This is a genomic window from Planomonospora sp. ID67723 (genome assembly GCF_015711605.1).
GTDB lineage: Bacteria > Actinomycetota > Actinomycetes > Streptosporangiales > Streptosporangiaceae > Planomonospora_A.
The window spans coordinates 1-56,486 of record NZ_JABTEZ010000007.1 but is presented as its reverse complement, the minus strand read 5'-3'; the positions used below and the strand labels follow the sequence as shown (position 1 = coordinate 56,486).

Sequence of the window (56,486 nt, the reverse complement as noted above, 5' to 3'; positions counted from 1 at the left end):
GGGGGCGAACAGGTCCAGGCAGCGGCCGTAGTTGGAGAAGGAGGCGCGCTTGTCGCCGGTGGCGGTCGCCCCGACGGTGAGGGCCTCGGGGACGCGGGCCGGGGAGGTGGCGCACGCGTCGGCGGCGCTGTTTCCGGCGGCGACGACGTAGGTGACGCCGGCCGCGACGGAGCGCCGGACCGCGTCGTCCAGGGCGGTGCTGATGCCGCCGCCCAGGCTCATGTTGGCCACCGCCGGGCCGGTGGCGTTCTGGGTGACCCAGTCGACGCCGGCGATCACGCCGGAGAGCGAGCCGCTGCCGTCGCAGCCCAGGACCCGGACCGGGTGCAGGTCGACGCCCTTGGCCACGCCCCACTTCTGGCCGCCGACGGTGGCGGCGACGTGGGTTCCGTGGCCGTTGCAGTCGCCGGTGCCGTAGCCGTCGCCGACGGTGTCCACGCCGCCGCTCACCCGGCCGCCGAAGTCGGTGTGGGTCGGGCGGATGCCTGTGTCGACGATGTAGACGTCGACGCCGGGGGCGGTGGTGCCGTAGGTGTACGAGCCGTCGAGGGTGCCGGCGCGCTGGTCGAGGCGGTCCAGGCCCCAGGCGGGACCGCTCTGGGTGTCGCTGGCGCGTACCCGGGCGTCCTGCTCGACGTAGGCGACGGCGGGGTCGCCGGCCAGCATGCGGGCCTGGGTCTCGGAGGCGCGGACGGTGAAGCCCTTGATGCCGCCGGTGAAGGTGCGGGCGACCTTGCCGCCGCGGCGGGAGGTCAGCGTGCCGGCCTGCCGGCGCACCGCGCTCGCGGTGGAGGTGGCGGTGGTGCCGTTCTTCAGGACGACGATGTACTGGTCGGAGATGAGCTGCCCGGTGGGTTTGCGGATGGGGCCGGGTTTGCCGGTGGTGCCCGCGTGTGCGGCGATGCTCGTTCCGCCCAGGAGCGCGAGGGTCAGCAGTCCTACCGTCGTGGCCGTCGTCACCGCGCGGGCGGATCCGTGTGGCCGACGCTTGCCGATACGGCGCATCGTCGTCCCTTCCGTGGCGCCCGGGTGGTCCCACCGCGTGCGGCGTCCTTGCCGCTGCGGGCGGCGGACGTGGGGACGGCCGTCGCGGGCTGAGCCAGAAAGCTCTGGTGTCTTCCCATCGGCATCCGGCGGGACGCCCTAAGGGAAACCAGGCAAACAGGAGGAAGACAGATAGCCGGGTTCGCGGAGTTCCTCAGGTGCCGTCGGCAGCCGCCGATGAAAGGGCTGCCTTATAAGAGAGGGAGAGGAACGTCGTGGACGAGTTGGGCGACATCATCCAGGAGTTCCTGGTTGAGAGTCACGAGAACCTGGACCAGCTGGATCGGGACTTGGTGGCTCTGGAGCAGGATCCCGGCTCCCGGGAGATGCTCTCCAGTATTTTCCGGACAATCCACACCATCAAGGGCACGAGTGGATTCCTCGCATTCCACCGCCTGGAGACGGTGACCCACGCGGGTGAATCGCTGCTGTCGCGGCTGCGCGACGGTGCCCAGCAGATGAACCCGGCCAGCGCCGACGCTCTGCTGGCCATGGTGGACACCGTGCGTACGCTGCTGGGCTCGATCGAGGAGACCGGTGGCGAGGGAGATGTCGACGTCGAGTCGGTCATCGCCCAGGTGACGGCCTGCATCGAGGACCCCTCCGCGCCCAAGGCGCAGGCGGCTCCGGCGAAGCCCGCCGCGCCCGCCGCGGCCGAGAAGACTTCCGCGCCCGCCGAGGAGGTCACGCCGGAGCCCGTCGTGGACGCCGCGCCCGAGAAGGCTTCCGCGCCGGCCATGGTCGCCGCGGCCGAGGAGCCCGCCGCGCCCGCCGCCGAGCACTCCCCCGTGACCCCGGCTCCGGCCGTGAAGGAGCCCGTGGCCGAGGAGCCCGGCCAGAACGCCAAGCGCAGCATCGCCGACAGCTCCATCCGGGTGGACGTCGACCTGCTCGACACGCTGATGCGGCTGGTCGGCGAGCTGGTGCTGACCCGCAACCAGATCGTCCGCGGCGTCAGCGAGGTCTCCGACCCGGTGCTGGCGCGCACCACCCAGCGGCTGAACCTGATCACCAGTGAGCTGCAGGAGAGCGTCATGAAGACGCGTATGCAGCCCATCGACCACATCTGGTCCAAGCTGCCGCGCGTCGTGCGCGACCTCAGCGGCTCCCTGGGCAAGCAGGTGAAGCTGGCGATGGAGGGCAAGGAGACCGAGCTCGACCGCAGCCTCCTGGAGGCCGTCAAGGACCCGCTGACGCACCTGGTGCGCAACGCGGTGGACCACGGCATCGAGACCACCGCCGAGCGCGTGGCCAAGGGCAAGACCCCGCACGGCACGCTGACCCTGCGCGCCGCGCACGAGGGCGGTCACGTCATCGTGGAGATCAAGGACGACGGTGCGGGCATCGACGTCGAGCGGGTGGCGCAGACGGCGCTGGACCGCGGCGTGGTCACCCGGGACCAGCTGGCCCGGATGGAGTCGCGCGAGATCATCGCCCTGGTCTTCCAGCCGGGCTTCTCCACCGCCAAGAAGGTCACCAACGTCTCCGGCCGCGGCGTCGGCATGGACGTGGTGAAGACCAACATCGAGCAGATCGGCGGCGCCGTCGACGTGGACTCGACCTTCGGGGTCGGTACCACGTGGCGGCTGACGATCCCGCTCACGCTGGCGATCATCCAGGCGCTCACCGTCGAGTGCGGCGCCGAGCGCTACGCCATCCCGCAGGTGGGGGTGGACGAGCTGGTCTTCGTCGACGGCCACTCGGGTCAGATGATCGAGCACGTGTCGGGTGCGCCGGTCTACCGGCTGCGCGGCAAGCTGCTGCCGCTGGTGCGCCTGGACGAGACGCTCGGGCTGCCGGTCCGCAACAGCGACCGCGACGTCTACATCGCGGTCCTGCAGGCCGACGGCCGCCGGTTCGGCCTGGTGGTCGACCGGGTCCTCAACACCGAGGAGATCGTGGTCAAGCCGCTGACCGGGCGGATGAAGGACGTCGGCGTGTACGCCGGCGCCACCATCGTCGGTGACGGCAAGGTCGCGCTGATCCTCGACATCCCGTCGCTGGCCCGCCGCTCGCACCTGGCCGCCGAGGCCGCCGAGCGCGCCCAGGTCGACCAGGTCGACGCCCGTCTCCGCGGCGGCGACATCGAGCGCCTGCTCATCGCCGGCATCGGCGAGCGCCGGGTGGCGATCCCGCTGGACATGGTCACCCGTCTGGAGGAGTTCCCGGTCGAGCGCATCGAGCGGGTGGGCAGCCGGGAGGTGGTCCAGTACCGCGATCACATCCTGCCGGTGATCCGCCTGGCCTCGCTGCTGGGCTGCTACGACGTCTCCGAGGGCGAGACGGTGCCCGCGGTGGTCTACACCGAGCGGGGCCGCAGTGTCGCCCTGGTCGTCGAGCAGATCGTCGACATCGTCGAGGACCACATCGAGTCCCGAAGCGACCTGGACGACGACGGCCTGACCGGTTCGGCCGTCATCCAGCAGCGCGTCACCGAGCTGCTGGACGTGCGGCGGGCGATCCTGGCCGCCGACCCCCGGTTCTACTCAGAAATGTCCGACTACAACGACTCGATGGTGGGAGCCTGAGAATGCCCAGCCGCCAGTACGCCACCTTCGAGGTGGCCGACCAGCTCTTCGGGGTGGACGTGGCACAGGTGCAGGAAGTCCTGCGCTTCCACGAGTACACCCGCGTCCCTCTGGCGCCGACCTCGGTCGGCGGCCTGTTCAACCTCCGCGGCCAGGTCATCGCCGCGGTGGACCTGCGGGTCCAGCTCGGCCTGCCGGGCCGGGACCTGGACGTCCCGGCGATGAACGTCATCGTCTCGGTCGACGACGAGTGGGTGAGCCTGCTCGTGGACCGGATCGGTGAGGTCATCGAGCTCGACGACGAGGCCTTCGAGCCGCCGCCGGACACGCTCGCGGGCGCCTACCGCAATCTCATCGTGGGCACGTTCAAGCTCCAGGACCGCCTGATGCTCGCTCTGGACGCCCGGCGTGCGGCCGACACGACCGTCCCGGTCCCGGTCCAGCACACCGACGAGGGACGCCTGGCGCACTCCGCCTGAGCCGTCCTCCGCCGTAAGGGGGCGGCGCACCGGTCACCGGTGTGCCGCCCTCTTCCCTTTCCCCATGCCGGGGCACTACTGGAAAAATCGCCTCATTTCCATAAGTAGTCGGCCGATCACACAGGCATGACCTATCTCCGCACCTGGTGGCTGGTGGTGGCCGCGGCGCTGGCCGGCGTCGCCGCCTCGACGACGGCCGACAGCGTGACCGGTGAGGTCGTCTACTTCGGGGCCTACGCGGCCATATGCGCCGCCGCCTGGTGGGCGGCACTGCGTCCCTCCGGGCGTCCCTCCGCGAGCCCGTCCGCCGGCGCGTCCACGCGCCGCACCGGCCGCTCCGAGCGGTGGCCGTGGCCGCTGATCGCCGTGGGCCAGACGCTCCTGCTGGTCGGCGACGCGGCGGCGGCGGCCTTCTGGTACATCTCTCCGGAGACCGATCCGACCGGCTGGATCGACGCGCCCTGGCTCGCCGGATACGCCGCGATCGGTGTCGCGATCATGATGATGGCCCGCCGGCGGGCCCAGGAGCAGCTCCGCGAGCCGCTGCTGGACATGCTGACCCTCACCTCCGCCGCGTCACTCGGCCTGTGGCGGCTCATGGTCGCCCCGGCGTTGAAGGAAACCGGTGGCCTCTACACCACCGGCATCGTGCTGGAAGCCTCCTACATGGTCGGCGACGTGCTGATCATGGCGGCGGTGCTGCTGCTGGCGCTGTCCCCAGGGGTGCGCGGCGCCTCCACCTACCTGATGATCGCGGCGGGTTCCTGCCGGATCGTGGCCGATGTCTGGCGCGTGCTGCTGCAGGACTCGAACACCGTTCTGCTGATGAACGGAGTGGTCCTGTTCGGCAACGCCCTGATGGTGATCGCCGTCATGCGCCCCGACCGGGCCGAGCTGATCCGCCCCGGCCGCCGGACCCGCACCCTGCACCCGGCTCGCATCGTCTTCCTCGGCCTGGCCCTGCTGACCGCCCCGGCCATCGCCGTGGCCGAGGGATCCGGCTCCAGCGGTGAGCGCATGGCCCTGCTCGTGGCCACCGTCGCGGCCAGCTGCTTCGTGCTGTCGCGCTTCACCGTGGCCGTGCGCCAGCAGGAACGCGCCGAGCGGCTGCTGACCTACCAGGCCTCCTACGACCCGCTGACCGGCCTGGCCAACCGGCGCACCCTCTTCACCCATCTGGAGGACTGCGCCACCGGTGACGCGCTGTTCTACCTGGACCTGGACGGGTTCAAGGCGGTCAACGACACCCACGGTCACGAGGCCGGCGACGCCCTGCTCGTCGAGATCGGCCGGCGGCTGCGCGCCGCCGTACGCGAAGAGGACCTGGTCGTACGGCTCGGCGGAGACGAGTTCGCCCTGCTGTGCCCGCAGGCGGCCTCCCACGAGGAGCTCGCCGCGCTGGCCGAGCGCCTCCTCGAGGTGGTCGCCGAGCCCGTCTCCCACAACGGTCACGAGCTGCGCGTGGGCACCAGCGTCGGCGTCGCGGTCTTCGACCAGGCCGCCACCTCCCCCGGTGACCTGGTCCGCAACGCCGACGCCGCCATGTACCAGGCCAAGCGCGGCGGCCGCGGCCGCTGGGTGCTGGCCGGCCCCACCATGGGCGGCCCCTCCCTCGCCCTGGCCGGCTGACCCCGCCGGGAGCCGTCAGCGCTCATCGGCGCCCGTGTGCCGGCCCGCACGCGGGACGGCGTTTCTCACAGGAGGACGGGCGCGGTGCCGATGAGGCTGGTATTCCGAACGGGGCCTGGAGGGCACACATGGCGGCACGGCTGGCCAATCTGAGCGTCACGCAGCGGCTGACCTCGATCGCCGCCACGGGGGCCGTGACCGTCGGCGCCGTGATGGCGATCGGCATGTGGTCGCAGAACCAGCTGGTCACCGAGGCCGGGGAACTGCGCACTCTGGAACAGGCCAAGGCGGCCCTCAACCACCTCGACACCCGGGAAGCGGAGCTGAAGGTCAACGCCTACCGGTCGGTGATCGAGGCGGACCTGAGCGACGTGCTCGAGGACATGCCCGACGACGTGGCGTCGGTGTCGGAGGCCGTGGCGCGCCTGGACGCGCTCGCGCTGCCGCCGGAGGCCCGTGCCCGCCTGGACGCCGTGCGCCCGGACATCGAGGAGTTCAGCACCTTCGTGTCGGCGTTCGTGCAGCAGGCCGGGCAGGACAAGGCCGCGGCGCGGGAGCGCGAGCCCGAGATCGCCGAGCGCAACAGCGCGGTCGACGACAAGCTCGAGGCGGTGCACGCCACCGTGGACACCGCGATCGAGGCCGCCCGCGCCGGCATGGACGACACCACCGCGAACACCCGGCTCATCTCCCTGCTGATCGGCCTGGGAGGCGTGGTGCTGCTGCTGGGGCTGTGCATCCCGCTGGGCCGTTCCATCATCCGGCCGGTGCGCCGGATCGGCGAGACTCTGGCCGCGGTGGCCCAGGGCGACCTGACCACACAGAGCGACATCGCCACCGACGACGACCTGGGCCGCATGGCTCAGGCTCTGAACCGGGCCATCGAGCACATGCGCACAGCCGTGTGCACCATCGGGGCCTCCGCCGGGGAGCTGGCCTCCGCCTCGGAGGAGCTGACCGTCACCAGTACCCAGCTCGCCGCCGGTGCCGAGGAGACCAGCGCCCTCGTGGACACGGCCTCCACCGCCGCCCAGCAGGTCTCCGGCGACGTGCGCACGGTCGCGGCCGGGTCGGAGGAGATGGGCTCGGCGATCCGCGAGATCGCCCAGAGCGCCAGTGAGGCCGCCAAGGTGGCCGCGCAGGCGGTGACGGCGGCGCAGTCGACCAACGAGATCGTGGGCAAGCTGGGGGCCTCCTCCGCGGAGATCGGCAGTGTGATCAAGACGATCACGAGCATCGCCGAGCAGACCAACCTGCTGGCGCTCAACGCCACCATCGAGGCCGCCCGCGCCGGCGACGCCGGCAAGGGCTTCGCGGTCGTGGCCGGGGAGGTCAAGGACCTGGCCCAGGAGACCGCCAAGGCCACCGAGGACATCGCCAAGCGGGTCGAGGCCATCCAGGCCGACACCGAGAGCGCGGTCGCCGCGATCGCGGAGATCAGCGACATCATCGGCAAGATCAACGACTACCAGCTCACCATCGCCAGCGCGGTGGAGGAGCAGACCGCCACCTCCAGCGAGATGAACCGGGGCGTGGCCCAGGCCGCCTCCGGCACCGACCAGATCGCCGAGACCGTCTCCGGTGTGGCCACCGCGGTCCAGCTCACCAGCGGCGGCGTCAGCCAGGCCCAGCGGGCCGCCGAGGACCTCGCCCGCATGTCGGCCGACCTGCAGGCCCTGGTCTCCGGGTTCCGGACCTGACGGCACCCGCACCGTCGCGGCCGACGCCGGCGGGCGCGGACATCGGAGAGGGCGGGAACATCCGGCGACGGCCGGTGGTTACATCTCCTCGTGGACGGTGTGCCCAGTGTCCCCGGGCCTCACCAATCTGCCTTCGCGGACTACCGTACGGCTGGAGCCGCGTTGTGCCTTTCGCCGAGAGGCGACCTGCACACCGCCCCACGCACGCCGACGGCCCCGCCGGGATCCATCCCGGCGGGGCCGTCGGCGTTCTCCGGCCCGGTGCGGCCGTCGGGCGTCAGGTTCCGAGGAGCTCCATGATGCGCAGGGCGCCGGGGCCGATGATGATGACGAACAGCGCCGGGAACAGGCAGAACAGCAGCGGGAAAAGAATCTTGATGGGGACCTTCTGGGCCGCCTCCTCGGCGCGCTGGCGGCGGCGCAGCCGCATCTCCCTGGCCTGCTCGCGCAGCACGTTGGCGATCGGGATGCCCAGCTCGCTGGCCTGCACCACCGCCGAGGCGAAACTGCGCAGCTCCATCACGGTCGTGCGCTCGGACACCGCGCGCAGCGCGTCGGTGCGGGGCTTGCCGAGCTGCATCTCGCGCAGCATCCGGGCGAACTCCCCCGCCATCGGCCCCTCGGCGTTGGCCCGCACCTGGGCCACGGCGGCGTCGAAGCCCAGCCCGGCCTCCACGCTGACGGTCAGCATGTCCAGGATGTCGGGCAGCGTCCTGGCGATCTCCTGCTGACGGCGCACACCCAGGTTGTAGACCAGCAGGTCCGGCAGGAAGAACCCGGCCCCCGCCCCCGCCGCGATGCCCAGCACCGCCGTCGCGCCGCCCAGGCCGGAGCCGTACAGCAGGCCGATGAAACCGCCCGCCAGCAGGCCCAGGCCCTTGGCCTGCATGACCCGCTCGACCGGCCACTTCGGCGGGTTCCCCGCGTAGGTGAGCGAGCGGTTCATCCGGCCGACCATCCCGGCGGGGGTGAGCCTGCGGGCGAGCCGGCCGAACCGGGCGCCCAGCGGGCGCAGCACCCGGTCGGCGAACGGCTCGGCCGGCGCCCCCGGAGCCGCCCCGCCCGCGCCGTAGACGCGCTCGACGGCCTCCAGCCGCCCGGCCGCCAGCCGGGAGGTGCGGCCCGCGGTCAGGGCCCGTACGGCGAGCACCACGGCGCCGGTCAGCGCGCCGACACCGGCCAGCATCAGCAGCAGTCCCACCGGCTCAGACCTCCACCTTGATCAACCGGCTCATCCAGAAGGACCCGACGGCCACCAGCAGCACCGCCGCGCTCAGCATCGCGATGCCCAGCGGCTCGGTGTACAGGGGGCGCACGTACTCGCCGCGGATGAGGAACATCCAGCCGCCGATGCCGATCGGCAGCGCGATCAGGACGTAGGCCGACAGCCGGCCCTCGGCGGTCAGCGCGCGCACGTGGCGGCGGAGGCGGGCGCGCTCGCGCATGGTGTCCACCGCGGTCGCCATAATCTCGGCCAGGTTGCCGCCGACCTCCCGCTGGATGCGGATCGCCATCACCAGCCAGGACAGGTCCCGGCAGGCGGTGCGCTCGGCCGCCTTCTCCAGGGCGTCCTCCAGGTCGACGCCGAGCCTGGTCTCGGCCAGAGCCTTGCCGAACTCGGTGCTGACCGGCTCGGCCGACTCCCGCACCAGGGCGGCCAGCGCCTGGCCCAGGGAGAAACCGGACCTCAGTGAGCCGACGACGAGCTGCAGCGCGTCCGGGAGCTGCTCGGCGAAGCGGCGGGCCCGGGCCGCGGCGCGGCGACGCCGGTAGAACGCGCAGCCCGCCCAGCCCAGGCCCGGCCCGAGCAGGATCCCGGCCACAGGTGACAGCAGGAGGGTGAGCAGGACGGCGCAGGCGAACGCCACTCCCAGCCGCAGCAGCGTCCACTCGTGCGGCAGCAGCCGCATCCCGGCCTGTTCCAGTTCGACGGCGATGCGCTCGTGGCGGCCCCGGGCACGCACCACCTTCTCGGTCAGCGCCAGCGCCGCGCCCGGCACGCCGAGGACCCCGCCGCCCGCGCCGCCCGCGGGCCCGCTCCCGTACGCCGCGAGGCGCTCGAGCTGGGCGAGCCGCCCGCCGTCCAGGCCGTGGTGGGGCCGGACCAGCACCGCGGCGACCATGACCAGGGCGGCCAGCAGCGCGCCGCCCCCGGCCGGGTACAGCCAGGCCGGGGGCCCGGCGACCGTGACGGCGGCCGGGGGCGCGCCGGGCCCGCCCGTGCGGGGAACGGCCGCGAAGGTCACCGTCACGGACGTGCTCGCGGTCCCGCCCGAGCCCGCGACCGGGGGGGTTCCCGTCCGCGAGGGGGTGGCCGCAGGGGCGGGTGCGGCCGTCGCGGACCCGCCCGCCCGCGCCTCGACCGTCATGCGCGCGGTCCGCCCGGCGAGCTCCGCGGGCACCTGCACGGTGACCCGCACCGGCGGGGAGAACGCCGCCGCGGCCGACAGGAACGCCCCGGCCAGCTCCCGGCCCCCGGTCGCGCGGTGGACCCGTCCCCCGCCGCCCTCGGCGATGCGCCGCAGCGCGGCGCCGTCGGTCCTCTCCCCCAGGGCCACCACGTCGACGGCGGCCCCGTCGCGGCCCAGCCGTACGACCAGCCGGTCCAGGGAGGTCTGCGAGGAGGTGTCGGCCCCGTCCGACAGCACCAGCAGCCGCCGATCGCCGTCCTCCCCCGCCAGCAGTTCCCGGCCCGCCATGACCCCGTCGTACAAGGCGGTGCTCCCCCGCGCCCGCACACCGCGCACGGCCGCGGTGAAGGCCGCCCGGTCGGCGGTGGGCGCCAGCAGGGTCTCGGCCCGCTCACCCACCCGGACCAGGCCGATCCGCACGTCGGCGGGGACCGCGCGGGCGTAGTCCAGCGCGGCGTCCTGTGCCTGGTCCAGGGGCGGGCCGGACATCGAGGCGCTGGCGTCGAAGACGATCACGACGGACCGGGCCGGGCCGTCCCCGCCCGTGCCGGGGGTCCCGGCCGGTTCGACGGTCACGGGCAGCACCGTGCCCCCGCCCGTGCCCCCGCCCGTGTCCTCGGCGCGCACGGTGACCCGCGCCGTCTCCAGGGACATGCCCGGCGGCAGGTTCCTGGCGGTCAGGTAGAACTGCGCCTGCCCAGGGGTGGTCCGTACGGCGCCGACCGCCAGCGACGGCTCGCCGTCGGCCCACGCGGCGGGTGCCGGGACGGCGCCGAGGACCGTGGCGGTGAGGACGGCGCAGGTGAGCAGGACGGCGAAGAGAGCGGAGAGGACCCGGACGGCGGGCCGTACGGGAACGGGCGGGAACCTCACCGATCTCACCAGGTGCCGCCGAAGGTGCCCGGCGGGATGGTGACGCCCGCCTTGGCGATCTCGTCGAGGAAGCGCGGCCGCAGCCCGGTCGGCACCAGCGTGCCCCGGTAGCGGCCGGTCTCGTCCATGCCCGCCCGGTAGTCGAACACGAAGATGTCCTGGAGGGTGACCACCTCGCCCTCCATGCCGGTCACCTCGGTGACGTGGGTGATCCGGCGCACACCGTCCTTCATCCGGGTGACCTGCACGATCACGTCGATGGCGGAGGCGATCTGCTCCCGGATGGCCCGCGCCGGCAGGTCCACCCCGGCCATCAGCACCATCGTCTCCAGGCGGGCCAGCGTGTCGCGCGGGGTGTTGGCGTGCACGGTGGTCAGCGAGCCGTCGTGGCCGGTGTTCATGGCCTGGAGCATGTCGAGGGCGGCGCCGTCGCGGACCTCTCCGACCACGATCCGGTCCGGGCGCATCCGCAGCGCGTTGCGGACCAGGTCGCGGATGGTGACCTCGCCCCGGCCCTCGGTGTTGGCCGGGCGCGACTCCAGGCGCAGCACGTGCTTCTGGCGGAGCTGCAGCTCCGCGGCGTCCTCGATGGTGACGATGCGGTCGCCCGAGGGCACGAAGCTCGACAGCACGTTGAGCGTGGTGGTCTTGCCCGAGCCGGTGCCGCCGCTGATCACCATGTCGAGGCGGCCGCGCACGCACGCCGAGAGCACCTCGGCCACCGGCCGGGTCAGCGTGCCGAAGGCGATCAGGTCCTCGACGGTGTAGGGGTCCTTAGAGAACTTGCGGATGGTCAGGATCGAGCCGTCCAGCGCGATGGGGCTTACCACGGCGTTGACCCGGCTGCCGTCCGGCAGCCGGGCGTCGACCATCGGGCTGGCCTCATCGACGTGGCGGCCGACCCGCGAGACGATGCGGTCGATGACGCGCCGCAGGTGGGCGTCGTCGGCGAAGCGGGTCTCGACCTCCTCGATGCGGCCGGAGCGCTCCACGAAGATCAGGTCCGGGCCGTTGACCATGATCTCGCTGACGTCGGGGTCGCGCAGCAGCGGCTCCAGCGGGCCGTGTCCGAGGATGTCGTCGGTGACCTCGTCGGCGATCCGGGCCCGGTCGGCGGCGGTCAGCGGCGTCTCCTCGGCGGCCAGCACCTCGGCGACGGTCTCGCGCACCCTCCGCCGCAGGTCGTCGTCCCCGCCCACGTCGGCGTACATCTGCGGGCCGAGCACGTCCAGCAGCGCCTGGTGCACGCGGCGGCGCACCCCGGCCAGCGGGTCGGCGGCCCGGACCGCCGCGACCGTGCCGGTCTCGGTCCCGGCCGGGCCCGGCTCCCGCTCGGCGGTGTCCTGCGGTGCGGCGCCCGCGCGCCGCCGGGCGATGCGGTCGTTGAGTCCCACCGCCTCAGCCCCTCACCCTGCGCAGCAGCCCGCGGCGCCCTCGCTCGCGGCGGGACCGCTCGGCCGGTACGGCGTGCAGGTAGCGGGACGCGATCTCGGAGATGGCCCGGCTGACCGGGTGGGCCGGGTCGTCGGCGGTCAGCGGCACCCCCCGGTTCAGCGAGAGCGGCACGTCGGCGCTGGAGGGGATGTGCGCGTGCGGCGGCACCCGCAGCACGCGCTCGACGTCCTGCGGGGTCAGCCCGACCGGCGAGCCGGAGCGGTTGAGCGTCACGATCCGCCGCTCGGCGGGGTGGCCGAGCAGTTCGAGGGTCTCCAGCGCGATGCGGGTGTTCTTCAGAGTCAGCACGTCGGGGGCGGCCAGCACCAGGAAGTGGTCGGTGACGTCCAGCGCGGCCAGCGCCGGGTCGGAGAAGTGCGGCGGCGTGTCGACGACGACGTAGTCGAACATGTCGCGCGCCAGGCGCAGCACCTCGCCGACCAGCGGGCCGCCGACCTGCTCGCCGTCGGTCGGCCGGACCGGGGCCAGCAGCGTGTCCAGGCCGGGCCGGTACGGCGTCAGCAGCGAGCGCAGCCCGGTCTCGTCGAGCCGGTCGGCCATCGCGACCGCGTCGGCGAGGCCGCGCTCGGGGGTGAGCTGCAGCGCGATCGCCACGTCGCCGAACTCCACGTCCAGGTCGACCAGGAGGACCCGGTGCCGGCCGCCGGCGGCCAGCGCCACCGCCAGATTGGTGGCGACCGTGGTCTTGCCGCAGCCGCCCTTGGTGGCCAGCACCGTGACGATCCGCCCGGGCTGCCCGCCGGGTGCCTCCCGCCCGCCGTACGGGCCGGGCGAGAGGTCCGGCGGGGCGCCGCCGTACGCCAGCCGCTGCGACAGCTCCAGCGAACGCCCGCACGCCTCCAGCACGGCCACCGGGTCATGCGGGTCGGCGACCTCCCGGATCCCGGCCCGCAACGCCTCCCGCAGCAGGTCCGCACCGGCGTCGGCGCGCAGCAGCACGACGCCGGTCGCGGGCCCGCGCAGCCGCTGCTCGGCGGCGAAGGCCGCCGCCTCGGCGGGAGCGGCTCCCGGGCCGAACACCACGAGCGGCTCGCCCGGGTTCTCGGCCAGGATCGCGGCGAGCCCGACGGGGTCCGCCGCCGTCCGGACGGCGTGCCCGGCCTGCCCGAGCAGCGCGGCGAGCTCGGCGGCCGTGACGGGCCACGGCTCGTACAAGACGGTCAACGTCGTCTCCTTGCGGTCATGCGTGGTCAGCGGAAAAGCGAGTGGTTGTCGACGCCGGGGCCGGGGCCGACGTCGGTGGTGTCGGTGAGCAGGCCGAGGTAGAGGGTGCCGGTCTGTGCCGCGTGCACCAGCCGTTCGGCCTCGTCCTGGTTGACCGCCACGGTGATCAGCAGCGTCCTCTCCTGCTGCCGGTCCTGCTCGGCGGCCTCGGCGGGTTCGGCCGCGGAGGCGGCGGCGCGGCGCGGGCCCACGGCGAGCACCTGGACGCGCGGCAGCAGCACGCGGGTGGCCCGGTTGAGCTCGTGGCCCTCGGCGAGCCGGTCGCCGGACGGCACCCCCGTCCTGCCCTTCAGCAGGTTGAAGGTGTCGAAGACGACCACCTGGGTGTCGGGACGCACATACCCGGCGACGTCGGAGGCCGCGGTCATCTCCACCGAGATCGCCATCTTGCCCTGGGGGATCGCCAGCCCGCCGGTCGTCTTCTCCTGCACGGCGAACATGCCGCGCAGCAGGAGCTGACGCGGCTGGATCGCGGCGGTGAGCGCCAGCGTGTCCAGCCCGGTGTCGACGGCGCCCAGCGCGTCGGCCGGGACGGTCTCGGCGGGCATCCGCACCAGCTCGGCGAATCCCCCGGTGCGCACCTGCTCGCCGGTGGTCCCGGCCGGGATGGCCTTCTTCGCCACCAGTACGGCGACCGCCTTCTTGCCCGCCAGCGCCCGCTCCTCGGCGCCGGAGACGTAGACCAGCACGGCGGCGGCGCCGAACAGGGCCAGCGCCAGCGCGGCCAGCAGCGTGAGCATGCGCGATCTCAACCTGTCTCCCCTAACCGATCAACGTCACGATGGCGGCGCCCAGGTCCGGCCCGCCGATCGTGCCCTTCGCCGGCACGAGGGCGCGGGTGAAGTAGCCGTAGACGCACTTGTCGGACCCCCCGCAGTGGCTCAGACCGGTCAGCTCCGAGGGCTCCGAAGCGCCGGGCAGGGCGTAGCCGGTGATCACGAAAGGGGCGAACCCCTCGATGGTGTAGCGGGTGTTCTGCCCGGTCCCCGCGACCTCCCGGAAGATCGGCAGGTAGGTCAGAGTCCGGTTCTCGCGGGCGTCGGCCAGGACGGTCTCGCACTCCCTGGAGGGCGAGACGCCCGGGTCGCCGCCGTAGGTGCCGTCGGCCTCGACCATCACCGAGCAGGTGTCGTCGAGGTCGTCCAGCCAGCCGAACCCGCCGGGGTTGTCGCCGCCGGAGCCGCGGGTCGTGCACGATCGGGCCGTGGTGGTGTGCAGGTGGAGCACGACCTCGGCCGAGCCGGGCACGGCCGCGGGCGGCGGGGGCGCGAACGCCGTACCGCCGGCGGTCGCCTCGCGCCACTCGCACAGCGAGACCGTCAGGCCCAGGCCGCGGGCCCGCAGCGGCGGCCCCCAGGCGGCGCGGGCGCAGGCCCGCACCTCGGCCCCGGCGTAGCCGTCGCGGCCGAGCAGGGTCTGGGCGAGGATCGGTGGCAGCAGCGTGCTGCCGTCGGGCATCCGGGACCGGGTGCGCGTCTCCACGTACACCGCGGTGACCGGCGGCTCGCCGATGCAGGCGGTCAGATTGGCGGCCGGCGGCGGGCAGCCCGGCAGGCCGCCGCCTCCGGTCCTCCCGCACAGGGTCTCCACCCCCGACGTGCCGTCCTTGGCGTTGGCGTCGGCGTAGCGCTGCGCCGTGGCGGCCGGGGCGGTGCCGCACCGGCCGGCGTCGCGGGCGCACTGCTCGGCCACGGCCATGGCGGCGGAGTCGGCGCCGCTCTGCAGCTCCTCGCGCTCGGCGTAGAGCCGGCCGACGTCGACGGCGAGGGCGCCCATACCCAGCAGCACCCCGCCGGCGATCAGCACGCAGACGAGGACGGCGATGCCGCCTTCGTCGCCGCCGTGCGGGATTCCGGCGAAACGCCGCCGGATCCGCCGCAGGGCCCGGGCGGGCCGCTTCAGCCCAGGCATGGCATGACCCCCCTGCCCGACAGGGTGATCGGCCCGTCAAGGCCGCCTCCGAACAGCGCCGCGAGCCCGGCCACCGGGGTGATGAACTCGAAGGAGTGCCTGACCTCGACGACAGCGTCGGCGTCGGGGTCAGGAGCGGTGGGGCAGGAGGTGACCGTGCTGGACAGCGGGGTCAGCCCCTGCGCGGCGGACTCCACCCGAGGCCCGGCCAGGTGGCCGAGGGCGACGGCCCGTGCGCCCTCCCGCGCGGCCTCGGTCAGGGTGATCTGTGCGTTGAACATGCGCCCGAAGTCGATGACCGCGAAGAGAAGGAAGAGGATCACCGGGAGCATCAGCGCCGTCTCCACGGAGGCGGCGCCCCGCTCCCTCGCGCGTGCCGTACCGCGTGTACGGCCCGGCTGCGCGGGAACGCCCAGCCGGGACACGCGATCAGCCGATCTGGTTGAGGATTTCGCTGAACTTCAGGTCGAGGCCCTGCCCGAGCAGGATCACGGTCCCGACGATGACCGCCGCGATGAGCGCCACCATGAGGCCGTACTCCACGGCCGTGGCGCCGCGGTCACGACCGGAGTCGTCGAGCAGGGCCTGGAGCTTGAGGTAAAGACCGATCACGGGACACTCCTCCATGAGCTACCGGCCACCGACGGGGTTCCACCGGCGATGGCTTTCCGTAAAGTAGCTGCCACGGTAAGTGGTGATCAGGTGCAGGGAATGGTGCAGAACGGGTGCAGAAGCGTTGCTTGTCACCTTTTGTACTTATATAAGTACAAAAGGTGAAGCATTCCTGGTCGGCACCCTACCGATCGCAGACCGATGCCCCGGCCTCCGCCCCGGAGACGCCGATCAGGGGCGGGTCCGCGCCAGCAGCGCCCCCACGCGCACCGCGAGCTCCCGAGGGCTGAACGGCTTGACCATGTAGTCGTCCGCGCCCGCCCGGAAACCCTCCTCCACGTCGGCCTCCTGCGCCTTGGACGTCAGCATGAGCACCACCACGCCCTCCATGCCGGGCATCGCGCGCAGCCTGCGGCACACCTCCGGCCCGGACAGCCCCGGCATCATCCAGTCCAGGATCACGATGTCGGGGCGCTTCTCCGCCAGCGCCGCCAGCGCCTCCGTTCCGTCGCCCGCCGTCCGCACCTCGTGGCCGGCCTGCTCCAGCCGGAACAGGGTCAGATCTCGGATGTCGAGATCGTCCTCGACGATCAGAACGCTGCTCATGGTCACCTCGTGCCGTTCCCCCAGAAGAACCCCTGGTCAGCGTTCATACCCGCTTCCGCGGTTCTAGGCCTCCGAGCCGGGGCGAACCGTATTCCGCCGCCCGGCCGTTCCTCAGCTCCACGCCCCGGCTTCCGATGGGGACAAGGAAGTCCAGGAGACGTGACCGCTGGGAGACACCGATGAGCAGGCTGGACCGCGACACCGCCGGAGTTGTGAGGTCTGCCGCCCGTTCCCGCATACTCGGACGGCTCGGCGGCACCGGCGGAGTGGCGCTGGCCTGCGCCATGCTGGCGGTCGGGCTGATCCTCACCGTCGTCGCGGCCGGCGCGCTGGCCGACGCCCAGCGCAGGGAGGCCGACGAGCGCATGGACCGCCACCTGGAGGTGGTGCGGACCGTGCTCGCCGGCGAGACCTACCGTCGCGTGGAGCTCCTCGGCCACCTCTCGGCCGCGGTGGGCACCCAGACGAACCTGACCGCGCAGGACTTCGAAGCCCTCACCTTCCGGCTCTCCTACCGGGGTCTGGCCGGGGTCAGCGAAGTGGGCTTCGTCGTCTCCGCCGACGACGCGCACGTGCAGGCCGTACAGCGGGCCTGGCGCGGCAGGGGGGTGTCCGACCTGACCGTGCGGCCCGTCCGGGCCGACGAGCACCGGTTCGTCGTGCTCACCCGCAGCCTGGACGGGCTCTCGACCGCGCTGGGTCTGGACCTGGCGGCCGCCTCCGAGCCCACCGGGGCCATGGACACCGCCCGGCGCACCGGGCAGGTCGCCGCGAGCCAGGCCTACGTGCTGCTGCGGGACCGCATGCTGCCCACCTCCCGGCAGCAGATCTCGTTCATCCTCGCCGCGCCGGTCTACGCCGCCGGAGGCACCGCCGACGCGGGTCTCCTGCGCGGCTGGCTGCTGATGGGCGTGCGCGGCAGCGACTTCATCAACAACACGCTGCAGCCGGCCTCCCAGGGCGTCCTCAACGTGACGCTGACCGACGTGTCCGTGCCCGGCCAGGAACGGCGGATCGCCGATGTCCACGCCGGAGCGCCGCTCGCCGACGCCCGCCTCCACCGTGAGACGACGCTCGACGCCGCAGGCCGGCGCTGGAAGCTGGAGATCCAGCCCACCGACCGGTTCGCCTCCACCGGCGACGACCGCCTCCACCTGGTGGTCCTGGGCTGCGGGGCGCTGGCCAGCCTGCTCCTGGCCGGGCTGGTGCTGGTCCTGGTCACCTCGCGCGACCGGGCCCTGGCCCGCGTGGAGCAGGCGACCGCGGCCCTCCAGGCCGACATCGAGCAGCGGCAGGAGGTGGAGATCCGGCTGCGGGAGCGGGAGCGGGAGCTGGAGGGCTTCGCCGCGGTCGCGGCCCACGACCTGAAGTCCCCCCTCACCGTGATCATGGGGTACTGCGAGCTCGTGGAGGACCGCCTCGCCGACCGCTCCGACCAGCAGGTGAACACCTGGCTGTCGCGGGTGCGGACCGGCACCCGCAGAATGCAGCACCTCATCGACGACTTGCTGAACTACGCCGCCGCCGGGAACGGTTCCCTCGAACTGGCCGAGGTCGACCTCAACAAGCTCGTCGGCGACATCGTCACCGAGCGGACCTCCCACCTCGAACACGACCGGCCGCACATCGAGTCCGGCCGGCTCCCGGTGGTCGTCGCCGACCCGGACCGGCTCCGGCAGGTCCTGGACAACCTCATCGGCAACGCGATCAAGTACGTCCGGCACGGCACCGCCGCCCAGATCGACATCAACGCCGAGCAGGACGGGCCGATGTGGCGGATCTCGGTCGCCGACCACGGCATCGGCATCTCCCCCGACCAGCGCGACGCCGTCTTCGGCGCCTTCAACCGGGCCCGCGGGAGCGAGGGCTACCCGGGCACCGGTCTCGGTCTCGCCATCTGCCGCCGGATCGTGAACCACCACGGCGGGGAGATCCGCGCCGAGGACAACACGGGGGGCGGCAGCCGCTTCGTCTTCACCCTGCCCGTGGCGCCGGACCCGGCCGGGCAGGACCCGGCCGTGCCGGGCGGGGAGAACCCGGCGCTCTCGGCATCCAAGTAGGCCGGAGCCGTCCGCCCGCCGGACGAGACCGGTTGCGACGAGCAGCGGCGGCCCTCTCCCCATGATCGGGAGAACGGCCGGACGAGGCGGCCCCGGCGGTGGCCGCATGAGGCCGGGGGAACCGCGCAATGCCGGTGGCGTCGGCCTCCGCGTGAATCCGTCTCCCGGCGGATGAGGTATTTCTCCCCGCCCCTGTGCAGATCCGTTCCGCACGGCTCCGCTGTCCGATATCTTTTGCCGCGGAGAGTAATCGTCCGATAGCGATACGTTCAAGTTGGCGGTGCTTGGCCGGGAATCCGCGCGTTCGGATCCCACGCGACCGGAGGTCTCTCTGAAAGCCCCCCCGCTTCACGGAGAGACTCATGGCTAGCCTTTTTGCCCTTGTTGACCGGTTCGTCCGCGACGAACGCCACGAATTACCTCGTCTGGCCCGACACGCCGGACGGGACATGGCTTTCCGATTCGAGTTCCAATAGGGTTCAGCGCTATGAGTGGAGGCAAGCCCGGGCGCCCGTCCAAGGGGCCCCGAACCGCGCAGACCATCCGGTTCCCGAACGATCTGCACCAGGCGATGAAGCAGCGCGCCGCCGAGCTGGGATACGACAACTTCCAGGACTACGTCGTCGACTTCCTCGTCGCCGCGCACGATCGTTCCGTGAAGGTACCGGGCCCCCGCCGCAAGCAGGAGCCGCTTCCGCTCGCGGGCTGAGCCCCTCAACTGTCGTCGCGCAGGCCGTACGGCGTGCGCTGGAAGGAGTCACCGAGGGAAAGCAGGCCGCCCAGGATGGCGGACCCTCACAAATAGAGAAGGCCCCCGCGCCGTTCCACCGCCAAGAGGAACGCAGGGACCTCTCTCCCAAAAAACATCGACCCGGCTCGTGTCGGCGGAGGCTTTCGCGTGCCTGGCCGGTGTCCTGATGTCTGGAGACCACGATAGACGATGGGTCCCGGGCTCTGCCAGTCATGCCTGAATCCGGCGTGTCGCATTCAGGTGATAGTGGCCTAGCCCCACATGTACAACGCAATTGCCGCATATCTCCCGGGAGCCGGGCCGCCCGGCCCCGTCGCCGCCGTACGGCCCGCTTCGAGGATCCCGACCGGCTGCCCTCGGTCCCGACCAGGGTCTGGTTCCGGGTGTTCAGCCTGCAGTGGTGGCGCGACGAGATCTCCGACCACTGCGCGCACCGGATGGCGTGCCACCTCACGCACTGGGCGGACGAGCACGGCGGGCTCACCGACATGCCGCGCGTCATGCGCGCCTACGCCGCCACGCACGACCTGAGCGTGCGGACCGCCTGGAAGGACCTGGGCCGGCTGACCGGCCTCGGCCTGGTCCGCCAGGTGCACGCCGCCGCCCCCGGTCGCCCCGCCCGTTACGCGCTCTGCCTGGACCTGGCCCGGTTGCCCCCCGACTTCCCCAAGGACCTCGGCCGTGCGATCGAGAAGGTCGCCGACGACCCGGTCGAGCGGGCCAAGGGCAGGCCGACCCTCGCCTCCACGCACGCCGCGCTCGCCCGCTGCGTGCTCGTCCAATACGGCGGCGCGCTCAGCCGGGAGAAGACTGTCTCGTTCGGCTGCGGACTAGTTCACACGTCTCCTTATATTGGAGAGGGTTCCACCCCTCCCCGAGCAAGATCTCCCCGGAGAGGCGGCCGGGACGATCACCGGCGGGCGTCCGGGGGCAGGAAATCCAACGATGGCCAGCCGACCCCGTGGTGGAAAGAGCACGGCTACGACGACCTCCAGGACGCCCGTGACGTGCTGCGGGCGTGCCAGCGGCACTGGCGGGTGCAGCGAACGGGCCGGGTCGCCCCCGGCACGGAGGTCCCGTCCGACTCGGAGCTGGCCCGGCTCGAAAATTTCGTGGTGCTGCTGAGGCGGTACGTCACCTTCGGCGAGAGTGTGGAGATCCTCACCGACCAGATCGCCTCCGCCAGGAACGTCGCGGGTGTCGTCCGCTACCGCATTGGCCGCTTGCTGCGCTCGTTCCGGCGGCGCCAGAACATCAAGGTCGACGAGGACGGCGAGGGCTACCTCGAGATGCAGGAGCGGCTCGCCGCCGCACGTGCCCAGTCGAGCCCCGAGGTACGGCGGGAGGCCGTTGCGAAGGCACACGAGATCGCCGCCCGTGCGGCGCTCAAGGAGGATGTCGTGCGGGCCCGGCGCATCGACCGGGAGGTCGAGGAGATGCTCCAGGCCGAGCGGGAGAAGAGGCGCAGGCAGGGGGAGGGGGAACTCCTGCGGACCGAGGCGGCCGCGCTGGCCGAGGAGCAGGCCGAGGCCGAGAGGAAGCAGAGGCACGACAGGGAGGAGAACCGCCGGCTGGCCATCATGCGGGCCCGCAGGGAGAAGGCTCTGCGGAACTCTCAGGGCAGCGCCCAGGACCCCGCAGGCGAGGCCGCTCCTGCGGCACCCGAGCGGCCCGGACCCGCCCCTGAGCCCGGCCCCGCTTCCGGCTCAGGCCCTGTCGCCGCCGCGCCCGCCGTTCCCCCGCAGGCCGTTCCGGTCATTCCCGCCCAGCCCCCTCCAGCCGACGGGCTGACCCCGGTCCGCTGACCCCGGTCCCGTGCGGGCCGTACGACTCGCAACCGGGCGGCACCTGTTGCGATCCTCTCCCGCTACGTCGTTTCGGCCAAATGGAGACAGGTGACCGGTTCCTCGGTCGCCGATCCGCGGAAGGGAGCGCGCCGTACGGCCGCTTCGGAAGCACCTACCGGCGTAAAAGCGGCAGACCTTCTCATCTGTCGCCTCAAACAGCCGATGGTGCGACGACTGACCGTGGAAACCAGATACGAACGCATAGGGGTTGAAATATGACGATCACGACGGAGAGGGTCCTGCAGAGCGACCCGCTGAAGATCGCCGACCGGTGCGACCAGTGCGGTGCCCAGGCGTTCGTCCGCGTCGTCTTCGGGCCGAGCCGTGACCTGCTGTTCTGCGGTCACCACTACCACCGCCACGAGCCGACCCTGGTGGCGCGGCACCCCTACATCACCGTGCGCGACGAGCGCCACAAGATCAACGAGAAGCCGAGCCTGTCCGCCAACGCGGACTGACGCTCACCTTCTCGGACAAGCCCGCGACACGCCGCGTGACGCCGTGACGCGATGACGACGTCTGCAGGGCGGGCCGCCCAGAGACATCCTGTCCCCGTCCCCCACCGGGACGCTGTCGACCCGCACCTGTGAGGAATCATGTCCACGCTCACGCCCCCGTCTCAGCGCCGCGGCCACGGTGGGCGGTCGCTGCTCGACCGCTGCCGTGATCTGCCGGTGACCGCGAAGATCTTCACCGCCGTTGCCGCGATGGCGGCCGCGTGCCTGCTCGTGATCGGCGTGAGCGTCAACGGGCTCAACACCGCCGACGACAAGTCCCAGGACATCTACCGGCAGGGCGTGCAGCCCATCGAGACCCTGGCCCGGCTCCACAGTGACGTGCTGAAGGTCCGCACCCTGGTCCTGAACTACTACATGTCCGACGCCGAGTATCGCGTCGTCAACGCCGAGGACATGAAGAAGCTGGACGCCGAGATCGGCAGGAACGCCGCGGCGTACGCTCCGATATCGGCCGACAAGGCGGCGGCCGAGAGCCTGTACGCCGAGTGGGCCTCCTACGTGAAGATCCGCGACGAGAAGATCCTGCCCGCGGCCGCCAAGGGCGACCTGGACGGGTTCTGGGACGGCTTCAACGAGGCCGAGCCGATCAACGAGAGCATCGACAAGGGCTTCGAGGACCTGCGTGCCGTGCAGGCCAGGACCGCCGTCGCCAGCGCCGCCGAGACCCACGACGCGGTCGGCGAGGTCATCACCCTGGTCAGCGTCATCGGCGGCCTGGGCCTGGCCGGCGGCCTCGGCCTGGCCTGGCTGGTCGCCCGCGGCGTGGTCGTCCCGCTGCGCCGGGTCACCTCCGTGCTCGACGACGTCGCCCGCGGCGACCTGACCCGCCGCGCCGACATCACCACCCGTGACGAGGTCGGCACCATGGCCGCCGCCCTCAACCGCGCCACCGACAGCATGCGCGAGACCGTCTCGGTCATCCGCACCAGCGCCGACTCCCTCGGCTCCTCCTCCCACGACCTGGCCGCCATCAGCGACCAGCTGTCCGGCAACGCCGGCGGCACCGCCTCGCGCGCCGCCGACGCCCGGGAGGCCGCACAGGAGGTCACCGACAACGTCGCCACCCTCGCCTCGGCCTCCGAGGAGATGGGCGCCTCCATCCGGGAGATCTCCTCCAACGCCTCCGACGCGGCCACCGTCGCCGTCGAAGCGGTCACCTCGGCCAAGGACACCACCACCGTGGTCGGCAAGCTGGGCGAGTCCAGCGCCGAGATCGGCAACATCCTCAAGGTCATCACCTCGATCGCCGAGCAGACCAACCTGCTGGCGCTCAACGCCACCATCGAGGCCGCCCGCGCCGGCGACGCCGGCAAGGGCTTCGCCGTGGTCGCCTCCGAGGTCAAGGAGCTGGCCCAGGAGACCGCCAAGGCCACCGAGGACATCGCCACCCGGATCGAGACCATCCAGACCGACACCGCCGCCGCGGTCACCGCGATCGACAAGATCTCGAACATCATCGGCACGATCAGCAACTACCAGACCACGATCGCCGCCGCGGTGGAGGAGCAGACCGCCACCACCAACGAGATCAGCCGCAGCGTCTCCAGCGCCGCCCAGGGCGTCAACAACATCGCCGACAACATGGTGGCCGTCGCCGCCGCCGCGCAGCAGACCAACGAGGGCATCTCCACCTCCCGCCAGGCGTCCGAAAGCCTGGCTCGGATGGCCGCCGACCTCAACCAGTTGGTCACCCGCTTCCGCATCTGACCGTGACGCCGGAGCCCCCGGCCGGCACCTGATCCCAGGTACCGGCCGGGGGCTCCGGCGTACGGCGGGGCATGGCCGTGCGCGGCGGCGACGGCGGCCGGGCATCCGCGGTCCGCGGTCCGCGGTCAAGGGCCCTGACGCGCCTCGTCCGAGGTCCCGCCGGTCGGTACGGGCAGGGTGAAATAGAAGCGGGAGCCGCCGCCCGGATTGTCCTCGACGCCGATCGAGCCGCCGTGGCGCTCGACGATGCGCTTGCAGATGGCGAGACCGAGCCCGCTGCCGGTGTAACCGCTCTTGGCGTGGGCGCGGTGGAAGTTCTCGAAGACGGCCTCGTGCTGGCCCGCCGGGATGCCGATGCCGCGGTCGGCCACCTCCACGCGGATCAGGTCCGGCCCTTCCCTGGTGGAGGTGACGGTGACCTCCGGGGTGGCCCCGGGCGCGGTGTACTTGACGGCGTTGCCGATCAGGTTGTCCATCAGCTGGCGCAGGAGCGCCGGGTCGGCTCGCACCTCGTGCAGGTCGCCGAGGTGGAAAAGGGGCGCCCGCTCGCCGGCCAGATGGGCCGGCAGGTCGCCGCGCGCGGTGACGACGTCCCGCACGACGTCTTCGAGGCTGACCGGGACGGGGGCGATGGCCGCGTCCCGGGCGGTGGTGTAGGCGAGCAGGTCGCGGATGAGGTTGCGCATGCGGGCGGCGGCCCGCTTGATGCGGACGACGCTGTCGCCGACCATGTCCAGGTCGGGTGTGCCGCCGGGCTCCGGATCGACGGCCTCGGCGAGGACGTCCACCCAGCCCTCGACGGTGCTCAGCGGGTTGAGCAGGTCGTGGGAGACGACGCCGGCGAACGCGGCGAGCTCGTCGCGGTGCCGGCGTTCTGCGGTCACGTCGTGCAGGACCACGATCGCCCCGCCCCCGGCCGCGGGCAGCGGGATCGCGCTGACGTTGAGCACCCGGCCCTCGGGGACGCCGTGATTGCGCACGACCATGTCCATGCTGGGGACCTCGCGGCCGGCCAAGGCCTGCCGGAACGGCATCTCCTCCTCGCGGACGGGCCTGCCGTCGGGGTGGAACAGGCCGTAGTACTGGCTGGAGGCGAGGGCGCCGGTGGAACTGGTCACCCCGCCGAGCAGGTGGCCGGTGGCCGGGTTGCGCATGACGAACCGCTCGTCGGCGTCGATCACGGCCACGCCGTCGTGCATCGAGTCCATGATCGTGGTGAGGAGCCTCGCCTGCGCGGACGCCGACTCCTCGGCGGCGGTGGCCCGGCCCAGGAGCGTCTCGCGCTCGTCGCGGCTGAGGGCGAGCGCGAGCCCGACGATGGCCACCAGCCCGACGAAGATCTGCGCCACCAGTGCCCGGGCGGGAGCCGAGCCGATCGTGGCGAACGGGCCGTAGCCGTTCAGGGTGAACAGGATGGCGGCGACACCCGCCAGCAGGTCGTGCAGGACCACGAAGGTCGTGCTGAAGCGCAGGCCCGCCCAGACCGTCACGGCGAGCAGCGGGAAGGCGAGGGGAAGCCCGTGGCTCATGGCGAACGCCACGATGTACGCGATGGCCGTGGTCGCCATCAGGGCGAGGCACTCGGCGATCCGCCAGCCGCCGAGCTTGCGCAGCCCGGCGAGGGCGTCGGCCCACATGCCGGGCTCGTTGTACGGGCGGGAGCCGAAGAGACGGCCCAGGCGGAGGCCGACGGCGCCGATCAGCACGATGCTCACGGTGTTGCGCGCCATCCACACCGCCGTGGTCATCCACGACCACTGGCCGGAGAACACCCACACCGACGTCGGGCCGAAGGCCGTGCCGCACAGCGTGCTGGCGGCCGCGACGAACAGCAGCCGCCACAGGTGGTTCACCCGGGCGAACTTCCCCCAGCCTCTGGCGCTCCACAGGTCGGGGCACAACCGTTCGAAGAGCCACAGGAACACCCAGACCTGTACCAGGTTCGCCACCAGGAAGGCGGCTCCGAGGACCGCCGGGGCGCCGGTCAGCACGTTGACGACGAACGTGACCCCCGACAGCGCCACCACGTCCGGCCACCAGGACTTCTCGTGGCGCTGCGCCATGAACCACAGCACCGCCACGCCCGCGGCGGGCCAGACCAGGCTCAGGCTCGCGCCCTCGATCACGGTCAGCCGCCCGGCGACCGTCGCGACCAGGTACAGCGCCGTGAACATGACGGTGCGGCGCAGCGCGGTCGGCCCGGGCATCAGCGGACAGCCCGCCGTGCCGTACCCGGGCCGGCCGGAACCGGCTCCGCCGCGGCAGGAAGCGGCTTGAGCGTCTTGAACAAGGTCACCGAGACCTCATCCCCCGCCGATGACCGAGGGTAACGGTTCGGTCGGCCAGGGTAAGCAGCTCCGCGGTCGATTACCGGTAGCGTCGTCGTTGTCCGTGCGGGTGCAGAAACCGTGTTCGATCCGGGAGATTCCTCACATGCCGTCCTCGGCCGACGATGTATGTCACATGCACTCCGCCGGCAGGTCAGTCGAGCACGGTTGGCACCGCATCCACATCGGCCGTCAGCCGATCCACGATGAGACCGGTGCCCTGGTCGCCTATGAGCTCCTCTTCCGTTCCCATTCGCAAGCCCAGGGAGCGACGGCGCGGGGCGCCGAGGCGACCAGCCAGGTGATCGTCAACGCGTTCAGCGAGTTCGGCCTGGAACGCCTGGCCGGCCCGCACCTGTGCTTCATCAACCTGACGCGCGAGTTCCTCGTCGGGGAACTGCCGCTGCCGTTCGACTCCGGATCGGTCGTCCTGGAAGTCCTGGAGACCATCGACATCGACGAGCAGGTGGTCTCCGGCGTGCGGAAGCTGTCGGAACAGGGCTTCGCCATCGCGCTGGACGACTTCGTGCTCGGCAACGACCACGAGCGCCTGCTGGAGATCGCCTCCTACGTCAAGCTCGAGGTCTCCGGAGTGGACCCCGAGGTTCTCCGGGCCCGCGTGGAGGTCTGCCGCGGCTACGAAGGGCTGCGCCTGGTGGCCGAACGGCTGGAGACCCAGGAGGACATGGACCTCGCCCGCGAGCTCGGGTTCGACCTGTTCCAGGGCTACCTGCTGGGCAAGCCCCGGGTGCTGTCACTGGACACGCTGGAGCCCAGCAGGCTGCGCCATCTCGAACTGATCAGCAAGCTCGCCGACGACGAGACCGACCTGGACGAGGTGGTGTCGATCGTCACCGCCGACCCCGCCCTGTCCTACCGGATCCTCCGTGCCACGAACTCCGCGGCGTCCGGCCGGTGGCAGCGGGTCTCGTCGGTGAACGACGCGATCGTGGTCCTGGGCATGGAGCGCCTGCGGCACTGGGTGACGCTGATGCTCCTCAGCGACGTGGTCGGCGCCGGCGACGGCGTCGACACCGACCGCATGTCCCACGTCCTCATGCGGGCCCGCCTCTGCCAGCTGCTGTCGAAGCCGCTGAGCCTGCCCAGCGACAAGGCGTTCACCGTGGGCCTCCTGACCGGCATCGCGGACCTGCTGGGCGTGCTTCCGGAGGAACTGATCGCCCACCTGTCGCTCAGCCAGGAGGTGTCGGCCGCGATCATCGACGAGCGCGGCCCCCTCGGCTCGGTCGTCACCACCGCCAGGGCCTACGAATCGGGGAAGATCCCCGACCGGGGAGACTCGGCGGGCAACCTGGCGCACGCCTTCCTGAGCGCCATCGACTGGTCGATGAACATCGTCACCAGCGTCTGAGATCGTCACCAGCGTCTGAGACGGCCCGTCCGGGGCGGTGGCGGCCTTTCCCGTCCCGGAGCCGTGCAGGCACCGGGCGGGAAATCACGACGGGCCGTCGCGTCCGGTGGCGGGGCCGGGGGCACTGCCGGGGGCGAGTGCGGCCAGCACGGCCGCCAGCTCCTCCACGCGCGCGTCCCGGGCCTCGGCGGCGCTCAGCGCCGTCCGCAGCTCCTGAGCCCGGGTCTCGGCGGCCTGCCGTACGGCATGCGCCTGGGCGGCCTCGGCGCGCGCCTGGGCGGCCTCCTGCCGGGCCCGTTCGAGCTCCCGGAGGTTGCGGCCCAGGTCGGCGCGCGTGGCCTCAGCGTCCCGTCTGGCGGCCTCCGCGTCGGCCAGGGCCCGGTCCCGGGCGGCCTCGGCCGCCTCGGCGCGCTCCAGCAAGAGCCGGGCCTGCTCGTCGGAGTGCTGCGACTGCCGCCGGGCGGCGCGGGCCTGCTCGTCCAGGACCGCGTTCGCGGCGACGGCCTCCGCCAGCTCCCGCTCCGCACCGGCCAGACGCCCGGCCTGGCGGGCGTGGTCCCGCCTCAGCTCCTCCATCGCCTCTCGTACGGCGCGCAGCTCGGCGGCCAGCTCGGCGCGGGATCCCTCGGCGGCCTCGCGGGCCGCCTCGGCCCGGCCCCGGGCCCGCTCGTGCTCGGCGACCTCCTGCCAGGCCGCCCGCCGCGACTCCTCGGCCTCCGCCCGGGCGCGAGTGGCCAGCCGTTCGGCCCGGTCGCGGGCCTGGCGGTCCTCTCCGGAGGCGTTCAGAGCCTCCCTGCGCCGCCGTTCGGCGGTCTCGGCCTGCTGCAGGGCCTCCTCCGCCTCGATCCGGGCCTGCGCCGTCTCGGCCTCGGCGGCGGCGATCCTCGCGAGCGCACCCGTCTCGGCCGCGTCCAGGCGCTCGATGAGGCCGGCGAGCATGCCGCTCAGCTCACCGGCGGCGGGCAGCAGCCGCTCGGCCAGGGAGAAGGCCTCGGACAGGGGCTCGGCGACGGCCGCGGCCTGCTGGGCCCGGCGGGCTCGTGAGGCGGCGTCGGCACAGGCTTTCCTGCAGTAGACGCGGGGCCGTCCGCCCTTGCGCCTTCCCTCCTCGTCCAGGGGCTCGGGCGGCAGCGGCTCCCCGCAGTGCACGCACGCCGCGCTCCGGTGCTCCTGGGCCTCCGGGGAGGGGGACCGGCCGGGCCCTTCCTGCGGGAGAGAGTCTCCGATCATGCCCGAGAGCGTAACAGCAAAAGCTTTAGCGCCGCGTGAAAGTGATTCGCGCAACGCTAAAGCTTTTGCTGTTACGCTCTTGAGTTGCGATAACACCCGGTTAACGCAATCCAGAAACTCCCGGTCCGGATCGACGGCACGCCCGCCCGGCGTCGCGCCTCGTTGGACTCGAGGCACGGGAACTCCCTGACCTGTGGTGCCTCGGATTGATGAGGCAGCGCCGGGCGGAATGTCTCGCCGATCGACGCCTACGCGGCCAGACCGGCGAAGATGACGGCGAGTGTCCGCTCCTGCAGCTTTGCGTCCCAGCCGCCCTGCAGGGCGCCTTGGCAGACGCTCACCAGCAGCGCCATCACCTCGGGCGGATGAACGTCACTCCGTACCGTGCCGGCGGCCTGCGCCTGGCGCAGCAGTCCGCCCACCGCCTCGCCCAGCTGACCCACCGCCGCCGGGACGCTGACACCGGCCAGGTCGACCACCGTGCGCTTGGCCGCTGCCTGCCCGACCAGCCGGCGGAAGAAGACGTGCAGGCCATCCGCCCCGCCGAGCGTGGCCGCGTCCTCTGCCAGCCGCGCCAGCAGGCGTTTCAGGATCGCCGCCAGCAGGTCGTCCTTGGTCGGGAAGTGCCGGAAGACCGTGCCGATCGCCACGCCGGCCAGCCGGGCCACCTCCTCGGTGGACGCCGAGGCGCCACGGCGCGTGAACACCTCCTCGGCCGCGTCGAGGATGCGTTCCTGGTTGCGTTGCGCGTCCGCCCGCACGCCGACCCCCTTGGAAAAATGAGTCTCTACTCATTATCGTAAGTCGAGTTCCCACTCATTTTATTCTGGAGGCAGGCATGACCCCACGCGAGGTCTTCGACCGCATGCGTGAGCACTGGATCGCCAATGAGACCGTCTTCGACGACGACTCGCTCACCGGGGACGTCATCTTGGAGATGCCGTTCGCCCCACCCGGACGGCCCAGCCGGATCGAGGGCCGGGCTGCGGTACTGGCCTTCATCCGCGCCGGGCACGCCGACCTGCCGTTCCGCTTCGACGACTGCCGCGCGCTGGCCGTGCACGACACCGCCGACCCCGACACCATCGTCGTCGAATACGAGCTGACCGCGACGATGACCGCGGCGGGAGTGTCCGCCGCGGCCCCGTTCATCGGCGTGCTGACCGTCCACGAGGGACGGATCGCCCGCTGGCGGGAGTATCAGAATCCGCTCGCGGTCGCCTGGGCGCTGCAGGCCGCGGAGTCTTGAGCGCCACCGTCCGCGCGCGACAGCGGCGGAGCGCCCACCCCCGGGCCCGGGGCCCAAGCATGACCGACGCGTCAACGTCGGCTGGGAAGGCGCCGCCCATCCCCCACCCCGAAGATCACTCGGGTTGGTGATCGACACCTTGGCGATCATGCTTCAGGCGAGAGAGGCGGGCAGCGGAACGCCTCATGACCGATGAGACTGCCTCAAGTTCAGTGAGACAGGGCACCCGGAACGGCTGCCGGCCTCCCCTGCGGCCTGTTCCGCTCCGGCACTTGATCAGGTGGCCGACTTCGACCACAGTGAATTCGATCTCTTCGGTCGGGTGCCGGCTGTCGGCGGCTGCCGGCCGGTGACGCGCCCGCCGGAGGCATCGGTGCGTGGTCGCCGGCTGCGGAGTTCCGGAGCGCTTTTTCGAGGGGCCGGCGGCAACGCCTGGCTGTGAACCCGGCCCCTGGTTTGCCGCTGCCGTACCGTCCGTGGAACGCTTTAACCAGCGAAAACAAAAGGAATAGGGTGATGCCGGATGTCATCGGGCACTGGGGGATCGGCATGGCGGCGCTCCGGCCGGGCGGCCGTCCTGGCGGCGGGTGCGGCGATGGCGCTGGCCTTGGCGAGTTGCTCCTCCGGCACGCCGGACCGGGCGGCTCCTGACGGGAAGGGGGCGGCCACCCCGTCGGCGGCGGTCTCCGGCACCGCGATCCCGAAGCCCCCGGCGGTCGACCCGGCCTGGCCGCGCTGGGGGTTCACCCACACCGGAGTGAGCGCCAACAACGTCACCCAGCGGTTCGAACAGGACGTGTCCCGCGCGCTCGCCAGGACCCCGATGCTGCAGAACCAGCACATCATGGGCTTCGGGGTGCTCAACCCCGAACCGTATCCGGGGCAGTTCTTCTGGGAGGACCTCGACAGCCGCAACAACCTCGTCAAGCAGTCCCGCGGCACGTCGATCATCACGCTGTGCTGCGCCCCGGACTGGATGAAGGGCGGCCCGCAGGGGCCGACGGAGGAGTCGGCCTGGGCCGAGCACCTGGAGGACGCGCCCTACCCCGAGCACTTCGACGCCTTCGCCAAGCTGTCGGCGGCCGTCGCCACCAGATACCGCGACGTCGAGTACTTCATGGTCTGGAACGAGTTCAAGGGTTTCTGGAAGGACCACTCCAAGCCCGCGGACTTCAAGGGCTACACCGAGCTCTACAACAAGGTCTACGACGCGGTGAAGGCGGTCCGGCCCGACGCCAAGATCGGCGGCCCGTACATCGGCTTCGACAGCAACCGGACCGGCACGTCCGAGCTGCGGGGCTCGTGGGGGGTCGTCAACCAGAACGTCCTGGACGCCTTCGAGTACTGGTTCAAGAACAAGAGGGGCGCCGACTTCGTCGTGGTCGACGGCGCCTCACTGACCGACGCCCACGAGATGCTGCCCGACGCGTTCGGCGCGCTGGAGAAGTTCGGCGCGATCACCACCTGGCTGCGCGAGAAGACCGGCGACCTGCCCGTCTGGTGGTCGGAGTGGTACTTCGTGCCCGAGGACGGCACCACCTGGGCCGAGCCCAAGCGGCTCGCCGTCCAGGCCGCCTCGATGATCGAGTTCGCCGAGAGCGGCGCCACCACGGCTCTCTACTGGAACCCGCAGGCCAAGCAGGGCGCCTGCCCCGGATGCATGTGGCACCCGAAGACCGGCGCCATACTGCCCACCGGCAAGCTGGTGAGCGATTTCGCCCGATGGTTCCCGGCCGGAGCCGAACTGGAACGCGTCGCATCGTCCGACGCCGGCGTCCGGGTGCTGGCCCAGCCGGAGAAGCTGGTGATGGTCAACACCACCGACGCGGAGATCACCGCGACCGTGGACGGCAAGGAGGCCACCCTCCGGCCCTACGAGATCAAGTGGAGTGACCGCTAGCGCCTCGGCGGCCGTGCCGCGGACGGCTCCGCACCCGGGCCCGTCCCGCCGCGGGCGGCGCCGGCGGTCCGTCCTGCCGGGCCGTGGCGCCGCACCGCCCGCCGGGCCGGCGAGTGGACTACGGTGCCTTTCCATGATCGAGCCGCCTTTCCTGAGCACCACCCGGACGGCCTACGACGCCCGCGCCGCCGAGTACGCCGAGCGCTTCAGCGCCTCGCTCGATTCCCGGCCGCTGGACCGGGCGATGTTCGCCGCGTTCGCCGACCTCGGGTGCGGTCCCGGCCATGGGACGGCGCACCTGCACTCCCTCGGACTGACCGCCTTCGGCGTCGACCTGTCACCGCGGATGATCGCCCTGGCCCGCCGGGCGCATCCGCACCTGCGGTTCGACGAGGGCTCGATGACCGCCCTGGACCTGCCGGACGGCGCTCTGGGAGGCGCCGTGGCCTGGTATTCGACCATCCACACCCCGCCGGAGCGGTTGCCGGAGGTGCTGGCCGAGCTCCATCGGGTGCTGGCCCCGGGCGGCCACCTGCTGATGGCCTTCCCGTCCGGAGACGAGCTGCTGGTCCTGCCGGAGCCGTTCGACCACAAGGTGACGCTCGCCTACCGGTGGCCGCTCGGCCACGTCGCCGGGTTGCTGTGCCAGGCCGGGTTCACCGTGGTTGCCCGGCTGCTGTGCGACGAGGGCGATCGTTTCCTGCAGGGCTGCCTCCTGGCCCGCAGACCCGCTGAGGACGAAGGCCGCTAGACCGGACCGGGCCGTCACCTCTCCGCTCAGGCGGTGACCGCCTGCGAAGCGAGGTCTCCTTCAGTCCTTGACGTCCCGGCTTGAGCGCGTCGTCCGCGCTGCTCGCCGGAACCGGGGCAACCGCAGGGCGGGAGCGTCGTCGTGCCCCGGGGTCAGCGGGGCAGGGAGGCCAGCCGGTCGAGGACCTGGGTGGACAGGCTCCGGATTGCGGCGACCTGGTCGCCGGTGAGGGCGTCGAAGAACAGGCGCCGGACGGCGTCGACGTGGCCGGGGGCGGCGGTCTCGATGGCCCGGCGGCCCGTCTCGCTGAGCACGACGAACGCCCCCCGGCCGTCGGCGGCGCACTCCTCGCGTCCGACGAGGTCGCGGCGCTGCATCCTGGTCAGGTGGTGCGACAGGCGGCTCTGCTCCCACTGCAGGTTGCGCTGGAGCTCGTACGGCCGCAGCCGCCCTCCGGGAGCCTCGGTGAGGTGGACGAGCACCTCGTAGTCGGCCAGGGACAGGCCGGAGTCCGCCTGCAGCTGCCGGTTGAGCCGGGCGGTCAGTTGTCCCTGCAGCTGCAGGAAGGCACGCCAGGCCTGCTGCTCGTCCTCGTCCAGCCATCCCGTGTCGCTCATACCGTCCAGCCTAACAAATAGATGACTTGTCATGCAGATGGGAATGGATGATGTGTCATGTATGTTGAGGACCATGTGGATGACGCATCATCTACATGGACGATCGGACCCAGGAGGCAGACATGACCACGACCACCGGCTTCGCGCAGCTCACCGGCACCTACACCCTCGACCCCGCGCACACCCGGATCGGGTTCGTCGCCCGGCACGCGATGGTGACGAAGGTTCGCGGCGCGTTCAACGAGTTCGAGGGCACCGCCGTCCTCGACGGTGACAACCCGGCCGGCTCCACCGCCGCCGTGACCATCAAGGCCGCCAGCATCGACACCCGCAACGCCCAGCGCGACGAGCACCTGCGCAGCAACGACTTCCTGGGGATGGAGACCTACCCGGAGATCACCTTCACCTCCACCTCCGTCCGCCAGACCGGCGAGGCCGACTTCGAGGTGACCGGCGACCTCACCATCAAGGGCGTCACCAACTCCGTGACGATCCCCTTCACCTACGAGGGCGCCGCCACCGACCCGTTCGGCAACGTGCGCGTCGGCTTCGAGGGCTCGGTGACCATCAACCGCAAGGACTACGGCGTCACCTGGAACGCCGCGCTCGAGACCGGCGGCGTCCTGGTCAGCGACAAGATCGTCCTGGAGTTCGAGGTCTCCGCGGTCAAGAACGCCTGACCCGCCCGGCCCATCCGGTCGTCCCGCCCCCGGCCGTCCCGTACGGCCGGCGGCACGGCCGCCCCACCCCGAGCACCGGCATCCGACGGAAGGACGTCCCATGACCATGACCCTGCCGCGCCCCAACCTGGACATCCGCCGTGCGGACGAGCGGTTCGCCACCGCGATCTCCTGGCTGGACTCCAAGCACTCGTTCTCCTTCAGCGGCCACCACGACCCGCGCAACACCCACCACGGGCTGCTGCTGGTCAACAACGACGACGTCGTGCGCCCCGGCCACGGCTTCGACACCCACCCGCACCGGGACATGGAGATCGTCACCTGGGTGCTGCAGGGCTCCCTGGTGCACCAGGACTCCACCGGCCACAACGGCGTGATCTACCCCGGTCTGGCTCAGCGGATGAGCGCCGGCACCGGCATCCTGCACTCGGAGAAGAACGACTCCTGGCGGCTGCAGGGCGGTCCCGACCACGATGAGCCGGTCCACTTCGTGCAGATGTGGGTCGTGCCCGACGAGAGCGGCGTCACCCCCGGATACGAGCAGCTGGAGATCGACGGCGAGCTGCTGGCCGGAGGCCTGGTGACGGTCGCGTCCGGCATGCCCGAGCACGCCGACGCCGCCGCCATCCGCATCAGGAACCGCTACGCCGCGCTCCACGCCGCCCGCCTGAAGCCGGGCCAGAGCGTGCAACTGCCCGAAGCGCCGTTCCTGCACCTGTTCGTGCCCCGCGGCGCCGTGACGCTCGAAGGCGCCGGCGCTCTCGGCACCGGAGACTCCGTGCGCTTCACCGCCACCGGCGGGCAGCGGGTCATCGCCACCGAGCCCGCCGAGATCCTCGTGTGGGAGATGCACGCGACCATCGCCGCCTGAGGGTCTCACGCTCGGAGGGCGACGCCTCCTCCCACCAGGCATCGCCCTCCGAGCACGCGGAATCCTGCGCGCAGCCGTACGGCGTCAGCGGTCGACGGCGGCGCGGAGCGCCGGAGCCTCCCTTTCGCCGTCGCTCCCCCGATGCGCTTGGCGGCGATGGCGTCGTTGAAGACAGCGGCCACACTTGTCGCTTTGCCGCTGGCGACCAGATGTTCGGCGTATTCCACGACGTCAGGGTCCACGGTGATGGTGATCCGGGCCTTCCTGCCTCCGCTCATACTCGGAGTCATACTCACGCGGTGCCGGGCTGGATGGAGGAACTTCCACGGATACCGAGGCCGGGCTGACGATCGTCAACCCGGCCGCAGCGACGGTGGGTACGGCCGGCGGCGCGGATGGCGGCCAGGGGCCGGGTGCCCACTCCGCCGGATCGGCGGACGCACCGATCCGGCGTCCTGCGCCGGTACATCGAGCGGCAGGAACCAGGTCTGCGCCGACCTCTCCGAGGACGCCGGCTGCCGGTGCTAAGGCTTGGTGGGAACGGTGATGGCGCCGTCGAGGATGAGCTGGCGCAGCGCGTCCACCTTCCGGCGGACCGGGGCCACCGCCTTGTCGTTGGAGACCGAGTAGCCGACGCCGTCGGTCTTGAGGTCGAAACGCTTGACGCCCCCGGCCCGGTCGCCCTTGATGAACGCCTGGATCTCCTGGAAGACCGCGTTGTCCACCCGTTTGACCATGGAGGTCAGGATGGCGCCGCGGACACCGGGGTCGGCGGTCTGGTACTGGTCGGAGTCCACCCCGACGGCCCAGCTCCCCGTGCGGGCGGCGACCGCCTTCAGTGTGCCCGCGCCCGATCCGCCGGCGGCGGTGTAGACGACGTCCACCCCGTCGGCGAGCATCCGCCCGGCGATCTTCTCAGCCCGGTCGGGGACGCCGAAGCCGCTGAAGTCCGGCGGCTCGGAGAGGTAGTCGACGCTGACCCGCACCCCGGGCCGCGCCTTGGCGGCACCGGCCGCGAAACCGGCCTCGAACTTCTGCAGCAGCGGGATGCGGACCCCGCCGATGAATCCGACGTGCCCGGTCCGGGACTTCAGGGCGGCCGCCGCCCCGGCCAGGTAGGAGCCCTGCTCCTCGGCGAAGACGAGGGAGACCACGTTCGGGGCGCTGAAGGAGTCGTCGTCGACGATGGCGAAAGTGGTGCCGGGGAACTCCGCCGCGACCGTCTGCACGGCCTTGGCGTACAGGAAGCCGACCGCGACGACCGGGTTGCGCCCGTCCTTCGCCAACTCGCGCAGCTTGGCGGCCCGCTCCTCCTCCGTCTCCTCGGAGAGCGTCACCTCCTTGCCGTCGACCTCCAGCTCCTTCTTCGCCCGGTCCAGCCCCGCGGCCGCCGCGTCGTTGAAGCTCTTGTCGCCCCGCCCGCCCTGGTCGAACGCGAGCCCGACCCGTACCTGCTCAAGGCCCAGCCCGTCGAGGCCGGCGGCGGCGAGACGAACCGGCGGCTCCGCACCGGCCCCGCACCCGGCCAGGACCGTGACGGCCGCCGCGGCCAGTACGGCCGGCGCGATCCTTCTCCTGTTGCGCACTGTGGTCTTCCTTCTGCCTCGTGGATGCCGACGGTCTCGGCGCTCTCTGGTCCTGGGGTCTTCGGATTCACGGAGGGGCGGCCGGGGGATCGCCGTGGACACCCCGGATCCGCCGGCGAACGCTCGGCGGTGTTTACGCCGTAAACGCTCACGGGACTCCCCGGCGGGGCCTCGCAGGTGTTTACGCCGTAAACACCTGCGAGGCCCTCCGGACGAGGAGGCGGTGTCCACGGTGTGAACCTCGCCGGGCCCGGCTAGTAGCGGAACTGACCGACGGCCTCCCGCAGCCGCCTCGACACGCTGGTGAGCTCGGCGACGCTCCGGCGCGAGCGGGCGACTTCGGCGTCGACCGCCGAAGCCGAGGAGGCCACGGCGGTGATGCTCTCGGCGATCCGGGAAGCTCCCCCGGCGGCGTCGGCGACGCTGCGGTTCATCTCGTTCGTGGTCGCGGTCTGCTCCTCCACCGCGCTCGCGATCGTCGTCTGGTAGCCGCTGATGCCCGCGATGACGTCACCGATCCTGCCGATGGCGCCGACCGCGGCGGTGCTGTCGGACTGGATGGCCTGGACGAGGCGGCCGATCTCCTCGGTCGCCGAGGAGGTCTCCTGCGCCAGGTTCTTGACCTCGTGGGCGACCACGGCGAAGCCCTTGCCGGCGTCGCCGGCGCGGGCGGCCTCGATGGTGGCGTTGAGCGCCAGCAGGTTGGTCTGCTCGGCGATGCTGGTGATGAGCTTGACCACGTGGTTGATCTCCGACGAGGACGAGGTGAGCTGGGTCATCGTGGTGTTGGCCGACTCCGCGGCCACCACGGCCTCCGCTGCGACCCGGGCCGCGTCCGCGGCGTTGCGGGCGATCTCCTCGATGGCCCCGCCCATCTCGCGCGAACCCTCCGCGACCTCGTGCACGCTGCGGCTCACCGCCTGGGAGGCCTGCGCCGCGGTCCCGGCCTGCTCGGAGGCCTGGGCCGCGCTGTCGGCGAAGGCTCCGGTGACGGTGTCCAGTTCGGCGGACATGTCCGCCAGCGTCCCGGCGTGCTCGGCCACATCGGCGACGACCGTGCGGATCGCCGCGAGCGCCTCGTTGAGCGCCACGGCCATCTGCGCCGGCTCGTCGTGGCCCTCGGCGGGCAGTTCCACATCCAGCTCGCGGCGGGCCACCGTACGCAACGCGTCCCGGGCCGCGGTGACCGGTGCGACGATGCTGCGGGTCACCGTGTAGGCGAGGGCGCAGCCCAGCAGGAGCGCCAGCGCCGCCCCGATCGTGATCGCCCGCTGGGCGGAGGCGGCCGCCTCCGCGGAGGCCTCCACCGCCGCCTGGCTGCGCTGGTCGACGGACTGGGCGAGCTGCTGGGCGGCGCGCAGGATCCGGTAGTAGGTGTTCCAGCTGTCGTACACGGCGAGCTGGTCGCCCTTCCACAACGAGTCGGGGGTGCCCGGCCGGAACGTTTCGACGATCTCGTCGTTCACTGCGAAGTACGTCCCGGACTCGGCGGTGATCCGGTCGAACAGCTTGCGCTCTGCGGCGTTCATGACGTCGGTGGCGACCTGCGGGAGGAACTTCTCGAAGCGTTCGCGCTCCTGCTCCCAGGCCTTGTGGTTGACCGAGTCGCCGCCGAAGGCACGCTTGGCGCCCAGGCGGTGCACGTCGGAGATGTAGGCGCTCTGCCAGCCGCTCATGCTGGCCGCGTAGAACTTGATCTCCTTGACCTGGCTGGTGAGCACCTGCAGGTCGCGTACCTGCGAGGCGGTCTGCCGCTGGTCCTGAATGGCGGACAGGGCGATCGCCGCGATCCCCGCGAGGAACGCCAGCAGGACGGTGAAAGCCACCCCCAGCCGTACTCCGATTCTGACGCGGCGCATGCTCATCCTCCGTGACCGACAGTCCACCGCGTATCCATCGGCGGGCGGGAACCGGAACTGAGAGGGTCCGTTCACCCCGGTGACGCGCCCGTCACACAGTCTTCCGGCCCTCTCCGGTGGAAGGACACGTGCCCGCTCCTCCCCGCGCCCGGAGGTGTTTACGGCGTAAACACCTCCGGGCGCGGGGAGGGCGTGAGATCTTCCACCGGCCCGCCGCCCGGTGCCCCCGGCCCGATCGCCTGGCAGACTGCGAGGGCGAGCACGGCGGCGGAACAGGAGGGCGATGAGCGGCGACGAGCGTACGGACCCGCCTCCCGTCCCGGCCGTCCCCGCGACCCGGGCCGTCCTGGCCGTGGACGCCGCGACCGATCCGGTCCCGGTGGTCATCCGGGGCGTTCCCGCCGGAGCGGCCGACGCGGCGGTGTCGGCCTCGACCGCGGCCCGCATCGCCGCCAGCGTCCCGGAGGCCACCCGCCGCGCCTACGCCGGAGACTGGAACCGCTTCACCGACTGGTGCGCCCGCGCGGGCCGTACGGCGTTGCCCGCCTCCGCCGAGACCCTGGCCGAGTACGTCTCCGCCCTCGCCGACCAGGGCAAGGCACCCGCCACCATCACCCGGGCCATCGCCGGGATCCGCACCGCGCACCGCGTCAGCGGTCTCGTCCCGCCCGACACCACCGCGGCCCGCGCCGTCCGCAAGGCCTACCGGGGCGAGCGGGCCGCCGCCGGCATCCCCAACCAGCGCCAGGCCGCCGCGCTCGCCGTACCCCACCTGCGGCGCATCGCCGCCGCTCTCGACACCGGGGCCGCGATCGACCTGCGCGACCGCCTGACCGTCGTGCTCGGCTGGGCGATGATGGCCCGCCGCAGCGAGCTCGCCGGGCTCGACCTGGCCGACGTCGCCGAGGTCGAGCAGGGTCTCGTCGTGACCGTGCGCAGGTCCAAGACCGACCAGGCCGCCACCGGGCGCCAGGTCGCCATTCCCTACGGTTCCGACCCGCTGACCTGCCCGGTACGCGCCCTGCGCGCCTGGCGGACCCTGCTGGCGGAGTGCGGCTCCGCCTCCGGGCCGCTGCTGCGCCGCATCGACCGGCACGGTGCGATCGCCGGCGTCCCCGGGGCCCGGCCCTCCGGCAGCGGATCCGCCGACGGCCGCCTCAGCGGGTACGCCATCAGCAAGATCCTCACCCGGGCCGCCCGCCGCGCCGGGCTCCCCCTCGACGACCTGAGCGCGCACAGCCTGCGTGCCGGAGGCGCGACCGGCGCCTACACCGCCGGAGCCGACCTGGTCTCCATCGGCCGCCACGGCGGCTGGCGCGACGGCTCATCCGAGCTGCTCAAGTACATCCGCGACGTCGACCGCTGGAAGCACAACCCGATGCACGGCGCCGGCCTCTGATTCGGCCCGGGTGGTGTTCACGCCGTGAACACCACCCGGGCCGGCGGTGACAGGGCGTGGAGACCTCGCCGTCGAGCGGTCCGCGAAGCGCCGACCACCCGAGGCCGCCTGAACGCGTCTCGGCCATGGGGATTTCCCGCGTTCAGGCATGGGGCGCACGTCGACATCTGGGATAGTGGGTCCCCTGATCCGAAGTACCACCTCGGGAAGCACACGGAACAGGAGCCCCACGTGGCCAGAGTGCACGTTGTCCTCAACCAGAAGGGCGGCGTAGGCAAGTCCACGCTCGCCGTCAACCTCGCCGCCGTCACCGCCGACACCGTCGGGGGAGTGGCGGGGGAGAACCCCCCGGTCGTCACCGTCTCCATCGACCCGCAGGGCTCGGCCGTCTGGTGGTCGGAGCGGGTCGGCGAGGCGCTGCCCTTCGACTTCGTCCAGGCCCACGACGACATCGACGGGCTGGCGAACCTCCGCCACATCCCGCACGTCACCGATGTGTGGGTGGACACCCCCGGCTGGCTGGACCTGTCGGACGGGGCCTCGTCCGACGACCCCCTCGGCGACGGCAGGGCCGCGGACGCGCTGCGCGCGGTGCTCGACAACGCCGACGACGTGATCGTCCCCATCGAGCCGGAGCCGCTGTCCTTCCAGCCGACGTTCAACACGGTCGAGAAGGTCGTCAAGCCTCGCAAACTGCCGTACCTCGTGGTCGCCAACAACTGGGACCCGCGCGACGGCCGCGCGGACCTGGAGGACACCCTGCAGTTCGTCCGCAACCAGGGCTGGCCGCTGGCCAACACGGTGATCCGGCACTACAAGATCCATTCTCGGGCGTCGGCCGAGGGCCTGGTCGTCACCCAGTACCCGAAGAACCGGGTCGCTATGGAGGCCCGCGAGGACTTCTACCGGCTCGCGCTGGAGCACGGGCAGCTGACGAACGGGCGGCGTTGATGGCGGGTAAGAGGACGAGTCTCGCGGCGCTGATGGTCGGCCAGCCGGTCGAGCCCGAGGCGGAACCCCTGATCACGGCGGAGCCGGCCGCGCCGAGGTGGCCGGACACCGTCCGGCTGGAGGACCTGGCCGACAACCCCGACAACCCCCGGGACAGCCTGCGGGACCTGGAAGGGCTCGCCGACACGATCCGCGACGAGGGCCTCCTGCAGGACCTGGTCGTCGTCCCCCGGGACGTCTGGCTGGCCGCCTACCCGCATCACGCGGAGGCGGTCGGCGACAGGCCGTACGTCATCCAGCACGGGCACCGGCGCCGCCACGCGGCCGCGCTGGCCGGGCTGACCGAGGTGCCGGTCAAGGTGCGCGACTCCGCGGAGTCCGCCGAGGAGCGCACCCTGATCGAGAACTTCCAGCGGGACGACCTGACGCCTCTGGAAGAGGCCCGGGCACTGCAGCGGCTGATGGAACTGCGCGAGATCTCCCTGCGGGAGGCCTGCCGGAAGGTGGGCAAGTCCGCAGGCTGGGGTTCGCAGCGGTTGGTGCTGCTCAAGCTCATCCCCGAACTGCAGCAGGCCCTGGTGGACGGCGTGCTCAGGGTGGAGGACGCCCGGGAGATCGGGAAGCTTCCCCCGGAGGAGCAGGCGATGCCGGCCGCCCCGTCCGCGGTGGAGGCCGTAGCATCCGCCGAGGGGGGGAACCGGGTCTCGGAGGAGGGTGTTTACGCCGTAAACACTTTGCGGGAGAGACCGGCGGGCAGGGAACGGGCTGCGGGTGGGCGGCGCGATCACGGCGTGATCCCGCTGGGTCCTCCGGAGTCGATCGCGGCGGAGCTGCGTGCCCGGCTGTCGCTGGAGGACCTCGAGAAGCTGGTGGAGTTGCTGTCGGTGGCGGTGGCCCGGTGAGGTAGGGCGTGCGTGCGGGGGCGAGGGTCTCCGGCGCGGAGAAGCCGGGTGTTCACGGTGTGATCACGGTCGGGGGTGTTGGCGGCTGGGGAAGAGGGGGCCGGGGTGGGGTCGGGAACGCCGTCAGGCCGTCACCGGGGGTCGGTGACGGCCTGAGGGGCGGGAAGTGGCGGGGTGGGGCTGCTTTGCGGTGGGGTCCGCTTTGCGGTTCGCGGGGGGCGTCGGCAGGGGTTTTGCTGGGTGTGGCGGTGGCGTCTCATACGGCCATGATGGCTGCGCTCTGGGCCTGCGGCTTGGGCTTGGTGAGGGTGAGGGGCTTGGCGGGGTTGGTGTCCTTGACCGACCAGGCGCCGGTGGAGAAGGGCTTGGGGTGGTTCTTGGTGCCGACGCCCTTGCCCCACTTGGTGATGACGTAGGTGACCTTGATGTGGCCTTCGCCGTCGATGCCGTCGACGCTGAGGGTGTCGGGGTTGAAGGTGCCGCCGGTCAGCTGGGCGAAGGTCTTGGCGTCGAGGTCGAGCATGATGCCGCGGTTGGAGGGGGTGCCGGGGCCGCGGTCGCCGACGAAGAAGGGGGCCTTCTTGCCCTTGTAGAGGACGTAGCCCTCGGTCATCAGGGGCCAGGAGGGGGAGGCGGCCAGGCCCTTCTGCATGGGCTTGCCGGAGGCGGGCAGGCCGGTGTCGCCGTTGCGGCCGGAGGAGTCGTCCCAGTAGTAGGAGGCGGTGGTGGCGCCCTTGAGCATGACCGTGTCACCGGTGGTGTCGGTGTCCGCGTGCGCTGCACCGGCGGTGGCCATGCTGATTCCGGCGGTCAGGGCGAGGCCCAGGGTGGCGGTGATCAGGCGGGCGCTGGTGGTCAGGCGAGCGGAGAAGGTCATGAAGGCGATCCTTTGTGCGGCGGCAGGGCGTCCGGCTTGGCGGCCGGTGAAGGCCCTGCTGTAGCGGCCTTCGATATCCAGTAAGCCGTTCGGGCGTAGCGGGGGGAGTGCACGAAGGGTGCAGGTGGGTTGCCGCGGTCGGGAAAGGCTAAAGTCCCGTGTCCGTCGGGGTTGGCGCGTGCCGGGGATCGGGCCGGGAGACGGCTGCGCCCGTGTCCGTGTCCGTGTCCGTGTCCGTGTCCGTGTCTGCGGGGGCGGGGGCGGGGGCGGCTGTGGGGGTGTGTTCGGGTGCGGTGCAGGGGCCGCCGGTGCCCGGGGCCGGGTGGCTGCGGCCGGTTGACTGGGGTGCGTCGCGGGGCTTCGCGCGGCGGGCGTCTGGGTCCGGTGGCTGGGGGTCTGCGGGCGCGGGGACGGTTGGCGGGGGTGTGTCGTCGGAGTGTTTACGGCGTAAACGGTTGCGGTTGCCGGTGCGGGGAGAGCGGTGGGGTGAGGAGTCCTGGCGCCCGGCCGTCGGAGTGTTTACGGCGTAAACGCCTTCAGCCGTGCATGGGGCGGGTTCTGCGGGCGGGGGCCGTACCAGCCGGGGTGCCCACGCCGTGAACACCCCCTGAGATAGCGAGGGCTCAACGTGATCAGACCGACCCCGGGCTGTCTGTGACGACGATCCTCCCCCGCAGTGAGATCTCGCCGGCGACGCCAATTTCCTATGTTGTGCAATGCGTCCGCACTACGCTGGGTGTATGAGTCATGAGCCCCTTCCGGCGGACCTGCTCGCCGAAGCCAGACAGTGGATCGCTGAGACCGGCCAGGACATCACTCCCACTGAGTACATCGCCCAGGCTCTCCACCGGCAGATGCAAGAGGATTATCGAGCCGCGAAGCAGCGGGAAGCACGTCGTATCGAGGCGATCCGTGCATCCAGTCCTGAGGGGTTCGCAGCCGGCGAGCGTCGCGCCGAGGAACTGATCGCCAAATACGCCGGTCGAGCCACAGCGTGAGTTCCAAGTTCATCCTTGACACCTCACTCATCACTGCCTACGCACAAGGGCACGATCAGGCGGTCGGCATGGTTCACGCGATCAAGCGTCGGATCCCCGGCGGCCTCCTGCTGCCCGTCACCTCGGTGATCGCGGCACGAGCGGGCCTGTCGATCGACCAACGCGAATATCTGGATGCAGAGCTTCTGGCCCGTAGTCCGAAGCCTGGTCCCGACGAGATCGTTATCCAGCTCGGCGTCGGCTATGACCCCGTCAAGGTTGACCTCGATGGGGACGCCCAGCGAGGAGTCTCCGGCACATGGGCAGATCTCGGAGTGGACACCGTGCCGATCGACGTGGCTGAGACCGCCTACTGGGGCAATCGGACCGATCGCACTGTGCTGACCCTTGCCGGTAAGTACATCTGGGGGCCGCTCTTGGCCGACCTGCCGGGAGTGAGTTTTGAGGATCTCCAAGACGGCCCACCGGAGAACTGGAGCTGACGGTGGACATGGCTGATGGGGCTCCTGATCAGATGATCACTACGTCATTGAGGTTGCCCAAACCGGTGATGGACGCGGTGCGAGCTCGGGCGGCGGAACGGGGCATCAAGCCGACCGCTCTGATCCGGGAGGCGATCGTCGCGAGTCTTGCGGACGCTCAAGCCGTGATCCCTGTGAGTGTGCTGCTCGCGGCAGCGGAGGAGTACACCAAACGTCAGCCGATCGCTTGATGTCCTGTGGTTGCACACGAGTAGGAACCGGTCGGGTGTTTACGGCGTGAACACAGCGCGGCCTGCCGCCGCTTCCCGTCGTCGCTCAATCGGCTGGAAACGTTTCGAGAGCTGCCACCTTCTTCGCGCGAGGACCATACGGGCAGTTGCATGAGCGCCGTCGCCGCGGACAAGGACTTCCATGCCTACGTCCGGCAGCAGATCGGGCAGGGACGCGTCCAGCCCATGTCGGACTATTTCCGCGAAGCCGTGGCCCGGCGGATCGAAACGGAACGCCGTGCGGACGCCGCCTGGCGGGCGGCGGTCGAGAAGGCTCAGGAGGATCCGGAGGTGGTCACCAGGGCTCGGCGACGAGCACGCAAGGCCCAGGAGATCCTGCGTAACCGCTGGTACGGCGTTCGCTCCGGACACGGTGTCCGTCGAGGCGGTGTGGGGTGACCGGAGCAGGCCCTGGGGCCCGCTGGTGTTTACGCCGTAAACACCAGCGGCGGTTGGGTGGTCGGGCTCGGCTTCGTGCTTGGGGCCCTTCTTCGGCCGGAAACATGACAAGGCCGCCACCGGGGTCCGGTGGCGGCCTTGTGCCTGTCTGCCGTGGGTGTCTGCCCGTGGGGCGGGTCAGGCGTTGGTGCGGACGAAGCGCTCGCGGAGGGTGTTGCGGCCGGCGTAGGCGCCGCCGATGGCGATGAGCGCGGCGCCGAGGGCGATGCCGGCGGGGATGCCGGTGGTGTCATCGGTGGTGGCGGCGACGGCGGCGGTCTTCGGGGTGGTGTTGACGACCGGGGCGGGCTGGGCGGCGGCGGAGGCGGCCTGCACGGTCTCGGTCTTGGCGGTGGTGGTCTCAGCAGCCTTGGGCTTGGGCTTGGTGAGGGTGAGGGGCTTGGCGGGGTTGGTGTCCTTGACCGACCAGGCGCCGGTGGAGAAGGGCTTGGGGTGGTTCTTGGTGCCGACGCCCTTGCCCCACTTGGTGATGACGTAGGTGACCTTGATGTGGCCTTCGCCGTCGATGCCGTCGACGCTGAGGGTGTCGGGGTTGAAGGTGCCGCCGGTCAGCTGGGCGAAGGTCTTGGCGTCGAGGTCGAGCATGATGCCGCGGTTGGAGGGGGTGCCGGGGCCGCGGTCGCCGACGAAGAAGGGGGCCTTCTTGCCCTTGTAGAGGACGTAGCCCTCGGTCATCAGGGGCCAGGAGGGGGAGGCGGCCAGGCCCTTCTGCATGGGCTTGCCGGAGGCGGGCAGGCCGGTGTCGCCGTTGCGGCCGGAGGAGTCGTCCCAGTAGTAGGAGGCGGTGGTGGCGCCCTTGAGCATGACCGTGTCACCGGTGGTGTCGGTGTCCGCGTGCGCTGCACCGGCGGTGGCCATGCTGATTCCGGCGGTCAGGGCGAGGCCCAGGGTGGCGGTGATCAGGCGGGCGCTGGTGGTCAGGCGAGCGGAGAAGGTCATGAAGGCGATCCTTTGTGCGGCGGCAGGGCGTCCGGCTTGGCGGCCGGTGAAGGCCCTGCTGTAGCGGCCTTCGATATCCAGTAAGCCGTTCGGGCGTAGCGGGGGGAGTGCACGAAGGGTGCAGGTGGGTTGCCGCGGTCGGGAAAGGCTAAAGTCCCGTGTCCGTCGGGGTTGGCGCGTGCCGGGGATCGGGCCGGGAGACGGCTGCGCCCGTGTCCGTGTCCGTGTCCGTGTCCGTGTCCGTGTCTGCGGGGGCGGGGGCGGGGGCGGCTGTGGGGGTGTGTTCGGGTGCGGTGCAGGGGCCGCCGGTGCCCGGGGCCGGGTGGCTGCGGCCGGTTGACTGGGGTGCGTCGCGGGGCTTCGCGCGGCGGGCGTCTGGGTCCGGTGGCTGGGGGTCTGCGGGCGCGGGGACGGTTGGCGGGGGTGTGTCGTCGGAGTGTTTACGGCGTAAACGGTTGCGGTTGCCGGTGCGGCTGGGACAGCGGGCAGCCGAAGCGTTTACGCCGTAAACACTTCGCCTTCAGGCGAGGGCGGGGTGAACGGCCGCCCTGCGGGCCGCCGTTCACCCCGCAAACACCTTCACCTGTCCCGGGACAGTCTTCGAGTGCGGAGCCGCGCAGACCTGCCGTACTCGATCGGCTGGAAACGCTTCGCGAGCAACCGCTTTCTTTATATGATGAACATATGAGCACTCGCCCGATCACCATCACCGTGGAAGAGGATTTCCACGAATACGTTCAGCAGCAGGTCGAGCAGGGACGTGTCCGATCCGTGTCGGCCTACTTCAATGAAGCCGTGGCCCGGCGGATCGAAACGGAACGCCGTGCGGACGCCGCCTGGCGGGCGGCGGTCGAGAAGGCTCAGGAGGATCCGGAGGTGGTCGCCAGGGCTCAGCGGCGGGCACGCAAGGCCCAGGAGATTCTGAATGGCCGCTGACCCGGCCTTCGTCCTGGATGCGATGGTGCTCACCGAGGTGGCACGTGGCGATTCCGACATCATCATCCTGCTCCAGCAGCTCGACGCCGACAAGATCACTTTGATCGTCCCCGCTCTGGCAGTCACCGGCGCCGCCATCGACATCGGTGCCAACGATGAGCAGATGGCGACTGTGCGGGGCGTCTGTCGTCTGAACTCCGCGAAGTTCGCGGGTCTGGCGGCCTTCGACGACTCTTCGGATCTCGCCCGCCTCCGGTTGGAGGTCGAAGCGTTCGGCGAGCTGTGGGACGTTCAGGCGGCCGTGCAGGCGGTCCTGCACGGGTGCCCCATCCTGACCACCGACTACGGACGGTGGAAGGATGCGGTGCGGGAGACGCGAGGAGAGTTCGCCGTCGTCGAGGTGGCCGAGCTCGACGACTGAGCGGTAGGACCTCCACCGGCTGATGCGGGGCGCTCGAGAGAGGCGGCGGAAGCCGTCCGCTGTGACAACAGGAGTGTTTACGCCGTAAACACTTTGCGGGAGAGGCCGGCGGGCAGGGAACGGGTTGCGGGTGTTGGCGGCTGGGGAAGAGGGGGCCGGGGTGGGGTCGGGAACGCCGTCAGGCCGTCACCGGGGGTCGGTGACGGCCTGAGGGGCGGGAAGTGGCGGGGTGGGGCTGCTTTGCGGTGGGGTCCGCTTTGCGGTTCGCGGGGGGCGTCGGCAGGGGTTTTGCTGGGTGTGGCGGTGGCGTCTCATACGGCCATGATGGCTGCGCTCTGGGCCTGCGGCTTGGGCTTGGTGAGGGTGAGGGGCTTGGCGGGGTTGGTGTCCTTGACCGACCAGGCGCCGGTGGAGAAGGGCTTGGGGTGGTTCTTGGTGCCGACGCCCTTGCCCCACTTGGTGATGACGTAGGTGACCTTGATGTGGCCTTCGCCGTCGATGCCGTCGACGCTGAGGGTGTCGGGGTTGAAGGTGCCGCCGGTCAGCTGGGCGAAGGTCTTGGCGTCGAGGTCGAGCATGATGCCGCGGTTGGAGGGGGTGCCGGGGCCGCGGTCGCCGACGAAGAAGGGGGCCTTCTTGCCCTTGTAGAGGACGTAGCCCTCGGTCATCAGGGGCCAGGAGGGGGAGGCGGCCAGGCCCTTCTGCATGGGCTTGCCGGAGGCGGGCAGGCCGGTGTCGCCGTTGCGGCCGGAGGAGTCGTCCCAGTAGTAGGAGGCGGTGGTGGCGCCCTTGAGCATGACCGTGTCACCGGTGGTGTCGGTGTCCGCGTGCGCTGCACCGGCGGTGGCCATGCTGATTCCGGCGGTCAGGGCGAGGCCCAGGGTGGCGGTGATCAGGCGGGCGCTGGTGGTCAGGCGAGCGGAGAAGGTCATGAAGGCGATCCTTTGTGCGGCGGCAGGGCGTCCGGCTTGGCGGCCGGTGAAGGCCCTGCTGTAGCGGCCTTCGATATCCAGTAAGCCGTTCGGGCGTAGCGGGGGGAGTGCACGAAGGGTGCAGGTGGGTTGCCGCGGTCGGGAAAGGCTAAAGTCCCGTGTCCGTCGGGGTTGGCGCGTGCCGGGGATCGGGCCGGGAGACGGCTGCGCCCGTGTCCGTGTCCGTGTCCGTGTCCGTGTCCGTGTCTGCGGGGGCGGGGGCGGGGGCGGCTGTGGGGGTGTGTTCGGGTGCGGTGCAGGGGCCGCCGGTGCCCGGGGCCGGGTGGCTGCGGCCGGTTGACTGGGGTGCGTCGCGGGGCTTCGCGCGGCGGGCGTCTGGGTCCGGTGGCTGGGGGTCTGCGGGCGCGGGGACGGTTGGCGGGGGTGTGTCGTCGGAGTGTTTACGGCGTAAACGGTTGCGGTTGCCGGTGCGGGGAGAGCGGTGGGGTGAGGAGTCCTGGCGCCCGGCCGTCGGAGTGTTTACGGCGTAAACGCCTTCAGCCGTGCATGGGGCGGGTTCTGCGGGCGGGGGCCGTACCAGCCGGGGTGCCCACGCCGTGAACACCCCGGCCCCGGCACGGGAACCCGCCACGTCATCGGCTCCGCATGCCGCGTCCCCGCGTTCTTCCCACACGACGCCGGAAGCGCGTCCTACTTGCCGGAGGGGCGGGCCCGTACGTGCATGCGCTCGCCCTGCGGTCCGAAGAGGCTGAGGAACTCCACCGGCTCGGGGCCGGGGTTGCCGAACCAGTGCGGGACGCGGGTGTCGAACTCCGCCACCTCTCCCGGCGTCAGGATCAGGTCGTGCTCTCCGAGCAGCAGGCGCAGCCGTCCGGACAGGACGTAGAGCCATTCGTAGCCCTCGTGGGTCTTCTGTTCGGGGTCGCCTGTCTGCCGGCCCGCCGGGATGATCTGCTTGTAGGCCTGGAGTCCCCCGGGCCGGCGGGTCAGCGGGATGAACGTCATGCCGAACCGGCTGATAGGGCGGGGCCGGATGCGCGGATCGCCGGTCTCCGGCGCGTCGACCAGCTCGTCCAGGGGCACCTGGTGGGCCCGGGCCAGCGGGAGCAGCAGTTCCAGGGTGGGCCGCCGCTGCCCGGACTCCAGGCGGGACAGGGTGCTGACCGAGATCCCGGTGGCCGCGGACAGCTCGGCCAGCGTCGCGTCGCGCTCCTGGCGCAGGGCCCGTAGCCGCGGCCCCACGGCCTGGAGGACGTCGTCGAGGTCGGATGCGTCATCGCTCACCCTCCTATTTTGCTGTTTCAGCAACGAAGTTTGTCAACTCTTCCGCCTCTGGCGCATAGTTCCGCGCAGGGACGGCTGCGGCCGTACGGATGAGCGGAGGAGTGCGGGCGATGGATGCGAGATATGACGTCGTGGTCGTCGGCGGGGGCGCCGCAGGGCTGAGCGGGGCGCTGGTCCTGGCCCGGGCGCGGCGCTCGGTGCTGGTGGTCGACGCCGGCCGGCCGCGCAACGCCCCGGCGGCCCACGCCCACGGTTACCTCTCCAGGGACGGCATGCCGCCCCTGGAGATCCTGGCCGCGGGCCGGGACGAGGTGACCGGTTACGGCGGCGAGATCGTGGAGGGCACCGTCATCGAAGCGGAGCGCTTGGCGGACGGCGGGTTCCGCGTCGTCCTCGAAGACGGGCGCACGGTCGTGGCGGACCGGCTTCTGGTGACCACCGGCCTGGTCGACGAGCTGCCCGAGGTGCCCGGTGTGGCCGAGCTGTGGGGCCGTGACGTGCTGCACTGCCCGTACTGCCACGGCTGGGAGGTGCGCGACCAGCCGATCGGCGTCCTGGCCACCGGGCCGCTCGCCGTCCACCAGGCCCTGCTGTGGCGGCAGTGGAGCAAGGACGTGACCCTCTTCCTGCACGACGCGCCCCCGCTCGGTGACGACGAGCGGGAGCAGTTGACCGCCCGCGGCGTCGCCGTGCTGGACGGGGAGGTGACGGGTCTGGAGATGACGGGCGGCCGGCTCACCGGCGTACGGCTGGCCGGCGATCGGGTGATCCCCCGCCGGGCCCTCGTGGTGACCCCGCGTCTCACCGCCCGTTCCGGCATCCTCACCGGCCTGGGCCTGGAGACGACCGAGCAGGAGATGGGCGGGCACTCGATCGGCAGCTACATCGCCGCCGACCCGTCCGGAGCGACGAAGGTTCCCGGGGTATGGGTGGCCGGGAACGTGGCGAACCTGACCGAGCAGGTCATCGGAGCCGCCGCCGCGGGAGTGCGCGCCGCCGCGGCGATCAACGCCGACCTGGTCGCCGAGGAGACCCGCCGCGCCGTCACGGCCCGCCGGGAACCCCTCTCCGCATAGCTGCCGCGAACACCTGTCCGGCGGCCGCCGGACACGCCCGCGCCCCCGATCGAGACGAAACCACAAGGAGAAAACCGATGACGGACGAGAAGCTCTCGGAAGAGGAGTTCTGGGACGCCCGCTACGGCGAGAGCGAGCGGATCTGGAGCGGGAAACCCAATGCCGTCCTGGTCGATGAGATCAGCGGTCTGGAGCCGGGCAGCGCCCTGGACCTGGGATGCGGTGAGGGGGGTGACGCGATCTGGCTCGCGCGGCAGGGCTGGCGCGTCACCGCGGTCGACATCTCCCGCGTCGCCCTCGACCGCGCGACCCGGCATGCGGCGGAGGCAGGTGTCGCCGACCGCATCGACTGGCAGCGGCACGACCTCGGAGCGTCCTTCCCCGAGGGTTCCTTCGACCTCGTCTCCGCCTGCTTCCTGCACTCCCCGGGTGACATGCCCAGGGAGAAGATCCTGCGGGCCGCCGCCGCGGCCGTCGCGCCCGGCGGGATCCTGCTCATCGCGGGACACGCGGGGTTCCCGAGCAAGGAGCAGCACGATCGCCATCCCGACGTGCACTTCCCCACAGCGCAGGAGGTCCTGGAATCCCTCGGTTTCCCGGACGGGCAGTGGGAGGTGCAGCGCAGCGAGGAACACGAGCGGACTCGGACCGGCCCCGACGGGCAGTCCATCACCCACGTGGACAACGTCCTCAGAGTCCGCCGCCTGGACGACCGGGCGGAACCGGGGGCCTGACGGGTTTTCCGGATCGAAGACCGGAGCATCGGCCCACGCTCTGGGAACCGGTCGGACCAGTCGAGGTGTTTACGCCGTAAACACCTCGACCCGGCTGTCCCTGCTCTCCTGAGCGGGGACAGCCTGCGGAGAGGAGTCTCCTGCAGGCGGCCCACACGTGATCGATGACCGGAGTGGTCCCGCTTCCCCCCTCTCCGCTCGGGAGCCGGGCCAGGTGGAGTACGACGGAAGAGTGCGCGAAGCTCCGGCGGCCGCCCGGCTCGGCGATGCCGGCCATCGAACGGCGGCACCCGGTGGGAGGGCAGTCGGTCGAGGCCGCGGACATCGTCCTCCTCTCGGATCTGTTCCTGCCCGTCTACCGGGTTCGTCCGCAGTGCTCCGGCCTTCAGGCGAGGGAGGAGTTCAATCGGGCCCTGTCGGGAACTCCTGATCCGGACTTCTCCGATCACAGAATGACTCGATGCCATAGTTGGTATGCTCGGTTTATGGCGTCCAAGATCACAATTAGCATCCCCGATGAACTGCACGATCAGGTCAAGGAATGGGCTGAAGCCACAGGCGGCACCGTCTCGGGGTTCTTCGCCGACCTCGCCCAGCAACGGCTGGACGCCGACCGGTCATCGCGTGAACGTCTCGCTGCGATGATCGCGAAAGATCGTGCCGTCGATCCCGAGGCCTATGACGAGCGCAGGGCGGAGCTCCGTAGGCGCATGCATGCCGCGAAAGACGCTGCCGTCCGTAAGAGGGCCATGGCAGACAAGGAGAACACCGCCGCGTGATCGCCGGCTATGTGGCGGACCTCACGGCCACTCTCCGCATTCTGTCCGACGACGAGCGGAGCACCGACATCCGCTCCGTGCTCGGTGTGCTCACCAGCGAAGGTGACACTCTCCTACTGCCTGTCACCACCCTCACTCAGGCCACGATCATCGCCGATCCCGATCCCGAAGACCTCATGTGGTTGCTCGGGTTCCGGGCCTGTGAAATTGCGAACTTGACCAATAAGGACGTATTTCGCGTCGCTCGGCAGGCCCGGCACGCTGCACGCCCCCACGACACGCAGCTTCACCACGCCCACACCGCGTACCTCGCCATGACGCGCGGCTGGCCCGTCCTCACCGCGGATCCGGCCGGGTGGGCCGGGTACGGTCACCTGGAGCTCGTCGAGATCCCCTGAGCCGGGCGACCGCGGAAAAGATCAGGCGGCGCAGTTGATGTAGACGGGGCGGGGGGCGCCGTCGCTGCCGGACTCGACACGGGCGAGCATGGCGGCCTGGCGACGGTTGACCGTCATGGCGAACGCCATCGCCTTGGCCGCCTCCAGCTGGCGAGCCAGAATCGCGTCGGCGCGGGGCCGCAGGTCGAGCGGGAGCGGGCCGAGGTTCTGGGGAGGCGACCATGGGGTCGCGGGTGCGAGCTCGCGCTCGCGGTGGTCGCCGGAGATCATCGCCTCGGCGGCGGCCACGTCCATCTCCAGAGCGTCCAGCGCGCTGGACCATGCGGCGTGCCAGTCGCCTGCCGTGGGCGGCTGCGCGCCCACGGTCAGGCCACCCGGGCGGCGGAGGCGAGCGATCCGGCCTCGGCGACAGCGGTGCGCCAGGCATCGCGCAGCGGCTCGATCATCGACCTGCACGAGACCACCAGCTCGGCGTCGCCGCGCACGTTGGCCTGGATGAGCTGGGTGAGCAGGAAGCCGTAGAGCTCCGAGAGGCCCGGGGCGCCGTCCCAGACATCCGTCTTGAGCGAGGAACGCAGCTCGATGATGATGTCCTGGGCGTGCATGAGCTGCTGAGCGGCGCCTTCGCGGTCGCCGCCGCCCAGTGCCTCCTCCGCCCGGGTCAGGTCGAGAACGAGCCGGTCGTAGAGCATGACGAGCAGTTTGCCGGGAGAGGCGGTGGCCACCGTGTCGGCGATGTACCGGGCCCGCATGGAAGGGTTGTTCATGACGCGCTATCCGTTCTCAGCTATTCGGGCGTGGGCAGGCTGGAGATCTGACCGGCCAGCCAGGTCGACTGCTGGTTCAGCTTGCCGAGGGAGACTTCGAGGTTGCTGAACTGCCTGCGCAGTGCCGCCTCGCGCTTTTCCAGGCGCAGGTCCCAGGCATCGATCCGCTTGTTGAGGTCGGTGACCAGGCTTTCGCTGCCCTTGATGGCGTCGGTGATGACGGTCTTGCCGTTGTTGGCGGCGATCGACAGTCGCTCGGCGAGTCCCATGACGGGGGTCAGCTTGGACTTGGGGACCGTGTAGCCGTTGGAGTCCGTGGTCGGCTGGACCGCCGGGTCCTCGGCCATCACCGCGTCCATGACCTTGGCCGGGTCGGCGGCGTAGGCCGTGAGGAACTTCGCGCGGTCGAAGGTGAGCTTGCCGTACCGGTCGAGCTGGACACCGAACTGGGCGAAGCTCCCGTAGCCGTCCTGGCCGGTGCCGATCTGCCCGAGGACGGTCTGCGAGATCTGGCGGGCGGTGGAGTTGCCGGCCAGCGGCTGCTTCGTCTTGGAGCCGACGGTGGAGGTGGTCTGGGTGCTGATCTCGGTCAGCACGGAGTTCGCCGCGTCGACGAAGGCCTTCATCTTGTCGGCGACGGCCTCGTTGTCCGCGTCGACCGTGACGGTGACGTTGTTCTCCAGCTTGGTCACGTTGACGGTCGTGCCCGTCAGGACGCCGTTGAAGGCATTGCTGCTGCTGGTGACGGTGTAACCGCCGGCCGCGAGGTTGCCCACCTCGATGACGGCGTCGTCGGCGAGGGTGATGTCGTCGGGGGCTCCGCCTGCGAGTCCGGTGACGGCGAAGCCGTAGTCCGTGCCGGTCTTGGTGGAGCTGAGCTGGAGAACGGTGCCCTGGTCGGTGGTGAGGACCGAGGCGCGCACGGTCAGGCCTGCGGCGTTGATCGCGTCCGCGACGCCCTGCGGGGTGTTCGTGGTGACGTTGACATCGGCGGCGGCGGCGCCGCCGATCGAGATGCCGACCTTCGTGACGCCGCCGGCCAGCGCGGGGTCGGTGGCCGAGGCGTACTTGGCGGTGCTCACCTGCGCCTTGGCGACGCCGGTGACGTTGAAGGTGACGCTGCCGGGAACGGTGCCGGGCGTCGTGGTCGCGGTGACCGAGGACGAGGAGGACGTCGCCTTTCCGAGCTGCCAGGAGGTTTCCTTCAGCATGTCGTCGGCGGCGGTCTTGAGCGAGGCCAGCTTGGTGTTGATCGCCTGGAAGGCGGTCTGGACCTTCTGCTGGGTGGTGACCTTGGACTGGAGCTGGGTCTGGGGAACCCGCTCCACCTGCATGAGCTGAGCGATCAGGGAACTGGTGCTCATGCCACTGACAAGGCCGTCGACGGTGCTGCCAGCCACGTATACGTGTCCTCTCTAGGTTGCCCGCCGCGAAGCGGGCGTTCACTCCCTCCCAGGGGTGGGAGGCCGAACAGGCAAGGGGCGGCCGACGGGTTACGCCGGCCGCCCCTTCGTTGATGCGTCACCGCTCGTCAACGGGCGCGGTTAGCGCCTGCCGATGATTAGCCCAGGAGCTTCAGCACGGACTGCGGCGCCTGGTTGGCCTGGGCCAGCATGGAGGTGCCGGCCTGGGTCAGGATCTGGTTGCGGGTGAAGCTCACCATCTCCTGGGCCATGTCGGTGTCACGGACGCGCGACTCCGAGGCCGACAGGTTCTCGATGGACACGTTCAGGTTGTTGATCGTGTGCTCGAACCGGTTCTGGATGGCGCCCAGACCGGCGCGGGTGTCCGACACCGTCTGGATGGCGGTGTCGAGCAGCTCGATCGCAGCCTGAGAGGAGGCGACGTTGCTGGCGATGGTGGCGTCGTCGGCGGCGCCGGCACCACCCAGAACGTTGTCGACGCCGTCGGCGTCATACAGCACCGCGCCGGTCAGGCCCAGGGTGGCCGCGTCCTGGTTGGTGATGGCCACACTGATGCGCTCGGCGGCCTCGTTGCCGTTGGAGCCGACCTGGAAGGTGCCGTTGTAGGTACCGTCCAGCAGCTTCTGGCTGCCGAAGGCGGTGGTGTCGGAGATCCGGTCCAGCTCGGTCTTGAGAGCCTGGAACTCCTTGTCGGCCGCCTGCTGCGCCTTGGCGTCCTGGGAACCACCGTTGGCGGACTGGACAGCCAGGTCACGCATGCGCTGAAGGATGGCGTGCGTCTCGGTGAGCGCACCTTCAGCGGTCTGCACGACCGACACACCGTCCTGCGCGTTGCGAACGGCGACCTTCAGGCCACCGGTCTGGGCGCGCAGGCCCTCGCTGATGGACAGGCCCGCAGCGTCGTCCGCCGCCCGGTTGATGCGGAAACCACTGGAAAGCTTCTCCAGCGACTTCGACATCGAGCTGTCGTTGACCGACAGGTTCCGGTACGAGTTCATCGCGGCGATGTTCTGGTTGATACGCAGACCCATGGTGATTTCCTCCTTGACGGGGTCATGCCGGTCCATCCGTGGCCCGGTCTGCCCCTCTCATCGGGAGGAGGGTGGGGATGCTGAGGGATCCCAGTGGCTTTTCCAGGATTTGTTGCGGATGAGCCCGCTCTGATCTTTCCGTACGGTGCGGTCCGTTCCCGTGCGGTGGGTGGGAAAGCGGAAGGGCGGCCGGCGGGGTACGCCGGCCGCCCTTCGCGGGTGCCGTTCGCCTACGGGACGCCGGTCAGGCGCCCGGGGGCGGGATTAGCCCAGGAGCTTCAGCACGGACTGCGGCGCCTGGTTGGCCTGGGCCAGCATGGAGGTGCCGGCCTGGGTCAGGATCTGGTTGCGGGTGAAGCTCACCATCTCCTGGGCCATGTCGGTGTCACGGACGCGCGACTCCGAGGCCGACAGGTTCTCGATGGACACGTTCAGGTTGTTGATCGTGTGCTCGAACCGGTTCTGGATGGCACCGAGACCGGCGCGGGTGTCCGACACCGTCTGGATGGCGGTGTCGAGCAGCTCGATCGCAGCCTGAGAGGAGGTGACGTTCTCGGTGATGATCGAGCCGTCGTCCGCGTTGCCGACGGTGTTGTCGGCACCGTCGCCGATCAGCGTGGCGCTGCCCAGGCCCAGGGTGGCCGCGTCCTGGTTGGTGATGGCCACACTGATGCGCTCGGCGGCGTCGTTGCCGTTGGAGCCGACCTGGAAGGTGCCGTTGTAGGTACCGTCCAGCAGCTTCTGGCTGCCGAAGGCGGTGGTGTCGGAGATCCGGTCCAGCTCGGTCTTGAGAGCCTGGAACTCCTTGTTCGCCGCCTGCTGCGCCTTGCCGTCCTGGGAACCACCGTTGGCGGACTGGACAGCCAGGTCACGCATGCGCTGAAGGATGGCGTGCGTCTCGGTGAGCGCACCTTCAGCGGTCTGCACGACCGACACACCGTCCTGCGCGTTGCGAACGGCGACCTTCAGGCCACCGGTCTGGGCGCGCAGGCCCTCGCTGATGGACAGGCCCGCAGCGTCGTCCGCCGCCCGGTTGATGCGGAAACCACTGGAAAGCTTCTCCAGCGACTTCGACATCGAGCTGTCGTTGACCGACAGGTTCCGGTACGAGTTCATCGCGGCGATGTTCTGGTTAATACGCAGACCCATGGTGATTTCCTCCTTGACGGGGTCATGCCGGTCCATCCATGGCCCGGTCTGCCCCTCTCATCGGGAGAAGGGTGGGGATGCTGAGGGATCCCAGCGGTTTTTCTGGGATTTGTTACGGACCGGACCGCTCTGATCCTTCCGCGGTCCTTCCGTACGGTGCGGTCCGTTGCCGTACGGCGGGCGGGAAAGCGGAAGGGCGGCCGGCGGGGTACGCCGGCCGCCCTTCGCGGGTGCCGTTCGCCTACGGGACGCCGGTCAGGCGCCCGGGGGCGGGATTAGCCCAGGAGCTTCAGCACGGACTGCGGCGCCTGGTTGGCCTGGGCCAGCATGGAGGTGCCGGCCTGGGTCAGGATCTGGTTGCGGGTGAAGCTCACCATCTCCTGGGCCATGTCGGTGTCACGGACGCGCGACTCCGAGGCCGACAGGTTCTCGATGGACACGTTCAGGTTGTTGATCGTGTGCTCGAACCGGTTCTGGATGGC

The 56,486-nt window shown here is 71.2% G+C and carries 55 protein-coding genes (1 of these 55 running past the window's edge); 28 read left to right on the top strand and 27 right to left on the bottom strand.

Going from position 1 to position 56,486, the window contains the following annotated elements; genetic code table 11:
• Positions 1–960, bottom strand: the 5' portion of a protein-coding gene (locus HS041_RS36905; protein WP_196445565.1) for a S8 family peptidase. Its footprint begins 624 nt before the window's first position; only the first 960 of its 1,584 coding nucleotides appear in the window; its start codon is at positions 958–960; its stop codon lies beyond the left edge, outside the window.
• A 299-nt stretch (positions 961–1,259) separates the two neighbouring features.
• Between HS041_RS36905 and HS041_RS36900 the strand changes: the two genes are divergently transcribed.
• From HS041_RS36900 to HS041_RS36885, 4 genes are all read left to right on the top strand, one after another.
• The gene (locus tag HS041_RS36900) at positions 1,260–3,572 is read left to right on the top strand and encodes a chemotaxis protein CheW (protein ID WP_196445564.1); all 2,313 of its coding nucleotides are present in this window, start codon (positions 1,260–1,262) and stop codon (positions 3,570–3,572) included.
• 2 nt (positions 3,573–3,574) lie between these two features.
• Positions 3,575–4,051 (top strand): chemotaxis protein CheW, encoded by a 477-nt coding sequence (locus tag HS041_RS36895; RefSeq protein ID WP_196445563.1) that lies wholly within the window; start codon positions 3,575–3,577, stop codon positions 4,049–4,051.
• Positions 4,052–4,177: 126 nt separating this feature from the next.
• Positions 4,178–5,680, top strand: coding sequence for a GGDEF domain-containing protein (locus HS041_RS36890; RefSeq protein ID WP_196445562.1), 1,503 nt, complete (start codon positions 4,178–4,180; stop codon positions 5,678–5,680).
• Positions 5,681–5,808: 128 nt separating this feature from the next.
• Complete coding sequence (locus HS041_RS36885; RefSeq protein ID WP_196445561.1) at positions 5,809–7,380, top strand: methyl-accepting chemotaxis protein; 1,572 nt, start codon at positions 5,809–5,811, stop codon at positions 7,378–7,380.
• A 277-nt stretch (positions 7,381–7,657) separates the two neighbouring features.
• On the opposite strand, the gene HS041_RS36880 is transcribed toward HS041_RS36885, so the two are convergent.
• The 9 genes from HS041_RS36880 to HS041_RS36840 all read right to left on the bottom strand — a co-directional run bounded on the left by HS041_RS36880 (position 7,658) and on the right by HS041_RS36840 (position 16,472).
• Complete coding sequence (locus HS041_RS36880) at positions 7,658–8,581, bottom strand: type II secretion system F family protein (RefSeq protein WP_196445560.1); 924 nt, start codon at positions 8,579–8,581, stop codon at positions 7,658–7,660.
• 4 nt (positions 8,582–8,585) lie between these two features.
• Positions 8,586–10,664: a type II secretion system F family protein gene (locus HS041_RS36875; RefSeq protein ID WP_196445559.1), complete on the bottom strand. Its 2,079-nt coding sequence runs from the start codon at positions 10,662–10,664 to the stop codon at positions 8,586–8,588.
• A 5-nt stretch (positions 10,665–10,669) separates the two neighbouring features.
• The gene (locus tag HS041_RS36870; RefSeq protein ID WP_307845637.1) at positions 10,670–12,058 is read right to left on the bottom strand and encodes a TadA family conjugal transfer-associated ATPase; all 1,389 of its coding nucleotides are present in this window, start codon (positions 12,056–12,058) and stop codon (positions 10,670–10,672) included.
• Between the two features lie 4 nt (positions 12,059–12,062).
• Positions 12,063–13,283, bottom strand: coding sequence for a CpaE/TadZ family protein (locus tag HS041_RS36865; RefSeq protein ID WP_196445558.1), 1,221 nt, complete (start codon positions 13,281–13,283; stop codon positions 12,063–12,065).
• 26 nt (positions 13,284–13,309) lie between these two features.
• Complete coding sequence (gene cpaB / locus HS041_RS36860; RefSeq protein ID WP_196445557.1) at positions 13,310–14,095, bottom strand: Flp pilus assembly protein CpaB; 786 nt, start codon at positions 14,093–14,095, stop codon at positions 13,310–13,312.
• Positions 14,096–14,105: 10 nt separating this feature from the next.
• The gene (locus HS041_RS36855) at positions 14,106–15,254 is read right to left on the bottom strand and encodes a pilus assembly protein TadG-related protein (RefSeq protein WP_196445556.1); all 1,149 of its coding nucleotides are present in this window, start codon (positions 15,252–15,254) and stop codon (positions 14,106–14,108) included.
• On the bottom strand, positions 15,242–15,679 hold the full coding sequence (locus HS041_RS36850; protein WP_196445555.1) for a TadE/TadG family type IV pilus assembly protein: 438 nt from the start codon (positions 15,677–15,679) through the stop codon (positions 15,242–15,244). The genes HS041_RS36855 and HS041_RS36850 overlap by 13 nt, the downstream gene beginning before the upstream one ends.
• A 4-nt stretch (positions 15,680–15,683) precedes the next feature.
• Positions 15,684–15,866 (bottom strand): Flp family type IVb pilin, encoded by a 183-nt coding sequence (locus HS041_RS39665; protein ID WP_196445554.1) that lies wholly within the window; start codon positions 15,864–15,866, stop codon positions 15,684–15,686.
• A gap of 231 nt (positions 15,867–16,097) precedes the next feature.
• On the bottom strand, positions 16,098–16,472 hold the full coding sequence (locus tag HS041_RS36840; protein ID WP_196445553.1) for a response regulator transcription factor: 375 nt from the start codon (positions 16,470–16,472) through the stop codon (positions 16,098–16,100).
• 179 nt (positions 16,473–16,651) lie between these two features.
• Here HS041_RS36840 and HS041_RS36835 point away from each other — a divergent pair, with 179 nt between their 5' ends.
• From HS041_RS36835 to HS041_RS36815, 5 genes are all read left to right on the top strand, one after another.
• Entirely contained in the window at positions 16,652–18,532 is a 1,881-nt protein-coding gene (locus HS041_RS36835; RefSeq protein WP_196445552.1) for a sensor histidine kinase, read from the top strand.
• 487 nt (positions 18,533–19,019) lie between these two features.
• Positions 19,020–19,241: a hypothetical protein gene (locus tag HS041_RS36830; RefSeq protein ID WP_196445551.1), complete on the top strand. Its 222-nt coding sequence runs from the start codon at positions 19,020–19,022 to the stop codon at positions 19,239–19,241.
• A 425-nt stretch (positions 19,242–19,666) separates the two neighbouring features.
• Positions 19,667–21,088: a hypothetical protein gene (locus HS041_RS36825; protein ID WP_196445550.1), complete on the top strand. Its 1,422-nt coding sequence runs from the start codon at positions 19,667–19,669 to the stop codon at positions 21,086–21,088.
• A gap of 257 nt (positions 21,089–21,345) precedes the next feature.
• Positions 21,346–21,588 (top strand): DUF7455 domain-containing protein, encoded by a 243-nt coding sequence (locus HS041_RS36820; RefSeq protein WP_196445549.1) that lies wholly within the window; start codon positions 21,346–21,348, stop codon positions 21,586–21,588.
• 138 nt (positions 21,589–21,726) lie between these two features.
• Entirely contained in the window at positions 21,727–23,355 is a 1,629-nt protein-coding gene (locus HS041_RS36815; RefSeq protein ID WP_196445548.1) for a methyl-accepting chemotaxis protein, read from the top strand.
• A gap of 125 nt (positions 23,356–23,480) precedes the next feature.
• Here HS041_RS36815 and HS041_RS36810 read toward each other — a convergent pair whose 3' ends face one another.
• The gene (locus HS041_RS36810) at positions 23,481–25,562 is read right to left on the bottom strand and encodes a sensor histidine kinase (RefSeq protein ID WP_196445547.1); all 2,082 of its coding nucleotides are present in this window, start codon (positions 25,560–25,562) and stop codon (positions 23,481–23,483) included.
• Between the two features lie 226 nt (positions 25,563–25,788).
• Here HS041_RS36810 and HS041_RS36805 point away from each other — a divergent pair, with 226 nt between their 5' ends.
• Positions 25,789–27,054 carry an EAL and HDOD domain-containing protein gene (locus HS041_RS36805; protein WP_196445546.1) on the top strand — a complete coding sequence of 422 codons (1,266 nt, stop codon included), beginning with the start codon at positions 25,789–25,791 and terminating at the stop codon, positions 27,052–27,054.
• Between the two features lie 84 nt (positions 27,055–27,138).
• On the opposite strand, the gene HS041_RS36800 is transcribed toward HS041_RS36805, so the two are convergent.
• Together HS041_RS36800 and HS041_RS36795 are read right to left on the bottom strand one after the other, a co-directional pair.
• Positions 27,139–28,284 (bottom strand): coiled-coil domain-containing protein, encoded by a 1,146-nt coding sequence (locus HS041_RS36800; RefSeq protein WP_196445545.1) that lies wholly within the window; start codon positions 28,282–28,284, stop codon positions 27,139–27,141.
• A 248-nt stretch (positions 28,285–28,532) separates the two neighbouring features.
• The gene (locus HS041_RS36795; protein ID WP_196445544.1) at positions 28,533–29,045 is read right to left on the bottom strand and encodes a helix-turn-helix domain-containing protein; all 513 of its coding nucleotides are present in this window, start codon (positions 29,043–29,045) and stop codon (positions 28,533–28,535) included.
• Between the two features lie 77 nt (positions 29,046–29,122).
• Between HS041_RS36795 and HS041_RS36790 the strand changes: the two genes are divergently transcribed.
• From HS041_RS36790 to HS041_RS36780, 3 genes are all read left to right on the top strand, one after another.
• Positions 29,123–29,533 carry a nuclear transport factor 2 family protein gene (locus tag HS041_RS36790; RefSeq protein ID WP_196445543.1) on the top strand — a complete coding sequence of 137 codons (411 nt, stop codon included), beginning with the start codon at positions 29,123–29,125 and terminating at the stop codon, positions 29,531–29,533.
• Positions 29,534–30,056: 523 nt separating this feature from the next.
• Complete coding sequence (locus tag HS041_RS36785; protein WP_196445542.1) at positions 30,057–31,433, top strand: xylan 1,4-beta-xylosidase; 1,377 nt, start codon at positions 30,057–30,059, stop codon at positions 31,431–31,433.
• Positions 31,434–31,566: 133 nt separating this feature from the next.
• Positions 31,567–32,184 (top strand): class I SAM-dependent methyltransferase, encoded by a 618-nt coding sequence (locus HS041_RS36780; protein ID WP_196445541.1) that lies wholly within the window; start codon positions 31,567–31,569, stop codon positions 32,182–32,184.
• A 152-nt stretch (positions 32,185–32,336) separates the two neighbouring features.
• Here the strand turns inward: HS041_RS36780 and HS041_RS36775 are convergent, their stop codons facing one another.
• Positions 32,337–32,801 carry a MarR family winged helix-turn-helix transcriptional regulator gene (locus tag HS041_RS36775; RefSeq protein ID WP_196445540.1) on the bottom strand — a complete coding sequence of 155 codons (465 nt, stop codon included), beginning with the start codon at positions 32,799–32,801 and terminating at the stop codon, positions 32,337–32,339.
• Positions 32,802–32,923: 122 nt separating this feature from the next.
• Between HS041_RS36775 and HS041_RS36770 the strand changes: the two genes are divergently transcribed.
• Positions 32,924–33,481: a YceI family protein gene (locus HS041_RS36770; RefSeq protein ID WP_196445539.1), complete on the top strand. Its 558-nt coding sequence runs from the start codon at positions 32,924–32,926 to the stop codon at positions 33,479–33,481.
• Positions 33,482–33,581: 100 nt separating this feature from the next.
• Positions 33,582–34,352 carry a pirin family protein gene (locus HS041_RS36765; protein WP_196445538.1) on the top strand — a complete coding sequence of 257 codons (771 nt, stop codon included), beginning with the start codon at positions 33,582–33,584 and terminating at the stop codon, positions 34,350–34,352.
• Between the two features lie 5 nt (positions 34,353–34,357).
• Here HS041_RS36765 and HS041_RS36760 read toward each other — a convergent pair whose 3' ends face one another.
• The 3 genes from HS041_RS36760 to HS041_RS39860 all read right to left on the bottom strand — a co-directional run bounded on the left by HS041_RS36760 (position 34,358) and on the right by HS041_RS39860 (position 37,797).
• A complete protein-coding gene (locus HS041_RS36760) occupies positions 34,358–34,630 on the bottom strand; it encodes a hypothetical protein (RefSeq protein WP_196445537.1) in 273 nt (90 codons plus the stop codon).
• A gap of 246 nt (positions 34,631–34,876) precedes the next feature.
• Positions 34,877–35,938 carry a BMP family lipoprotein gene (locus HS041_RS36755; protein WP_196445536.1) on the bottom strand — a complete coding sequence of 354 codons (1,062 nt, stop codon included), beginning with the start codon at positions 35,936–35,938 and terminating at the stop codon, positions 34,877–34,879.
• Positions 35,939–36,192: 254 nt separating this feature from the next.
• Positions 36,193–37,797, bottom strand: a complete 1,605-nt coding sequence (locus HS041_RS39860; RefSeq protein ID WP_196445535.1) for a methyl-accepting chemotaxis protein — start codon at positions 37,795–37,797, stop codon at positions 36,193–36,195.
• Positions 37,798–38,080: 283 nt separating this feature from the next.
• Between HS041_RS39860 and HS041_RS36745 the strand changes: the two genes are divergently transcribed.
• From HS041_RS36745 to HS041_RS36735, 3 genes are all read left to right on the top strand, one after another.
• Positions 38,081–39,196, top strand: coding sequence for a site-specific integrase (locus HS041_RS36745; protein WP_196445534.1), 1,116 nt, complete (start codon positions 38,081–38,083; stop codon positions 39,194–39,196).
• Positions 39,197–39,427: 231 nt separating this feature from the next.
• Entirely contained in the window at positions 39,428–40,147 is a 720-nt protein-coding gene (locus tag HS041_RS36740) for a ParA family protein (RefSeq protein WP_196445533.1), read from the top strand.
• On the top strand, positions 40,147–41,049 hold the full coding sequence (locus tag HS041_RS36735) for a ParB/RepB/Spo0J family partition protein (RefSeq protein WP_196445532.1): 903 nt from the start codon (positions 40,147–40,149) through the stop codon (positions 41,047–41,049). The genes HS041_RS36740 and HS041_RS36735 overlap by 1 nt, the downstream gene beginning before the upstream one ends.
• A 256-nt stretch (positions 41,050–41,305) precedes the next feature.
• Here the strand turns inward: HS041_RS36735 and HS041_RS40330 are convergent, their stop codons facing one another.
• Complete coding sequence (locus HS041_RS40330) at positions 41,306–41,926, bottom strand: hypothetical protein (RefSeq protein ID WP_307845635.1); 621 nt, start codon at positions 41,924–41,926, stop codon at positions 41,306–41,308.
• Between the two features lie 740 nt (positions 41,927–42,666).
• Here HS041_RS40330 and HS041_RS36725 point away from each other — a divergent pair.
• The 4 genes from HS041_RS36725 to HS041_RS36710 all read left to right on the top strand — a co-directional run bounded on the left by HS041_RS36725 (position 42,667) and on the right by HS041_RS36710 (position 44,074).
• Positions 42,667–42,924, top strand: coding sequence for a hypothetical protein (locus HS041_RS36725; protein ID WP_196445531.1), 258 nt, complete (start codon positions 42,667–42,669; stop codon positions 42,922–42,924).
• Complete coding sequence (locus HS041_RS36720; RefSeq protein ID WP_196445530.1) at positions 42,921–43,406, top strand: hypothetical protein; 486 nt, start codon at positions 42,921–42,923, stop codon at positions 43,404–43,406. Before HS041_RS36725 ends, HS041_RS36720 begins: the two co-directional genes overlap by 4 nt.
• Before the next feature lie 2 nt (positions 43,407–43,408).
• On the top strand, positions 43,409–43,636 hold the full coding sequence (locus HS041_RS36715; RefSeq protein ID WP_196445529.1) for a hypothetical protein: 228 nt from the start codon (positions 43,409–43,411) through the stop codon (positions 43,634–43,636).
• Positions 43,637–43,786: 150 nt separating this feature from the next.
• Positions 43,787–44,074: a hypothetical protein gene (locus HS041_RS36710; protein WP_196445528.1), complete on the top strand. Its 288-nt coding sequence runs from the start codon at positions 43,787–43,789 to the stop codon at positions 44,072–44,074.
• 177 nt (positions 44,075–44,251) lie between these two features.
• On the opposite strand, the gene HS041_RS36705 is transcribed toward HS041_RS36710, so the two are convergent.
• On the bottom strand, positions 44,252–45,073 hold the full coding sequence (locus tag HS041_RS36705; protein WP_307845636.1) for a hypothetical protein: 822 nt from the start codon (positions 45,071–45,073) through the stop codon (positions 44,252–44,254).
• 684 nt (positions 45,074–45,757) lie between these two features.
• Here HS041_RS36705 and HS041_RS36700 point away from each other — a divergent pair.
• Both HS041_RS36700 and HS041_RS36695 read left to right on the top strand, forming a co-directional pair.
• On the top strand, positions 45,758–46,009 hold the full coding sequence (locus HS041_RS36700) for a hypothetical protein (RefSeq protein ID WP_196445527.1): 252 nt from the start codon (positions 45,758–45,760) through the stop codon (positions 46,007–46,009).
• On the top strand, positions 45,999–46,430 hold the full coding sequence (locus tag HS041_RS36695) for a hypothetical protein (protein WP_196445526.1): 432 nt from the start codon (positions 45,999–46,001) through the stop codon (positions 46,428–46,430). The genes HS041_RS36700 and HS041_RS36695 overlap by 11 nt, the downstream gene beginning before the upstream one ends.
• 311 nt (positions 46,431–46,741) lie before the next feature.
• Here HS041_RS36695 and HS041_RS40325 read toward each other — a convergent pair whose 3' ends face one another.
• Positions 46,742–47,362: a hypothetical protein gene (locus tag HS041_RS40325; RefSeq protein WP_307845635.1), complete on the bottom strand. Its 621-nt coding sequence runs from the start codon at positions 47,360–47,362 to the stop codon at positions 46,742–46,744.
• 690 nt (positions 47,363–48,052) lie between these two features.
• Positions 48,053–48,646, bottom strand: a complete 594-nt coding sequence (locus HS041_RS36685; protein WP_196445525.1) for a helix-turn-helix domain-containing protein — start codon at positions 48,644–48,646, stop codon at positions 48,053–48,055.
• Positions 48,647–48,756: 110 nt separating this feature from the next.
• Between HS041_RS36685 and HS041_RS36680 the strand changes: the two genes are divergently transcribed.
• The 4 genes from HS041_RS36680 to HS041_RS36665 all read left to right on the top strand — a co-directional run bounded on the left by HS041_RS36680 (position 48,757) and on the right by HS041_RS36665 (position 51,633).
• Positions 48,757–49,722: an NAD(P)/FAD-dependent oxidoreductase gene (locus tag HS041_RS36680; RefSeq protein WP_230880369.1), complete on the top strand. Its 966-nt coding sequence runs from the start codon at positions 48,757–48,759 to the stop codon at positions 49,720–49,722.
• Positions 49,723–49,799: 77 nt separating this feature from the next.
• The gene (locus tag HS041_RS36675; protein WP_196445523.1) at positions 49,800–50,456 is read left to right on the top strand and encodes an SAM-dependent methyltransferase; all 657 of its coding nucleotides are present in this window, start codon (positions 49,800–49,802) and stop codon (positions 50,454–50,456) included.
• Positions 50,457–50,941: 485 nt separating this feature from the next.
• Positions 50,942–51,235 (top strand): ribbon-helix-helix domain-containing protein, encoded by a 294-nt coding sequence (locus HS041_RS36670; RefSeq protein ID WP_196445522.1) that lies wholly within the window; start codon positions 50,942–50,944, stop codon positions 51,233–51,235.
• A complete protein-coding gene (locus HS041_RS36665; protein WP_196445521.1) occupies positions 51,232–51,633 on the top strand; it encodes a hypothetical protein in 402 nt (133 codons plus the stop codon). Before HS041_RS36670 ends, HS041_RS36665 begins: the two co-directional genes overlap by 4 nt.
• Positions 51,634–51,654: 21 nt before the next feature.
• Here the strand turns inward: HS041_RS36665 and HS041_RS36660 are convergent, their stop codons facing one another.
• The 6 genes from HS041_RS36660 to HS041_RS36635 all read right to left on the bottom strand — a co-directional run.
• Entirely contained in the window at positions 51,655–51,996 is a 342-nt protein-coding gene (locus HS041_RS36660) for a hypothetical protein (protein ID WP_196445520.1), read from the bottom strand.
• Positions 51,997–51,998: 2 nt separating this feature from the next.
• Positions 51,999–52,400: a flagellar export chaperone FliS gene (fliS, locus tag HS041_RS36655; protein ID WP_196445519.1), complete on the bottom strand. Its 402-nt coding sequence runs from the start codon at positions 52,398–52,400 to the stop codon at positions 51,999–52,001.
• A 20-nt stretch (positions 52,401–52,420) separates the two neighbouring features.
• Positions 52,421–53,764: a flagellar filament capping protein FliD gene (gene fliD, locus HS041_RS36650; RefSeq protein ID WP_196445518.1), complete on the bottom strand. Its 1,344-nt coding sequence runs from the start codon at positions 53,762–53,764 to the stop codon at positions 52,421–52,423.
• 197 nt (positions 53,765–53,961) lie between these two features.
• Complete coding sequence (locus tag HS041_RS36645) at positions 53,962–54,855, bottom strand: flagellin N-terminal helical domain-containing protein (RefSeq protein WP_304609574.1); 894 nt, start codon at positions 54,853–54,855, stop codon at positions 53,962–53,964.
• 264 nt (positions 54,856–55,119) lie between these two features.
• Positions 55,120–56,004 carry a flagellin N-terminal helical domain-containing protein gene (locus HS041_RS36640; protein WP_196445517.1) on the bottom strand — a complete coding sequence of 295 codons (885 nt, stop codon included), beginning with the start codon at positions 56,002–56,004 and terminating at the stop codon, positions 55,120–55,122.
• A 275-nt stretch (positions 56,005–56,279) separates the two neighbouring features.
• The coding region (locus tag HS041_RS36635) for a flagellin (RefSeq protein ID WP_255530267.1) at positions 56,280–56,486 on the bottom strand (207 nt) is incomplete at its 5' end.

Coding starts and splice junctions, on each gene's coding strand:
- HS041_RS36895 (WP_196445563.1), top strand. CDS start 3,575: ATGCCCAGCCGCCAGTACGCCACCTTCGAGGTGGCCGACCAGCTCTTC.
- HS041_RS36890 (WP_196445562.1), top strand. CDS start 4,178: ATGACCTATCTCCGCACCTGGTGGCTGGTGGTGGCCGCGGCGCTGGCC.
- HS041_RS36885 (WP_196445561.1), top strand. CDS start 5,809: ATGGCGGCACGGCTGGCCAATCTGAGCGTCACGCAGCGGCTGACCTCG.
- HS041_RS36855 (WP_196445556.1), bottom strand. CDS start 15,254: ATGCCTGGGCTGAAGCGGCCCGCCCGGGCCCTGCGGCGGATCCGGCGG.
- HS041_RS36840 (WP_196445553.1), bottom strand. CDS start 16,472: ATGAGCAGCGTTCTGATCGTCGAGGACGATCTCGACATCCGAGATCTG.
- HS041_RS36835 (WP_196445552.1), top strand. CDS start 16,652: ATGAGCAGGCTGGACCGCGACACCGCCGGAGTTGTGAGGTCTGCCGCC.
- HS041_RS36830 (WP_196445551.1), top strand. CDS start 19,020: ATGAGTGGAGGCAAGCCCGGGCGCCCGTCCAAGGGGCCCCGAACCGCG.
- HS041_RS36820 (WP_196445549.1), top strand. CDS start 21,346: ATGACGATCACGACGGAGAGGGTCCTGCAGAGCGACCCGCTGAAGATC.
- HS041_RS36815 (WP_196445548.1), top strand. CDS start 21,727: ATGTCCACGCTCACGCCCCCGTCTCAGCGCCGCGGCCACGGTGGGCGG.
- HS041_RS36810 (WP_196445547.1), bottom strand. CDS start 25,562: ATGCCCGGGCCGACCGCGCTGCGCCGCACCGTCATGTTCACGGCGCTG.
- HS041_RS36805 (WP_196445546.1), top strand. CDS start 25,789: ATGCCGTCCTCGGCCGACGATGTATGTCACATGCACTCCGCCGGCAGG.
- HS041_RS36800 (WP_196445545.1), bottom strand. CDS start 28,284: ATGATCGGAGACTCTCTCCCGCAGGAAGGGCCCGGCCGGTCCCCCTCC.
- HS041_RS36790 (WP_196445543.1), top strand. CDS start 29,123: ATGACCCCACGCGAGGTCTTCGACCGCATGCGTGAGCACTGGATCGCC.
- HS041_RS36785 (WP_196445542.1), top strand. CDS start 30,057: ATGTCATCGGGCACTGGGGGATCGGCATGGCGGCGCTCCGGCCGGGCG.
- HS041_RS36780 (WP_196445541.1), top strand. CDS start 31,567: ATGATCGAGCCGCCTTTCCTGAGCACCACCCGGACGGCCTACGACGCC.
- HS041_RS36775 (WP_196445540.1), bottom strand. CDS start 32,801: ATGAGCGACACGGGATGGCTGGACGAGGACGAGCAGCAGGCCTGGCGT.
- HS041_RS36770 (WP_196445539.1), top strand. CDS start 32,924: ATGACCACGACCACCGGCTTCGCGCAGCTCACCGGCACCTACACCCTC.
- HS041_RS36765 (WP_196445538.1), top strand. CDS start 33,582: ATGACCATGACCCTGCCGCGCCCCAACCTGGACATCCGCCGTGCGGAC.
- HS041_RS36760 (WP_196445537.1), bottom strand. CDS start 34,630: ATGAGCGGAGGCAGGAAGGCCCGGATCACCATCACCGTGGACCCTGAC.
- HS041_RS39860 (WP_196445535.1), bottom strand. CDS start 37,797: ATGCGCCGCGTCAGAATCGGAGTACGGCTGGGGGTGGCTTTCACCGTC.
- HS041_RS36745 (WP_196445534.1), top strand. CDS start 38,081: ATGAGCGGCGACGAGCGTACGGACCCGCCTCCCGTCCCGGCCGTCCCC.
- HS041_RS36735 (WP_196445532.1), top strand. CDS start 40,147: ATGGCGGGTAAGAGGACGAGTCTCGCGGCGCTGATGGTCGGCCAGCCG.
- HS041_RS40330 (WP_307845635.1), bottom strand. CDS start 41,926: ATGACCTTCTCCGCTCGCCTGACCACCAGCGCCCGCCTGATCACCGCC.
- HS041_RS36725 (WP_196445531.1), top strand. CDS start 42,667: ATGAGTCATGAGCCCCTTCCGGCGGACCTGCTCGCCGAAGCCAGACAG.
- HS041_RS36710 (WP_196445528.1), top strand. CDS start 43,787: ATGAGCGCCGTCGCCGCGGACAAGGACTTCCATGCCTACGTCCGGCAG.
- HS041_RS36705 (WP_307845636.1), bottom strand. CDS start 45,073: ATGACCTTCTCCGCTCGCCTGACCACCAGCGCCCGCCTGATCACCGCC.
- HS041_RS36700 (WP_196445527.1), top strand. CDS start 45,758: ATGAGCACTCGCCCGATCACCATCACCGTGGAAGAGGATTTCCACGAA.
- HS041_RS36695 (WP_196445526.1), top strand. CDS start 45,999: ATGGCCGCTGACCCGGCCTTCGTCCTGGATGCGATGGTGCTCACCGAG.
- HS041_RS40325 (WP_307845635.1), bottom strand. CDS start 47,362: ATGACCTTCTCCGCTCGCCTGACCACCAGCGCCCGCCTGATCACCGCC.
- HS041_RS36680 (WP_230880369.1), top strand. CDS start 48,757: ATGGATGCGAGATATGACGTCGTGGTCGTCGGCGGGGGCGCCGCAGGG.
- HS041_RS36675 (WP_196445523.1), top strand. CDS start 49,800: ATGACGGACGAGAAGCTCTCGGAAGAGGAGTTCTGGGACGCCCGCTAC.
- HS041_RS36670 (WP_196445522.1), top strand. CDS start 50,942: ATGGCGTCCAAGATCACAATTAGCATCCCCGATGAACTGCACGATCAG.
- fliS (WP_196445519.1), bottom strand. CDS start 52,400: ATGAACAACCCTTCCATGCGGGCCCGGTACATCGCCGACACGGTGGCC.
- fliD (WP_196445518.1), bottom strand. CDS start 53,764: ATGAGCACCAGTTCCCTGATCGCTCAGCTCATGCAGGTGGAGCGGGTT.
- HS041_RS36645 (WP_304609574.1), bottom strand. CDS start 54,855: ATGGGTCTGCGTATCAACCAGAACATCGCCGCGATGAACTCGTACCGG.
- HS041_RS36640 (WP_196445517.1), bottom strand. CDS start 56,004: ATGGGTCTGCGTATTAACCAGAACATCGCCGCGATGAACTCGTACCGG.